The organism is Azoarcus indigens (assembly GCF_004361735.1).
Taxonomy (GTDB): Bacteria; Pseudomonadota; Gammaproteobacteria; order Burkholderiales; family Rhodocyclaceae; genus Azoarcus; species Azoarcus indigens.
In genome coordinates this window covers 1-54,887 of record NZ_SNVV01000028.1, presented here as the reverse complement: position 1 = coordinate 54,887, position 54,887 = coordinate 1, and the positions used below count along the sequence as shown (strand labels likewise).

At 68.1% G+C, this 54,887-nt stretch carries 47 protein-coding genes and 1 riboswitch; of the genes, 27 read left to right on the top strand and 20 right to left on the bottom strand.

Annotated elements, in window-relative coordinates; translation table 11 throughout:
* From C7389_RS22010 to C7389_RS21985, 6 genes are all read left to right on the top strand, one after another.
* The coding region (locus tag C7389_RS22010; protein ID WP_133594822.1) for a PepSY domain-containing protein at nucleotides 1–311 on the top strand (311 nt) is incomplete at its 5' end.
* Between the two features lie 534 nt (nucleotides 312–845).
* The gene (locus C7389_RS22005) at nucleotides 846–1,370 is read left to right on the top strand and encodes a sigma-70 family RNA polymerase sigma factor (RefSeq protein ID WP_133594815.1); all 525 of its coding nucleotides are present in this window, start codon (nucleotides 846–848) and stop codon (nucleotides 1,368–1,370) included.
* Nucleotides 1,367–2,344, top strand: a complete 978-nt coding sequence (locus C7389_RS22000) for a FecR domain-containing protein (RefSeq protein WP_133594814.1) — start codon at nucleotides 1,367–1,369, stop codon at nucleotides 2,342–2,344. The genes C7389_RS22005 and C7389_RS22000 overlap by 4 nt, the downstream gene beginning before the upstream one ends.
* Before the next feature lie 94 nt (nucleotides 2,345–2,438).
* Nucleotides 2,439–4,931, top strand: a complete 2,493-nt coding sequence (locus tag C7389_RS21995; RefSeq protein ID WP_133594813.1) for a TonB-dependent siderophore receptor — start codon at nucleotides 2,439–2,441, stop codon at nucleotides 4,929–4,931.
* Nucleotides 4,932–5,007: 76 nt separating this feature from the next.
* Complete coding sequence (locus C7389_RS21990) at nucleotides 5,008–5,364, top strand: PepSY-associated TM helix domain-containing protein (RefSeq protein WP_133594812.1); 357 nt, start codon at nucleotides 5,008–5,010, stop codon at nucleotides 5,362–5,364.
* A gap of 104 nt (nucleotides 5,365–5,468) precedes the next feature.
* Complete coding sequence (locus C7389_RS21985) at nucleotides 5,469–6,326, top strand: flagellar filament capping protein FliD (RefSeq protein WP_133594811.1); 858 nt, start codon at nucleotides 5,469–5,471, stop codon at nucleotides 6,324–6,326.
* A gap of 70 nt (nucleotides 6,327–6,396) precedes the next feature.
* On the opposite strand, the gene C7389_RS21980 is transcribed toward C7389_RS21985, so the two are convergent.
* The 3 genes from C7389_RS21980 to C7389_RS21970 form a co-directional block, all read right to left on the bottom strand.
* Nucleotides 6,397–7,350 (bottom strand): PDR/VanB family oxidoreductase, encoded by a 954-nt coding sequence (locus C7389_RS21980; RefSeq protein WP_133594810.1) that lies wholly within the window; start codon nucleotides 7,348–7,350, stop codon nucleotides 6,397–6,399.
* 23 nt (nucleotides 7,351–7,373) lie between these two features.
* Nucleotides 7,374–8,531 (bottom strand): ABC transporter substrate-binding protein, encoded by a 1,158-nt coding sequence (locus C7389_RS21975; protein ID WP_133594809.1) that lies wholly within the window; start codon nucleotides 8,529–8,531, stop codon nucleotides 7,374–7,376.
* Between the two features lie 150 nt (nucleotides 8,532–8,681).
* The gene (locus C7389_RS21970) at nucleotides 8,682–9,731 is read right to left on the bottom strand and encodes an aromatic ring-hydroxylating dioxygenase subunit alpha (RefSeq protein ID WP_133594808.1); all 1,050 of its coding nucleotides are present in this window, start codon (nucleotides 9,729–9,731) and stop codon (nucleotides 8,682–8,684) included.
* Between the two features lie 105 nt (nucleotides 9,732–9,836).
* On the opposite strand from C7389_RS21970, the gene C7389_RS21965 reads away from it, so the two are divergent.
* Complete coding sequence (locus C7389_RS21965) at nucleotides 9,837–10,769, top strand: LysR family transcriptional regulator (RefSeq protein ID WP_162851808.1); 933 nt, start codon at nucleotides 9,837–9,839, stop codon at nucleotides 10,767–10,769.
* 4 nt (nucleotides 10,770–10,773) lie between these two features.
* On the opposite strand, the gene C7389_RS21960 is transcribed toward C7389_RS21965, so the two are convergent.
* On the bottom strand, nucleotides 10,774–11,664 hold the full coding sequence (locus C7389_RS21960; protein WP_133594806.1) for a LysR substrate-binding domain-containing protein: 891 nt from the start codon (nucleotides 11,662–11,664) through the stop codon (nucleotides 10,774–10,776).
* A gap of 94 nt (nucleotides 11,665–11,758) precedes the next feature.
* On the opposite strand from C7389_RS21960, the gene C7389_RS21955 reads away from it, so the two are divergent.
* Nucleotides 11,759–12,532 (top strand): sulfite exporter TauE/SafE family protein, encoded by a 774-nt coding sequence (locus C7389_RS21955; protein WP_133594805.1) that lies wholly within the window; start codon nucleotides 11,759–11,761, stop codon nucleotides 12,530–12,532.
* A 28-nt stretch (nucleotides 12,533–12,560) separates the two neighbouring features.
* Here the strand turns inward: C7389_RS21955 and C7389_RS21950 are convergent, their stop codons facing one another.
* Entirely contained in the window at nucleotides 12,561–13,835 is a 1,275-nt protein-coding gene (locus C7389_RS21950) for a GGDEF domain-containing protein (RefSeq protein WP_133594804.1), read from the bottom strand.
* Between the two features lie 171 nt (nucleotides 13,836–14,006).
* Here C7389_RS21950 and C7389_RS21945 point away from each other — a divergent pair, with 171 nt between their 5' ends.
* The 11 genes from C7389_RS21945 to C7389_RS21895 all read left to right on the top strand — a co-directional run bounded on the left by C7389_RS21945 (nucleotide 14,007) and on the right by C7389_RS21895 (nucleotide 28,058).
* Entirely contained in the window at nucleotides 14,007–15,284 is a 1,278-nt protein-coding gene (locus C7389_RS21945; RefSeq protein WP_133594803.1) for a DUF445 domain-containing protein, read from the top strand.
* A 74-nt stretch (nucleotides 15,285–15,358) separates the two neighbouring features.
* A riboswitch (cobalamin riboswitch) is annotated at nucleotides 15,359–15,574 on the top strand.
* A gap of 163 nt (nucleotides 15,575–15,737) precedes the next feature.
* Complete coding sequence (gene cobO / locus C7389_RS21940; protein ID WP_133594802.1) at nucleotides 15,738–16,352, top strand: cob(I)yrinic acid a,c-diamide adenosyltransferase; 615 nt, start codon at nucleotides 15,738–15,740, stop codon at nucleotides 16,350–16,352.
* Nucleotides 16,352–17,275 carry an ABC transporter substrate-binding protein gene (locus C7389_RS21935; RefSeq protein ID WP_133594801.1) on the top strand — a complete coding sequence of 308 codons (924 nt, stop codon included), beginning with the start codon at nucleotides 16,352–16,354 and terminating at the stop codon, nucleotides 17,273–17,275. Before cobO ends, C7389_RS21935 begins: the two co-directional genes overlap by 1 nt.
* A 172-nt stretch (nucleotides 17,276–17,447) precedes the next feature.
* Nucleotides 17,448–18,518, top strand: coding sequence for a FecCD family ABC transporter permease (locus C7389_RS21930; RefSeq protein ID WP_133594800.1), 1,071 nt, complete (start codon nucleotides 17,448–17,450; stop codon nucleotides 18,516–18,518).
* Nucleotides 18,515–19,381: an ABC transporter ATP-binding protein gene (locus C7389_RS21925; RefSeq protein ID WP_133594799.1), complete on the top strand. Its 867-nt coding sequence runs from the start codon at nucleotides 18,515–18,517 to the stop codon at nucleotides 19,379–19,381. The genes C7389_RS21930 and C7389_RS21925 overlap by 4 nt, the downstream gene beginning before the upstream one ends.
* On the top strand, nucleotides 19,378–19,782 hold the full coding sequence (locus C7389_RS21920) for a DUF1636 family protein (RefSeq protein ID WP_133594798.1): 405 nt from the start codon (nucleotides 19,378–19,380) through the stop codon (nucleotides 19,780–19,782). The genes C7389_RS21925 and C7389_RS21920 overlap by 4 nt, the downstream gene beginning before the upstream one ends.
* 28 nt (nucleotides 19,783–19,810) lie before the next feature.
* Entirely contained in the window at nucleotides 19,811–20,905 is a 1,095-nt protein-coding gene (gene cobW, locus C7389_RS21915) for a cobalamin biosynthesis protein CobW (protein WP_133594797.1), read from the top strand.
* A complete protein-coding gene (gene cobN, locus C7389_RS21910) occupies nucleotides 20,905–25,011 on the top strand; it encodes a cobaltochelatase subunit CobN (RefSeq protein WP_133594796.1) in 4,107 nt (1,368 codons plus the stop codon). The genes cobW and cobN overlap by 1 nt, the downstream gene beginning before the upstream one ends.
* 349 nt (nucleotides 25,012–25,360) lie before the next feature.
* Complete coding sequence (locus C7389_RS21905) at nucleotides 25,361–26,500, top strand: magnesium chelatase ATPase subunit I (protein ID WP_133594795.1); 1,140 nt, start codon at nucleotides 25,361–25,363, stop codon at nucleotides 26,498–26,500.
* A 95-nt stretch (nucleotides 26,501–26,595) separates the two neighbouring features.
* Nucleotides 26,596–27,165: a vWA domain-containing protein gene (locus tag C7389_RS21900; RefSeq protein WP_342773526.1), complete on the top strand. Its 570-nt coding sequence runs from the start codon at nucleotides 26,596–26,598 to the stop codon at nucleotides 27,163–27,165.
* Nucleotides 27,166–27,380: 215 nt separating this feature from the next.
* Nucleotides 27,381–28,058, top strand: a complete 678-nt coding sequence (locus tag C7389_RS21895) for an energy-coupling factor ABC transporter permease (RefSeq protein WP_133594793.1) — start codon at nucleotides 27,381–27,383, stop codon at nucleotides 28,056–28,058.
* 140 nt (nucleotides 28,059–28,198) lie between these two features.
* On the opposite strand, the gene C7389_RS21890 is transcribed toward C7389_RS21895, so the two are convergent.
* From C7389_RS21890 to C7389_RS21875, 4 genes are all read right to left on the bottom strand, one after another.
* Entirely contained in the window at nucleotides 28,199–29,626 is a 1,428-nt protein-coding gene (locus C7389_RS21890; RefSeq protein WP_211168405.1) for an MFS transporter, read from the bottom strand.
* A gap of 23 nt (nucleotides 29,627–29,649) precedes the next feature.
* Complete coding sequence (locus tag C7389_RS21885; protein WP_133594791.1) at nucleotides 29,650–30,864, bottom strand: MFS transporter; 1,215 nt, start codon at nucleotides 30,862–30,864, stop codon at nucleotides 29,650–29,652.
* 216 nt (nucleotides 30,865–31,080) lie between these two features.
* A complete protein-coding gene (locus tag C7389_RS21880) occupies nucleotides 31,081–32,097 on the bottom strand; it encodes an aldo/keto reductase (protein WP_133594790.1) in 1,017 nt (338 codons plus the stop codon).
* Nucleotides 32,098–32,108: 11 nt separating this feature from the next.
* Nucleotides 32,109–32,909, bottom strand: coding sequence for an SDR family NAD(P)-dependent oxidoreductase (locus tag C7389_RS21875; RefSeq protein ID WP_133594789.1), 801 nt, complete (start codon nucleotides 32,907–32,909; stop codon nucleotides 32,109–32,111).
* Nucleotides 32,910–33,020: 111 nt separating this feature from the next.
* Between C7389_RS21875 and C7389_RS21870 the strand changes: the two genes are divergently transcribed.
* Nucleotides 33,021–33,977 (top strand): GlxA family transcriptional regulator, encoded by a 957-nt coding sequence (locus tag C7389_RS21870; protein WP_133594788.1) that lies wholly within the window; start codon nucleotides 33,021–33,023, stop codon nucleotides 33,975–33,977.
* A gap of 186 nt (nucleotides 33,978–34,163) precedes the next feature.
* Here C7389_RS21870 and C7389_RS21865 read toward each other — a convergent pair whose 3' ends face one another.
* Genes C7389_RS21865 through C7389_RS21840 form a run of 6 tightly spaced genes read right to left on the bottom strand, consistent with a single transcriptional unit; the run spans nucleotide 34,164 to nucleotide 39,891 of the window.
* Nucleotides 34,164–35,726, bottom strand: a complete 1,563-nt coding sequence (locus tag C7389_RS21865; RefSeq protein WP_133594787.1) for an ATP-binding response regulator — start codon at nucleotides 35,724–35,726, stop codon at nucleotides 34,164–34,166.
* Nucleotides 35,723–37,111: an ATP-binding protein gene (locus C7389_RS21860; RefSeq protein ID WP_133594786.1), complete on the bottom strand. Its 1,389-nt coding sequence runs from the start codon at nucleotides 37,109–37,111 to the stop codon at nucleotides 35,723–35,725. The genes C7389_RS21865 and C7389_RS21860 overlap by 4 nt, the downstream gene beginning before the upstream one ends.
* Nucleotides 37,080–38,189: an ATP-binding SpoIIE family protein phosphatase gene (locus C7389_RS21855; RefSeq protein WP_211168404.1), complete on the bottom strand. Its 1,110-nt coding sequence runs from the start codon at nucleotides 38,187–38,189 to the stop codon at nucleotides 37,080–37,082. The genes C7389_RS21860 and C7389_RS21855 overlap by 32 nt, the downstream gene beginning before the upstream one ends.
* A gap of 20 nt (nucleotides 38,190–38,209) precedes the next feature.
* On the bottom strand, nucleotides 38,210–38,638 hold the full coding sequence (locus tag C7389_RS21850) for an anti-sigma regulatory factor (RefSeq protein WP_211168403.1): 429 nt from the start codon (nucleotides 38,636–38,638) through the stop codon (nucleotides 38,210–38,212).
* 20 nt (nucleotides 38,639–38,658) lie between these two features.
* Entirely contained in the window at nucleotides 38,659–38,991 is a 333-nt protein-coding gene (locus tag C7389_RS21845; RefSeq protein ID WP_211168402.1) for an STAS domain-containing protein, read from the bottom strand.
* A gap of 33 nt (nucleotides 38,992–39,024) precedes the next feature.
* Nucleotides 39,025–39,891, bottom strand: a complete 867-nt coding sequence (locus tag C7389_RS21840) for an STAS domain-containing protein (RefSeq protein ID WP_133594783.1) — start codon at nucleotides 39,889–39,891, stop codon at nucleotides 39,025–39,027.
* 462 nt (nucleotides 39,892–40,353) lie between these two features.
* Between C7389_RS21840 and C7389_RS21835 the strand changes: the two genes are divergently transcribed.
* Together C7389_RS21835 and C7389_RS21830 are read left to right on the top strand one after the other, a co-directional pair.
* Nucleotides 40,354–41,166: an AraC family transcriptional regulator gene (locus tag C7389_RS21835; RefSeq protein ID WP_133594782.1), complete on the top strand. Its 813-nt coding sequence runs from the start codon at nucleotides 40,354–40,356 to the stop codon at nucleotides 41,164–41,166.
* 100 nt (nucleotides 41,167–41,266) lie between these two features.
* Nucleotides 41,267–41,908, top strand: coding sequence for a LysE family translocator (locus C7389_RS21830; protein ID WP_133594781.1), 642 nt, complete (start codon nucleotides 41,267–41,269; stop codon nucleotides 41,906–41,908).
* Nucleotides 41,909–41,923: 15 nt separating this feature from the next.
* On the opposite strand, the gene C7389_RS21825 is transcribed toward C7389_RS21830, so the two are convergent.
* Entirely contained in the window at nucleotides 41,924–42,877 is a 954-nt protein-coding gene (locus C7389_RS21825) for a DUF72 domain-containing protein (protein ID WP_246034927.1), read from the bottom strand.
* A gap of 589 nt (nucleotides 42,878–43,466) precedes the next feature.
* Here C7389_RS21825 and C7389_RS21820 point away from each other — a divergent pair.
* The gene (locus tag C7389_RS21820; RefSeq protein WP_211168401.1) at nucleotides 43,467–44,372 is read left to right on the top strand and encodes an AraC family transcriptional regulator; all 906 of its coding nucleotides are present in this window, start codon (nucleotides 43,467–43,469) and stop codon (nucleotides 44,370–44,372) included.
* Between the two features lie 111 nt (nucleotides 44,373–44,483).
* On the opposite strand, the gene C7389_RS21815 is transcribed toward C7389_RS21820, so the two are convergent.
* The 4 genes from C7389_RS21815 to C7389_RS21800 form a co-directional block, all read right to left on the bottom strand.
* Nucleotides 44,484–45,221, bottom strand: a complete 738-nt coding sequence (locus C7389_RS21815) for a siderophore-interacting protein (RefSeq protein ID WP_211168400.1) — start codon at nucleotides 45,219–45,221, stop codon at nucleotides 44,484–44,486.
* Nucleotides 45,222–45,388: 167 nt separating this feature from the next.
* Nucleotides 45,389–46,780, bottom strand: a complete 1,392-nt coding sequence (locus tag C7389_RS21810) for an efflux transporter outer membrane subunit (RefSeq protein WP_133594779.1) — start codon at nucleotides 46,778–46,780, stop codon at nucleotides 45,389–45,391.
* A gap of 64 nt (nucleotides 46,781–46,844) precedes the next feature.
* On the bottom strand, nucleotides 46,845–49,937 hold the full coding sequence (locus C7389_RS21805) for an efflux RND transporter permease subunit (protein ID WP_133594778.1): 3,093 nt from the start codon (nucleotides 49,935–49,937) through the stop codon (nucleotides 46,845–46,847).
* 11 nt (nucleotides 49,938–49,948) lie between these two features.
* Nucleotides 49,949–51,088, bottom strand: a complete 1,140-nt coding sequence (locus tag C7389_RS21800) for an efflux RND transporter periplasmic adaptor subunit (RefSeq protein WP_133594777.1) — start codon at nucleotides 51,086–51,088, stop codon at nucleotides 49,949–49,951.
* Between the two features lie 347 nt (nucleotides 51,089–51,435).
* Here C7389_RS21800 and C7389_RS21795 point away from each other — a divergent pair, with 347 nt between their 5' ends.
* From C7389_RS21795 to C7389_RS25755, 4 genes are all read left to right on the top strand, one after another.
* Nucleotides 51,436–53,751, top strand: coding sequence for a TonB-dependent siderophore receptor (locus tag C7389_RS21795; protein ID WP_133594776.1), 2,316 nt, complete (start codon nucleotides 51,436–51,438; stop codon nucleotides 53,749–53,751).
* A gap of 114 nt (nucleotides 53,752–53,865) precedes the next feature.
* Nucleotides 53,866–54,279, top strand: a complete 414-nt coding sequence (locus C7389_RS21790) for a hypothetical protein (protein WP_211168399.1) — start codon at nucleotides 53,866–53,868, stop codon at nucleotides 54,277–54,279.
* Entirely contained in the window at nucleotides 54,266–54,670 is a 405-nt protein-coding gene (locus tag C7389_RS21785; protein WP_133594774.1) for a hypothetical protein, read from the top strand. The genes C7389_RS21790 and C7389_RS21785 overlap by 14 nt, the downstream gene beginning before the upstream one ends.
* 27 nt (nucleotides 54,671–54,697) lie before the next feature.
* On the top strand, nucleotides 54,698–54,823 hold the full coding sequence (locus C7389_RS25755) for a hypothetical protein (protein ID WP_281275406.1): 126 nt from the start codon (nucleotides 54,698–54,700) through the stop codon (nucleotides 54,821–54,823).
* Nucleotides 54,824–54,887 lie beyond the last annotated feature (64 nt).

Sequence of the window (54,887 nt, the reverse complement as noted above, 5' to 3'; positions counted from 1 at the left end):
GCCCGGAGGAAGGCCACGGCGCCGGCGGCGTCGGCCACCGCAGCCTCTACTTCGACGGCGTGGATGGCAGCCTGCTCGGCAGCCGCGAGCCCTGGACCGGCACCGCCGCCGACCTCTTCGTGCAGGCGCAGTTCCCGCTGCATTCCGGCCGCATCCTCGGCCTGCCGGGCCGCATCCTGATCTCGGCGATGGGCCTGGTGGTGGCCATGCTGTCGGTCACCGGCGTCTATATCTGGTGGAAGAAGCGCAAGGCGCGGCTGAAGAAGGCCGCTGCCACAGCGCGGAGCACGCTGGCCGGCGCGGCGCGCTGAGGGCAGCCGCACTGCAAAGGCCGTGCGTGACATCGCCGCAGCCGCCCCAAGCTCGTATACCGTCCATGACCGTGCCGGAGGAAAGAGCGTGTCGGAAGCCACGGCTGGCAACGCCAAATCGCTGCCTATCAGGAAATCGCGTCCGCCCGGCAGCACGAAGGCATCGCCCAGTGCAAACCTGATGGGCCCCGTCAATCCCGTCGACGGCCATCCAGCCCGCACCTTGCAGGACAACGTAGCACTCGATCCAAGCTTGCTGTCGCGGGAACCGCAGGGGCCACTCGCCACGCTTCCAAACCAGCGGACACGCTTGCGACGGGTTTGAGGCGACCGAGAAGCTCGGAGAGAGGATCCATCGAATAGAACGAAGGCATCCGTTTAGTGCCTGCCAGCCCTGAACGGCCAGGGTGCCGGCGGACTTCCGGAGATTGACGGCGCGCCTTACAGCAGCGGAAAATAAGAACCATTCTCGATAGCAAGCTAGCCTGTTCGCGGGCAGCAAGCCAACGCGTCCTGTCCTCCCCGGAGCTTGCCGTGCCCGCAGCCCCTTCCGTCGCCAAACTGTACGTCGATCACCATCGTTGGCTGCATGCCTGGCTGCGACGCAAACTCGGCTGCACCCACCTGGCTGCCGACCTCACCCAGGACACCTTCGTCCGTGTGCTGGGCGCCCGCGACATCGGCCACCTCAACGAGCCCCGCGCCTACCTGCTGACCCTGGCCCAGCGCGTGCTTTACAGCTTCTGGCGCCGCCGCGACCTGGAGAATGCCTGGCTCGACGCCCTCGCCGCGCAACCGGAAAGCTACGCCCCCTCGGCCGAGGACTACGCCCTGGTGCGTGAGGCCATCGAAACCCTCGACCGCCTGCTCGACGGCCTGCCCCTGCGCGCGCGCAAGGTCTTGCTGATGAACCGGCTGGAGGAAATGACCCACACCGAGATCGCCAAGGCCATCGGCGTCTCCCTCGCCACCGTCGAGCGCGACATGAAGCTGGCCCTCACCCACTGCTACATGGCCGGCCTTGGCGCCGCGGCGGCCACCCCGCAAGCACGCTCATGAATGCGCGCCAGCTCGACCCTATCGCCGAAGCCGCCATCGACTGGCTGGTCCGGCTCGATTCCGGCACCGCCGGCGCCGACGACCACGCCGCCTTCGCCCGCTGGCTGCATGCGGACCCGCGTCACGAAGCCGTCTGGCGGACGATTTCCGGCCTGCTCGATCAGCCCCTCGCCGCGATCAAAGACGCCGACACCAGACTGCCCGGGCAGCGCCATGCCGCACACCGGGCGCTGACCGCGCCGGCCCGCCGCAAGGCGCTGCGCCGCGGCACCGCCATGCTCTTGCTGCTCGGCCTCGGCAGTTATGCGCTGAACCGCCAGCAGCCACTGCTCGGCCTCAGCGCCGACGTGCACACTGCCACCGGCGAACGCCGCCAGGTGCAACTGGCCGACGGCAGCACGCTGATCCTCAACGCGCGCAGCGCGGTGGACATCGAATTCAGCGCGCAGACCCGGCTGCTGCGCTTGCGCCGCGGCACCCTTCTCATCCACACGGCGGCCGACCGCCAGCGCCCGTTGATCGTCGCTACCGAGCACGGCGAAGCCCGCGCCCTCGGCACCCGCTTCGCCGTGCAGTTACAGGACAATCACAGCGAACTCGCGGTGCTCGAACACAGCGTCCGCCTCACCACCGCTGACGGTAGCGAGCAAACCTTCGCCGCCGGCAGCGCCGCCCGCTACGACGCCAGCGGCATCCACCCCATGGCCGAATCCGCCGCGCCGCTGGCTGCCTGGGCCGACGGCCAGCTCGACGTACGCGACCGCCCGCTGGCCGAGCTCATTGCCGCCTTGCGCCCCTACAAGCGCGGCTACCTGCAAGTCTCGCCGCAAGCCGCCGTCCTGCGCGTATTCGGCGTGTTTCCGCTCGACGATCCGGATGCCACCCTGCACGCGCTGGCCGAAACCCAGCCCATCGCCATCCGCCGTTACGGCCCATGGCTGACCGTGGTCGAGCATCAGAACGAAATCCGATAATTTTTCCGCTGCCTGAGGGGTTTTGCCGACCTCGTTGGACATGACTGCTGAACCCACACGTTCAGCGCTTGTTCAACCCCGCCGAGGAAACTCCATGAGCCCCCAACCCCGCCCCGACGCCTGCCGCACCCGGCCGCTGCGTTGCGCCATCGCCGTGTCCCTCGCCTTCGCCAGCCTCACTGCCGGCGCCCAAGACACTCTCCCGACCGCCAGCACGGTCGAAGCCGCGGTCGCCCGTACCTGGGACCTCCCCGTCGCGCCGCTGGCCGACACCCTGGCCCGCATCGCCCGCGACAGCGGCCAGCGCCTGTCCGCTGACCCCGCTCTCATCACAGGCAAGACCGCCGCTGCCGTGCACGGCAGACTCAGCCCTGCCGACGCCGCCCGCCGGGCCCTGGCCGGGACCGGGCTGGAACTGGTGGTGACGGACAGCGGCACACTGAGCCTGCGCCCCGCCCCGGCAAAAACGCACGACGCGGAGACGACCCTGGCGCCGGTGACGGTGACCGCCGGCACCCAGCAGGAGTCCGCCTGGGGGGCTGTGCAGGGTTACATCGCCAGGCGCAGCGCCAGCGGCAGCAAGACCGACAGCGCGATCGCCGACATCCCGCAGAGCATCTCCATCATCTCGGCGCAGCAGATGGCCGACCAGGGCGTGCAATCGATCACCACGGCGCTGGGCTACACACCCGGCGTGGTCGGCCAGTACGGCGACAACGACCTGCGCCACGACTGGCTGACCGTGCGTGGCTTCACCCCGGCGCGTTACCTCGACGGCCTGCGTCTGCCATACGGCGCGCGCGGCTACGCTCAGCCGCGCATCGAACCCTATGGACTGGAGCGCGTAGAAGTGCTCAAGGGGCCGGCATCGGTGCTGTACGGCCAGGCAGCTCCCGGCGGCCTCATCAATATGGTGCGCAAACGCCCCACCGAAGAGGCGACCCGCGAAATCCAGGTCAAGCTCGGCAGCCATGAGCAACGACATGTCGGCCTCGACATCGGCGGCCCGGTCGACGAACAAGGCACCGTGGCCTACCGCGTCGTCAGCCTGGTTCGCGACAGCGACACCCAGTTCGACCATGTCGAGGAGCGCAAGCGCTATATCGCACCGTCGCTGAGCATCCAGGCCAGCGATACCACCCGGCTCACGCTGCTGGCGGAATACCAGAAGATCGAATCCCCGGGTGGAGGTGGCGCACCCGCGCTGCCCTCCAACGGCACCTTGGACACCAGTACTTACGCTCGCCTGGCGCGCAACACCTTCGTCGGCGAACCCGGCTACGACAATTTCAGCAACGAGCAGTGGTCCATAGGCTACGAACTGGAACACCGCCTGTCCAACCACTGGCGCCTGCGCCAGAACCTGCGCTACGCCGAGGTCGACACCGACACCCAGCGGGTCCAGGCCGCGTGCGCCAGCTCCGCCACATGCAACCCCTCAGCCCTGTTCCGCTACGCCTGGGCGTTCCCTGAGACCTCGAAGCTCCTGACTGTAGACAATCAGGCCGTAGCGAACTTCAACGCCGGCGGCATCCAGCACACGGTCTTGCTGGGCGTGGACTACTCCCGCGAAAAAAGCGCTTTCGAGGAGTCCCAACTGGTCTTCCTCTCATCCCTGTTCAATGCCTACAACCCCACTTACGGCACCGCGGTCAGCCGCCCCGGCCCGGCCATGCTGATCGACCAGAGACTCACCCAGACCGGCCTCTATGCTCAGGACCAGATGCAGATCGGCAAGCTCGCGTTGACCGTCAGCGGGCGCTACGACCGGGCCGACACCGATACGCTCACGCGCATGGTCACCGCCGGCACGAGCACCCGGGTGAAGCAGAAGGACCGCGAACTCACCGGCCGCCTGGGAGCCGTGTATGGCTTCGATAACGGCGTTTCGCCCTACGCCAGCATCTCGACATCGTTCCAGCCCGCGGGGGGAACCGACCGCAACGGCACCCCGTTCGACCCCACCACCGGCCAGCAGATCGAGATCGGGGTGAAGATCCAGCCGAAGAACATACGCGCGCTGCTGACCCTGGCCGCCTATCAGCTGGCACAGGAGAACGTGCTCACCCCCGACCCGGTGAATACCAGCTTCCGCGTCCAATCCGGCGAGGCCCGGGTGCGCGGATTCGAAGCCGAAGGCAAATTCGAGCTCTCCGAGCAACTCGCGCTGATCGCCTCCTACGCATATACCGACAGTGAGATCACCAAAGACAATCCCAACTCTGCCGGTGTCAGCAACCAGGGCAACCAACTCGCCTTCGTCCCGCGCCATCAGGCCGCGTTGTGGGCCGACTACCGCTTCGGCGCCGAACTGACCGGCTTCAGCGTCGGCGGCGGTGTGCGCTACACCGGACGGACCTGGGGCAACAACGCCAACACCACGGATATTCCGGGCTACTCGATCGCCGATCTCGCGCTGCGCTACGACTTCGGCCAGCGCCACAGCAGCCTGCAAGGCGTCAGCCTCGCCCTCAACATCAACAACCTGTTCGACAAGCGCTACGTCAGCACCTGCTTGTCGACCACCACGAGTTGCTACTGGGGCGATGAACGCAGGATCACCGGCACGCTGAGCTATCGCTGGTGAGCGGCGCTTGCGCCCGGCAGGGCTGCGTCGCGGCAGCGCCGGGGCCTGAGGGCTGAGACATGTGCCGCCCGGCGGCATGTTCTACTCGCCGGAATTCGGCATCCACGGCGTCGCCTTCTTCCACCCGGAGGAAGGCCACGGCGCCGGCGGCGTCGGCCACCGCAGCCTCTACTTCGACGGCGTGGATGGCAGCCTGCTCGGCAGCCGCGAGCCCTGGACCGGCACCGCCGCCGACCTCTTCGTGCAGGCGCAGTTCCCGCTGCATTCCGGCCGCATCCTCGGCCTGCCGGGCCGCATCCTGATCTCGGCGATGGGCCTGGTGGTGGCCATGCTGTCGGTCACCGGCGTCTATATCTGGTGGAAGAAGTGCAAGGCGCGGCTGCGCAAGGCCAGCGCCGCAACGCGGAACACACTGGCCGGCGCGGCGCGCTGAAACCCGGCGCACGGGGCGCGGGGCGTGGCCATGGCCTTTGCCACGGCCATGCCGGCGGGCGGCTGCTAGACTGAAGCAAGTCTCGCCTTTTTCCGGAGCCCGCCATGGACCTCGACCTCGCCGCCTTCCGCCTCAACGCGCTCGCCACGCTCACCAACGGATCGAGCAGCGGCCGCAGTTCCGGCAGCACCACCGACTTCATGACCACGCTGCTCAACGCCCAGACCGCGCTGATCTCCGGCGCCGGCACCAGCAGCGCGGCCAGCGGCATGGGCAGCCTGCTGGGAAACAGCACCTCCCAGCTCAACTCGGTGCTCTCCCAGCTGGAAGCCAGCAACAGCGCCTTCATGAAACGCTACAACGCCCGCGTCGAGGCGATAGGCGACGAAGCCGAGGTGCTCACCCAACTGCGCGCCCGCATGGCCGAGCTGGGCGAGGCCAGCGACGGCCTGGGCAAGCTGGACGCCAGCAGCAGCGACGGCGACATCAAGGCCGCGCTGCAGGACTTCATCACCCGCTACAACGCCTGGGACAGCGAGTTTGACCCCTACTTCGAGGACGGTGCCCTGCTGGACGACAACCAGGCCGGCGAAGTCGCCCGCTTCTCGCTGCGCCGCGAAGTCGGCTCCATCTTCCACGGCGCCGGCCACGGCGGCTACGCCCTCGGCCTCACCGACATGGGCGTCACCTTCACCCCCGACGGCCAGCTCACCTTCGACGAAGCCGCCTTCGACAGCGCCCTCGCCAACAACCGCGAGGCCGGCGTGCAGACCCTGAACAACATGGCCAAGGCCTTCGGCGACGCCGCCGAACTGCTCTCCTCCGACGGCCACCTGCTGGACCGCCGCATCGCCAACGCCGAACGCGCGGTAGCCTGGGCGGCGGACCATCAGTCCGAGGTGGAGGGTGAATTCGGAGCGGGAGCGGTCACCGCCCGGCTCAACAAGGCGCTGTATCGATGAGGGTGGTCTGGGGTGGCAGCCTGTCCGGCGGCCGCCTCTCCCACAGTCATCTCAACCCGCTGCCGCCCGCCTAGAGATCCAGCACCAGCAGCGGCGTATGGGAGCGCGAGCAGCACGGCGTGAAGCTGCGGTTCAGCGCATGTTCGTCGGCGCTCATGAAGATGTCGCGGTGCTCCGGCCGGCCTTCCAGCACCGGGGTGAGACAGGTGCCGCAGACGCCCTGCCCGCAGGCCAGCGGCAACTCCACACCAGCCCGCGCCAGCGCCGCGGCGACCGATTCTTCCGCACCCACTTCCACCTCCAGCCCGGTTTGCGCCAGCCGGACCACGAAAGCCCCGCCCTCCTTCGCCACCGCGTCCGCCGGCGCGCTGAAGTACTCCCGGTGCAAGCGGGCATTGGCGACGCCGGCCGCCCGCGCCGCGGCCAGCATCGCCTCCATGAAGCCGGCGGGACCGCAGACGTAGACATGGCTCTCCGCCGGCAAGCCGGCATACAAGGCCACCGGGTCGAAACCCGGCCCCGCCGCGTCGTCCGCATGCAGCCTCACCCGCGCGGCGAAATCCGCCTGCTGCAAGGCCTCGCGGAAGGCCTGCCGGCCGGCGGAGCGCGCGCAGTAATGCAGCACGAAATCCCCGCCCTCGGCGGCAAGCGCATGCGCCATGGCGAGCAGCGGCGTGATGCCGATGCCGCCGGCCAGCAGCACGCTGGTCCTGCCCGGCGGCGTCACCAGCGGGAAGAGATTGCGCGGCCCGCCGAGCTGCAGCAGCGCGCCCTCCGCCAGCGCGTGCATCTCCGCCGAACCGCCCCGCCCTTGCGCCTCCAGCTGCACGCCAAGCAGGTAGTGCAGCCTCTCCGCCGGCGGATTGCAGAGCGAGTACTGGCGGATGCGCCCGCTGGGTAGATGGACGTCGACATGCGCACCGGCGGCGAAGGCCGGCAGCTCGCCGCCCGCCGGATCGACCAGGGTGAAGCCGGCGATGCCGTCCGCCAGCTTCTCCTTGCGCTGCAATTGCACACTGAGCATCGAAGTACCCTGGCAAGCGACGCTCAGGGCGCGCGACTGTCGACCAGCCGGTAGGCGCCGTTCTCCACCCTCACCAGCACCCGCGCCCGCTCGTCATGGCCGAAGTGGTCGCTGGGGCTCATGTTGTAAACCCCGTACACACCGACCACGTCGCGCGTGCCTTCCAGCGCATCGCGCAGCGCCTGGCGGAATTCGGCGGTGCCGGGCACCGCCTTGTCCTTCGCCTTCCGCGCGGCGGCGTCCAGCAGCAGGTGGGCATCCCACACCAGGCCGCCGTGCGGGCTCAGGGAATCCGCGCCGTAGCGGGCTTCGTAGCGCTTCACATAGTCCAGGATCACCGGCTTCATCGGATGGGAGTCCGGCAGCTGCTTGCCGACGACGACCGGGCCGGTGACATACAGCCCGCCCTCGATGGCCTTGCCGCCCACCCGCAGCACGTCGCGGCCAATGGCGCCGTGGGACTGGTAGATGCGCCCCTTGTAGCCGCGCTCCACCAAGGTGACGTGCGGCAGCACCGAGGGCGTGCCGGAGGCGGCCACCAGCACCGCGTCCGGCCGCGAGGCGAGGATCTTCATGACCTGGCCCATCACCGAGGTGTCGTTGCGGTTGTACTTCTCGGCCAGCAGCACCTTGATGCCCTGCGCGTCCAGCGCCTTGCGCATCTCGCCCATCAAGCCCTCGCCGAAGGGGTCGGCAAAACCGATCATCGCCACGCTGGCGACGCCGGCGGCCTTCATGTCGTCCGCGATCGCGCCCACCATGAGGCCGTTGTGCTGCGGTACCCGGAACACCCAGCGCTCCTTCTCGGCGGGCAGCACGACCGGCGACAGCGAGATCAGCGGCGTCCTGTGCTCGCCGATCACGTCCACCAGCGCCAGCGTGTTGGATACGGTGGAGGAGCCGAGCACCACGTCCACCTTGTTCTCCTCGACGAAGCGGCGGGCGTTCTTCGAAGCCTGGGTGGGATCGGTTGCGTCGTCCAGCAACACGTAGCGCACCGGCAAGCCGCCCAGCGTCGGCGGTAGCAAGGCCACGGTGTTCTTCTGCGGAATGCCGAGGGCGGAAGCCGGGCCGGTGGCCGAGGTGGTGATGCCGACGGTGATGTCCGCCGCCGCCACCGGCGCGAGCGGCAGCAGGGCCGCCGAGGCGGCGGTGAGGAATGCACAGGCGAGAGCCTTCATGATGTCTCCTTGGTAGGGAAGGAAATCGCGGAAGTCCGCCGGCATGGCGGCCTCCGTCTGCTTGGGTCAACTGGATTGCGGATGCGGGGAAAGCGATGCGCCGCCGCATGGCGGCGCATCGAGGCAAGCGCGCAGGCAGCCGGCACGCCTTCAGGCGGCGTCGCGCGCCTTCGCCGTTTCCTTGCGGATCAGGCTGTCGATGAGCCAGCGGAACTGGCCGAGCGCGGCATCCACCGTCAGCGGCTGCATCTTGAAGCCGGGGTCCAGCGCCAGGTTGCGGTGCTGGCCCATGATCATCTCGCGGTCCTCCTCGAAGGCGGTGATGACGCCCTGGTGGATGGCGTCGGTCACCTCCGGCTGGTCGGTGAGGAAGTTGTGGGCGTGGGCGAAGAAGTAGTGGGTGGAGCCCTCCCGCTCCGGCGTCAGCGCCTGGAAGCCGCGGAACTCGATGGCCTTCTCCCGCCGGCCGTCGTCGAAGGGCATGCCGGCCGGCACCATGCCGGCGTCCATCAGCAGCACGCCGGGCACCAGGAATTCATAGAACATCCAGCGATCCACCTTGGTGTCGGCCGGATAGTCGCCGAACTTGCGCGAATAGCCCGGCGCCTCGGTGTCGCGCACCACCTTCTTCAGCATCAGGCTGCGGCTGCGCCGCTCCACCGTGGGCAGCACCGCCGCGTAGTCGGTGGAGCCGCCCAGCGTGGTCGGATGCAGGAAAGGCAGGTGGGAGAAGTCCAGCAGGTTGTCGGTGATCAGCAGGTAATTGACGTCGTAGTGGATGTAGCCGTCGCGGGACTTCCACGCCGGATCGTCCAGCAGATGGGTGTCCGGTATCAGGCTGGCATCCGCCTCTTCCGCCGCGCCCATCCAGATCCACACCCAGCGGTGCGACTCCACCGCGGCGAAGCTGCGTACCTTCAGGCTGGGCGGAATCGCTTTCTGCGCCGGCGCGGAAACGCACTGGCCGCTGCGGTCGAACACCAGGCCGTGGTACATGCAGCGCACGCAGTTGCCGCCCTCCTTGCGACCAAGCGACAGCGGCGCGCCGCGATGACAGCAGCGGTCCTCCATCACCACCACTTCGCCCTTGTCGTCCCGCCACAGCACCAGCGGAATGTCGCAGACGGTGCGCGTCAGGAAACCCTCGGCCGGCACCTCCTTGTCCCACGCCGCCACGTACCAGCAGTTCTTCACATACATCGCTTGTCTCCTCCAGGCATGAACAGTTGTCACTGTCTTCATTGCTTTGAGGACATTCTCGAAGCCGGACGGGTATTATTCAAATTAATCTACATCAAGATCAAAATGACTAATACTCATACATCCCAGCTCGACCTGAACCTGCTGCGGGTCTTCTACTGGATTTACGTGGAGCGTAGCGTGGGCGCGGCCGGGCGGCAGTTGGGCATCACCCAGTCGGCGGTCAGCCATTCGCTGCGCAAGCTGCGGGAGACCTTCGGTGACGAGTTGTTCGTGCGCGCCGGCAGCAGCATGCTGCCCACCACCAAGGCCATGGGCATCTTCGACCCCATAGACGAAATGCTGCGCCGGCTGGAGGGAGAGGTGCTGCCCAGCACCCGTTTCGACCAGGCCGCGGCGCAGCGCAGTTTCTCGCTGGCGATGATAGACATGGCGGAAATCGTCTTCCTGCCGCCGCTGATGCGCTATCTCAAGACCCACGCGCCGCGCTGCACGCTGCAGAGCCACCGGGTGGGCAATGAGGCGATGGTGAATGCGCTGGAAACCGGCACTGCCGAACTGGCCCTGGGCACCGTCTCCGACATTCCGGCCTACCTCTATCGCCAGAACCTGTTCCAGCACGATTACCGGGTGCTGGCCTGGGTCCAGCACCCCCGGCTGGCGAAGAAGAAGAGCCTGAGCTGGCACGACTACCAGAGCGAGCAGCATGTCGCGGTGCTGACCGGCACCGACCATTACCTGGAGACGATGACCCTGCTGCCCAAGGGCATACGGCGGCGGATCTCGACCACGGTGGGCGGCTATCTCTCGGTGCCCTGGCTGCTGGAATCCTCCGACCTGATCGCCACCGTGCCGACCAAACTGGCGGAGATCGTCGCCACGCCCGGCTCGCCGCTGAAGCAGTTCCCGCTGCCAGAGCCGGCGGTGCCCTACACCCTCCATTCCCTGTGGCATCCGCGCTGGCAGAACGATCCGGCGCACCGCTGGCTGCGCGGGGTGATCTTCCAGATCATGAGCCGCTATCCGGCGGTGGACTGAGCGCTCAGCCGGCTGCCATTCCCAGCACGATGTCCGCGAAGGCCTGCGCCAGCGGCGTCGCCTGCTGCGGCAGCACCAGCGCGCTGAGGCCGCGGGCCTCCCTGTCGCGCAGCGGCAGGTAGCGGATGCCCTTGGGATGCAGCGTGGTCATCCGCTCCGGCACCACCGCGATGCCATAGCCGGCGGCCACCAGGTCCAGCATGGACGTCTTGCGCGAGATGATGCGGGCGGTGGCCGGCACGAAGCCGCGGCTGAGGCAGAGGTCGGTCACCAACCGGGCGAGGCCGCCGCGCTCCAGGTGGACGGCGGTGACGAAGGGCTGCTCGCGCAGGTCGGCGACGGCCAGCGCCTCCCGCTCCGCCAGCGCATGCGCCTCCGGCAGCGCCACCCACAGCCGCTCGGCCGGCAGTTCCAGGAAGCGCACCGCCGGATCGCGCCTGAGCACCGGCAGGCGGATGATGCCGAGGTCCGCCCGGCCGCCGGCCACCTCGCCGATCTGGGTCTCGGAAGCGATGCGGTCCAGGTCGATGCGGGCGCCGGGGCAGCGCTGCAGGAAACGGTCCAGCGCCGGCATCAGGCTGCGCGCCGGCACCGAACTGGAGTGCAGCAGGCGCAGCACGCCCGCCTCCCCACGCGCCAGTTGCCCGCCCTCTTCCGCCGCCGCGGCCAGCAGGTTGTGCACCGAACCCACCCTGCTCCGGTACACCGCGCCCGCCGGCGTGAGCCGCACGCCCCGCGGTTCGCGCTCGAAAAGCTGGAAGCCCAGCTCTTCTTCCAGCTGGGCGATCTGCCGGCTCAAGGCGGGCTGGGCGACGAAGAGCGCGGCCGCTGCCTGGGTGAAACCGCCCAGGTCGGCCACGGCGAGGAAATAGCGTATCTGCTTGAGGCTAGGCATTCCGTTTCGGCATGGATAGCGAGAAAAATCGGTATTTGTCTTATATCCAGCCACTTCCGAGAATGGAAGCCCCTGTACCGCTGGACTTCGTTCCATGACCGATACGACTGTGTTTTCCGCTTTCACCGACCACCCGGCGCTGCTCCTGCTCGCCTTCGCCGCCGTCGTGCTCGCCTACGCGGTGCTCACCCTGGTCGGCTTCGGCTCCGCGCTGATGGCGAGCGCGCCGCTGGCGATGGTGATGCCAGTGGCCAAGGTCATCCCGATGCTGGCCATGCTGGACTGCGCCGGCTCCTCGCTGCGCGGCTGGCGGGTGCGCAAGGCGGTGGCCTGGCGGGAATTCGGCCGCCTCTTTCCCGGCATGCTGCTGGGGCAGGTCGTCGGCGTGCTCTTCCTCGCCCGCCTGCCGCTGACCTGGATGGCGCTGGCACTGGGGCTGTTCGTGATCTGGCAGGGCGCCAGGGGCCTGCTGGCGCGCAGCAGCCCGCCGGCCGGGCAGCCGGAGCGGCCGTACGCGGCGCTCGGCAAGGGTCTGCTGGGCGGCGTGCTCGGCGGCCTGTTCGGCAGCGGCGGCTTCATCTACGCCGCCTACCTGGAACGCCGGCTGGAAAGCCGCGATGCCTTCCGCGCCACCCAGGCGCTGCTCATCGCCCTCTCCACCGCCTGGCGCATCCTGCTGTGCCTGTCGGTCGGCCTGGTGGACCTCGCGCTGCTGAAGACGGCGCTGCTTTTCGTGCCGGCGATGGCGCTGGGCGTCCATGCCGGCCATCACATCGACCTGCGCATCAGCCGCGCGCAACTCTTCATGCTCCTGAACGGGCTGCTGGTGGTGAGCGGTGCGGTGCTGATCGGCCGTTTCGCAATCTAGCCGGGCACCCGGCGGCGGCCGGCGAGGCTCAGCCGGCCTTCTTCGCCCCGTACATCGCGCGGTCGGCGTGGCGCAGCAGGGGCTCGACGTCGTCGCCATGCTCCGGGTAGAGCGCGATGCCAATGCTGGCGCTGATATGAACGCTGCCGCCTTCCACCAGCACCGCCGGCGCCAGGGCCTCGCGGATCTTCAACACCACCGCCGCGGCGTCGCTTTCCCCGCCGACGTCCTCCATCAGCACCACGAATTCGTCGCCCGCCAGCCTCGCCACGGTATCGCTGGCGCGCACCGCCCCGGCCAGGCGGCCGGCGAACTCGCGCAGCAGCAAGTCACCGCTGGCGTGGCCGAAGCTGTCGTTGACCTGCTTGAAGTCATCCACGTCCACGTACAGCAGCGCCAGCCGCGCCTGGTGGCGGCGGCAGCGGGCGAGTGCCTGGCGGCAGCGGTCGTAGAGCAGGCGGCGGTTGGGCAGGCGGGTCAGCTCGTCGTACATCGCCGCCTGCAGCAGGTCCGCCTTGAGCCGGGCGCGCTCGATGGCGATGGCCACCTGGCCGGCGACGAAGGCCAGCAGCTCGCGCGCCTTCTCTTCGTAGCCGAGGCCCGCCGGGCTGCGCAGCACCGCCAGGCCGACTGGCCCGTTACGCGTGGCCAACGGCATCAGCAGCGCGCAGCCGGCACCCGGCGCGTCCCCCTCCAGCAGCAGCGGCTGAGCGTCCCGCATGGCGCGCAGGCAGTGCTCGCGCCCCACCGGGAACCCGGCCCCTTCACCCGCCTGCCAGCCTTGCCGATAGACGAAATCCAGCGCACCGCCGGCCTCGTCGCAGGTGGCCACCGCCATCGCCGCCACCGGCACCAGCGCGGCGACGATGCGATGCAGCTCCGGCAGCAGCCCGTCCAGCCCGGAGGCGTTCTGCGCGGCCTCCGACACCGCGTAGACCGCTGCCTGCAGCGCTTCCGCCCGCTTCAGCTCGGTCACGTCGCGGGCGACGCCGATGCGCAGGCGCTCGCCCTCCACCCAGCGTGCGGACCAGGTGAGATGCACCGTGCGGCCGTCGCGGTGGCGGTAGCGGTTCTCGAAGCCGATGCGCGCCTCCCCCGAGCTCACCCGCGCCATCTCGGCCACCGTCCGCGCCCTGTCCTCCGGCAGTATCAGGTCGAGCAGGGACTGGCCCAGGAGCTCCTGCGGGGTATAGCCGAGGATGCGCTCGCATGCGGCGCTGACGAAGGCGACGCGCCCTTGCTCGTCTACGACGAAAACCGCATCCAGCAACAGATCGATGAAGTTGGGGAGACGTGCTTGCATTTCTGTTTTTCATACCTGGGGAAAGACGCTGTAGTCCGTTCCGGGTCCGACACCAGGAGGCCGTTCGTACCGGCCAGTGGGCAGCAGTCTACGCGCGGCGAACCAGCCGCGAGTGTGTAGGACCTCTCGGCCATCGTTAAAGTGTGGCTTTCCCGCAAAGCCAGGACGCAGATGGACAGGCAGACCGAACTCCGCACCGCCAAGCGCCGCGCGCGCGGCTGGCTGCTCGCCGCCGCGGCGCTTTTCGCCGGCGCGCTGCTGGCCCCGCCCAGCCCCTGGCGCGACGCGCTGAAAGCCATGGCGGAAGCGGCGATGGTCGGCGGCCTGGCCGACTGGTTCGCGGTGTCGGCGCTGTTCCGCCGCATCCCGCTGCCGGTGGTGGGCCGCCACACCGACATCATCCCGCGCAACAAGGACCGCATCGGCGACAACCTGGCGGATTTCGTGCGGGAGAAGTTCCTCGATACCGGCTCCATCGTCGCCCTCATCCGCCGCCACGATCCCGCCGGCCGGCTGGCGCTGTGGCTGATGGCGCCGGAGAACGCGGAGACCCTGGGCCGGCAGCTACTGGCGGTGGCGCGCGGGCTGCTCTCGCTGGTCGACGACAGCCGCATCCAGCGCTTCATCAAGCGCGCGGTGCATGCGCTGCTGGACAAGGTGGATCTCGGCCAGTCAGTGGCGGCCATACTCGACGGGCTGACGCAGGGCCGGCGCCACCAGGCGCTGCTGGACCAGGGCATCGCCCGCCTCATGGCGCTGCTGGCGCATCCGGATACCCGCGCCTTCATCAGCCAGCAAATCGTGCAGTGGCTGAAGCGGGAGCATCCGCTGAAGGAGAAGATGCTGCCCACCGAGTGGCTGGGCGAGCACGGCGCCGAGCTGATCGCCAACGCCGTCGGCAGCGTGCTGGACGAGATGGCCGGCAACGACACCCATGCGCTGCGCGAGCACTTCGACCGCCTGGTGATGCGCTTCATCGCCCGCCTGCAGCGAGACCCGGAGATGGCGCGGCGGGCGGAAGCGATCAAGGACTACCTGAAGAACGACGCCGCCTTCAACGGCTACGTCGCCGAGCTGTGGGGCAGCCTGCGCGACTGGCTGCGGGACGACCTGGCGCGGGAGGATTCCGCCCTCCACGCCAGAGTGGTGGCGGCCGGCGAATGGCTGGGCAAAGCGCTGGCGCAGGACCCGGCGCTGCGCGCCTCGCTCAACGACCACCTGGAGGAAGCCGCCACGCGCATGGCGCCGGACTTCGCCGACTTCCTCACCCGCCACATCAGCGACACGGTGAAGGGCTGGGACGTGCGCGAGATGTCGCACCAGATCGAGCTCAACATCGGCAAGGACCTGCAATACATCCGCATCAACGGCACGCTGGTGGGCGGCAGCATCGGCCTCGGGCTGTACCTGCTGACGCAGGGGGTGGACTGGCTGCGGCAACTGGCCTGAACCCCCCGCTCCCACCTTTTCCGCCCCCGCGGCCGCGCGGCGACGTTTGCCAGCCCTTGCGGCTTTCGCCTATCCTTCGCCGGTTCGATCAGGGTGTCCCGGGCGCTGCCGCGCCGGGGATGAAACGGGAAGTCCGGTGCAGCGGAGACCATCCGCGAGTCCGGCGCAGCCCCCGCTGCTGTAAGCCTGACGGAAACGCCAGTCACATGTGCCACTGGGCCTCGCCCGGGAAGGCAGGCGGATTCCGGATGAAGGCGAGCCAGAAGACCGGCCCGACTCGACTACAGATCATTACCCCGGGGTGTGGGTTGTCGCTGTCTGGTCCGGTCTACGTGCGCCCTCGGGCGCCCTCCCGTTTCCAGCCGTGGTTCGTCTGCGCGCCTGCGCGCCGGCCATGCGCAGTCCACCCGCACTCCGCGCTGGCGCCCCCAGGGGCGCATGGAGCCGCGAGCGATGGACGAGGAAAAGAAGCAGAACCATAACGAGCGAATGCTGCGCAAGAAGGCGGTGGTGGATGCCGCCATCGAGCGCGCGCAGGAAGAGCGCGGCATCGTCGTGCTCATCACCGGCAACGGCAAGGGCAAGACCACCTCCGCCTTCGGCACCCTGTACCGCGCGCTGGGCCACGGCCAGCGCGCCGGCGTGGTGCAGTTCATCAAGGGCACCCAGGCCACCGGCGAGGTCATCTTCCTGCAGCAGCAGGCCAGCGCCGCCGCCGCGGTGGAATACCACGCCATGGCCACCGGCTTCACCTGGAACACGCAGGACTGGGACGCCGACAAGCGTGCCGCCGACGCAGCCTGGGCCCACGCCACCCGCCTGCTGCAAGACCCGAAGGTGAACCTGGTGGTGCTGGATGAGCTGACCTACATGCTCAAGTACAACTACCTGGACACCGCCACGGTGGTCGACGCCATCCGCCAGCGCCCGGCGCTGCAGACGGTGATCATCACCGGCCGCGCGGCCAGGCCGGAACTGGTCGAGCTGGCCGACACCGTCAGCGAGATCGCCGACCGCAAGCACGCCTTCAAGGCCGGCGTGAAAGCCCAGGCCGGCATCGACTTCTGATGACGCGGCCACGCCGCCCTGCCCGCTCCGCCGCCGTGGCGACGGCCCGCGCCCACCCGCGCGCCGCTGGCGCAGGCCGGCTGCGGCTGGCGGCGATGCTCGCGCTGCTGCCGGCCTGCCCGCTCACCCAGGCGGCCACCGCCGGCGCCCCGCTGCCGCGGGTGATGTCCACCAACCTCTGCGCCGACGCCCTGCTGCTCAGCCTCGCCGATCCGGCGCAGATCGTCTCGGTGTCGCGCAAGAGCCAGGACACCGGGCGCTCCTCCCAGGCCGCGCTCGCCCGCCGCTTCCCCGCCAACGACGGCAGCGCGGAAGAAGTGATCGCCGCCCGGCCGGACGTGGTGCTCGCCTCCCGCCGCTGGCAGGCCCGCCACCAGGCGGCGCTGTTCGAGCGCTACGGCATCCGGGTGGTGACCGTGCCCTTCCCTACCGACTGGCAGGGCATCTACACCAGCACGCTGAAGATAGGCGGCGAGATCGGCCGCCGCGAAGCCGCCCAGGCCCGGGTCGCCGACGTGCAGGCGCGCATCGCCCGCATGCAGGCCGCCAGCGCCCGCCCCAGCGCGCTCTACCTGCGCCCCAACGGCGGCACCGCCGGCGCCGGCACCTATGTGGACGCGGTATTCCAGGCCGCCGGCGTGCGCAACCATGCCAGCGACAGCGGCCGCAAGGGCTGGGGCCGGGTGGCGCTGGAAGAGGTGGTCGCCAATCCGCCGCAGCTCTTCATCACCAGCAATCTGGTGAACGACGGCGCCTATGCCCGCGGCGGCTTCGCCCGCCATCCACAGATGCAGGCCCTGCTCGCCGCCCGCCCGGTGATCCGCCTGGAGAACAACGACTGGGGCTGCAGCAACTGGCAGCTGGTGGAAGCGGTGGAGGAGATCGCCGCCAGGCTGCGCCGGCTGGAGCAGGCTGCGAAATGAGCCAGAGCAAGCTTCGAACCCTTTCCCAGAGCCTGGCCGTGCGCTTCGCAGCGGCGGCGACCGCCATGTACGACTCAGCGCTGGCGACGGATGCAAGCCGCCGCCGCAAGCGGGTCCGCGCCCAGCCGCAAGGCGCCGTCATCCGCTCATTCCTGACACGACGGAGGCCGCGATGAGCCTCACCGCCAACCCCGCCCTCTCCAGCCGCGGCGCAGCCCGCGGGCGCACGCAGCCGCTGGGCGCCACCACGCTCAACGCCGGCCTGCTGCTGGCGCTGCTCGCGCTGGCCCTGCTCTCCCTCGCCATCGGCCCGGTGCCGCTCTCGCTGGGCGAGATCGCCGGCGCCCTGCTGCCCACCGACGCTACCGGCAGCGAGCTGCTCGCCCGCCAGCATGCCATCGTCACCGAGATCCGCCTGCCGCGGGTGCTGCTGGCGCTGCTGGTCGGTGCCTCGCTGGGGCTGTCCGGCGCGGCGCTGCAGGGCCTGCTGCGCAATCCGCTGGCCGAGCCCGGCCTGCTGGGCGTCAGTTCCAGCGCCAGCCTGGGCGCGGTGCTCTGCCTCTATTTCGGCCTGGCGCAAATCAACGAATGGCTGCTGCCGGCCGCCGCCATGGGCTGCGCCGCGCTGGCCACGCTGGCGCTCTACCTGGTGGCGCGGCGGGCGGCGGGCAACCTCACCCTGATCCTGGCCGGCGTCGCCCTGTCGGCGCTGGCCGGCGCCCTCACCTCGCTGGCGATCAACCTCGCCCCCAACCCCACCGACGTGCAGGACATCGTGCTGTGGCTGATGGGCTCGCTGGCCGACCGCAGCTTCGCCGACATCCGCCTGTGCCTGCCCTTCATCGCCGCCGGCATGGCGCTGCTGCTGGCCTGCGGCCGCGAGCTGGACGCCCTCACCCTGGGCGAGGAGGAAGCCGCCAGCCTGGGCGTGAACCTGCGCCGGCTGCGGGCGCAGATCATCGTCGGCAGCGCACTGTGCGTCGGCGCCAGCGTGGCGGTCACCGGCGCCATCGGCTTCGTCGGCCTGGTGGTGCCGCACATGCTGCGGCGGGCGGTCGGCTTCCACCCCGCCCGCCTGCTCGCCAGCAGCGCGCTGGGCGGGGCGGTGCTGCTGCTGGCGGCGGACGTGGTGCTGCGGCTGGTGAGCGGCGGCTACGAGCTGATGCTGGGCGTGGTCACCGCGCTGATAGGCGCGCCCTTCTTCTTCCTGCTGGTGTGGCGCGAACGGGGGCGGCCGGCATGAGCGCCCGCCTGGAAATCCGCGCGCTCAGCGTCGTCCAGGGCGGCGCCACGCTGGTGGACGACGTCTCCCTCAGCGTCGCCGGCGGCGAGCTGTTCGGACTCATCGGCCCCAACGGCGCCGGCAAGAGCAGCCTGCTGCGGGCGGTGGCGCAACTGCTGCCGCACCGCGGCGAGGCCCGGGTCGATGGCCAGTCGCTGGCCGCGCTCACGCCCGCCCGGCGCGCCACCCGGCTGGCCTACCTCGCCCAGGGCGACCATGCCGCCTGGCCGCTGACGGTGCGCGACTTCGTCGCCCTCGGCCGCCTGCCCCACCGCCCGCGCTGGCCGCGCTTGTCGCGCCACCACGACGAAGCGGGCGCAGCCGCCGTCGCCGCCGCCATCGCCCACATGGGCCTGGGGCCGCTGCAGCAGCGCCGGCTGGGCCAGCTTTCCGGCGGCGAGCGCGCCCGCGCCCGCCTCGCCCGCGCGCTGGCGGTGGATGCACCGCTGCTGCTGGCCGACGAGCCGGTCGCCAGCCTGGACCCCTACCACCAGCTGAGCGTGATGGAACTGCTGCGCGCCGAATGCGACCTCGGCCGCAGCATCGTGCTGGTGCTGCACGACCTCACCCTCGCCAGCCGCTTCTGCGACCGCGTGCTGCTGATGCAGCACGGCGGCGCGGTAGCCTGCGGCGAGCCGCGCAAGGTGCTCACGCCGGCCAATCTGCAGCGCGTCTACCAGGTCCAGGCGATGCACGGCGAGCACGAGCAGCAGCCCTATGTGCTGCCCTGGCGCTGCCGGCCGGTGGGCGAAAGCACGGTGTCCGCCGACCAGGACAGCAGCGCCCGGCTGCAGCAAACCACCGAATCCGAGCACAGCGCATGAGCCCCACCACCATCACCGTCTGCGCCACCTGCGGCTACGACGCGCAGGCGCCCGACGCGCCACGGCGTGGCAGCCGCTTCGCCGCAGCGGTCGAGCAGGCCCTGGCCGAGCGCGGCGACGCGGCGCGGCAGCTCCGCCTGCGCCGCACCAACTGCCTGATGGCCTGCAAGCGTGGCTGCGCCGCGCTGGTCCGGGCGCCGGGCAAGTACGCCTATGTGATCGGCGACCTTGCCGCCGACCCGGCCGGCGGCTCCAGCGCCGACCGCCAGGCCGCCGACACCCTGATCGCCTTCGCCGCCGGCCACCAGGCCAGCGCCGACGGCGTCGTTCCCTACAAGCAATGGCCGGAAGGCATCAAGGGCCGCTTCATCGCCCGCACGCCGCCGCCCGACGAGGGCTGAGCGCCTTCCCCTTTTTCCGGAGATCCCGATGTCCACCCAAGCCAAGATTCCCGCCACCATCGTCACCGGCTTCCTCGGCAGCGGCAAAACCACGCTGCTGCGCCACATCCTCGCCAACGCCGGCGGCCGGCGCATCGCCGTCATCGTCAACGAGTTCGGCGAGCTGGGCATAGACGGCGAAATCCTGCGCGGCTGCGGCATCGGCTGCGATGAAGATGGCGTTGAGGGCGGCCAGGAGCGCAACGGCCAGCTCTATGAGCTCGCCAACGGCTGCCTGTGCTGCACCGTGCAGGAGGAGTTCTACCCGGTGATGCGCGAGCTGATCGCCCGCCGCGACGAGATCGACCACATCCTCATCGAAACCTCCGGCCTCGCCCTGCCCAAGCCGCTGGTGCAAGCCTTCAACTGGCCGGAGATCAAGAACGCCTGCACGGTGGATGCGGTGGTCACCGTGGTGGACGTGCCCGCCACCGCCACCGGCCAGTTCGCCCCCAACCCGGAAGCGGTGGACGCCCAGCGCCGCACCGACCCCAACCTGGACCATGAATCGCCGCTGCACGAGCTGTTCGAAGACCAGCTGCTGGCCGCCGACCTGGTGGTGCTGTCCAAGACCGACCTCGCCGACGCCGTCGCCCTGGCCGCGGTGGAAGCCCTGGTGCGCGAGGAGCTGCCGCCGGAGGTGAAGCTGGTGAGCAGCGAGCACGGCAAGGTGGAGCTGGATTTGCTGCTGGGCCTGGGCGCCGCCTCGGAAGACAGCATCCACCTGCGCGAAAGCCACCACGACCACGAGGAAGGCGAGGCGCACGACCATGACCATGACGAGTTCGACTCGGTCGTCGTCAAGCTGCCGCGGGTGGACCGCGAACGCCTGCTCGCCACCCTGCAGGCGCTGGTGCAGCAGCACACCATCTTCCGGGTGAAGGGCTTCGTCGCCCTCGCCGACAAGCCGATGCGGCTGGTGGTGCATGGCGTGGGCCGCCGCTTCGACAGCTACTTCGACCGCCGCTGGCGCGCCGACGAAACCCCGGCCACCTACCTGGTGCTGATCGGCCAGGAACTGGATGCCGACACCCTGCGCAGCGCGCTGGAAAGCGCCGCCCTCTCTCCCGCCCAGGCCGGGTGATGCACCTGCTCGCCGCCCAGCCGGGCGGATTCGTCGATGACGCCGGCGTGATCACCCGCATCGCGCAGCAGCCGGCCGACATCGTCATCCTCAGCGCGGCCGACACCACGCTGGCCCTGCTCGCCGCCGCCTGGTCGCAGCTGGCGGCGGAGGCCGGCACAGACGCAGACACGCTCGGCCTGCCCACCCTGCGTCTGGCCAACCTGCTGCACCTGCGCCAGCCGGCCTCGGTGGATCTCTACCTGGACGACGTGCTGCAGCACGCCCGCGTCATCGTCATCGACCACCTCGGCGGCGAGAGTTACTGGCCCTACGGCACCGAGCGCATCGGCGAGCTGTGCCGGGCGCGCGGCATCGCCCTGGCGATGTTCTCCGGCGACACCAGCGAAGACCGCAACCTGCTGCAGAAAGGCACGGTGGACGCCGAAGTCGCGCGCACCCTGTGGCGCTACCTGCGCGAAGGCGGCGGCGCCAACGCGCGCAACTTCCACCGCTACCTCGCCGCCGCCTTCTTCGGCCAGCCGCTGCAGGTGGAGCCGCCGCGGCCGCTGCCCACGGTGGCCCTGTTCCACCCGCGCCATGAAGTCGCCACCGTGGAGAACTGGCAGGCCGACTGGCAACCGGGCGCGCCCTGCGTGCCGCTGCTGTTCTACCGCGCCCACCTGCAGGCGGGGAACACCGCGGTGTTCGCCCACCTGTGCGAAGCGCTGCAGGCGCGCGGCATGAACCCGCTGCCGCTGGCGCTGCTGTCGCTGAAGGACGCGGTGGGCGTCGCCACCGTGCGCCGCCTGTGCGCCGAACACCAGGCGGCGCTCATCCTCAACACCACCGCCTTCTCCCAGGCCACGCCGGACGGCGCCGCCGGCAGCGGCGGCTGGCAGGCGGAACTGGCCGCCGCGGCCGCCGGGCTGGCCGGCGACGTGCCGGTGCTGCAGCTCATCCTCTCCGGCGGCAACCAAGCCGGCTGGCAGGAAGACCCGCAGGGCCTGGCGCCACGCGACATCGCCATGCACGTCGCCCTGCCGGAAGTGGACGGCCGCATCATCAGCCGCGCCATCAGCTTCAAGGGGCTGGACCACCACAACCCGCTGACCCAGAGCGACGTGGTGCAGTACCGCGCCCACCCGGAGCGGGTCGCCTTCGTCGCCGAGCTGGCGCAGCGCTGGTGCCGGCTGCGCGCCCTGCCGAACGCGGACAAGCGCCTCGCCCTGGTGCTGGCCAACTACCCCACCCGCGAAGGCCGGCTGGGCAACGGCGTCGGCCTGGACACGCCGGCCTCGGTCATCGCCATCCTCGAAGCCCTGCGCGACGAAGGCTATGCGCTGGGCGAGCTGCCGGCCGACGGCGACGCGCTGATGGCGCAGCTGAAGGAAGGCATCACCAACGACCCGGAACAATGGGCGCTGCGCCCGGCGCGGCAGAGCCTGGCGATGGCGGATTACCTCGCCTTCTTCCAGCGCCTGCCGGCCGCCAGCCGCGACGCCGTCCTCGCCCGCTGGGGCGCGCCGGAGGCCGACCCCATGCTGCGCCAGGGCCGCTTCATGCTCGCCGGCCTGCGCTGCGGCAAGGTCTTCATCGGCATCCAGCCGGCGCGCGGCTACGAACTGGACCCGCTGGCCAACTACCACGACCCCGACCTGGTGCCGCCACACCACTACCTGGCGTTCTACTGCTGGCTGCGCGAAGTCTGGCGCTGCGACGCCCTGGTGCACGTCGGCAAGCATGGCAACCTGGAATGGCTGCCGGGCAAGAGCGTCGCCCTGTCCGGCGAATGCTGGCCGGACATCGCCCTCGGCCCGCTGCCCCACCTCTACCCCTTTATCGTCAACGACCCCGGCGAGGGTACCCAGGCCAAGCGCCGCGCTCAGGCGGTCATCATCGACCACCTGATGCCGCCGCTGACCCGCGCCGAAAGCTACGGCCCCACCCGCGACCTCGAACGCCAGGTGGACGAGTACTACGAGGCGCTGATGCTGGACGGCCGCCGCGCCGAGGAACTGCGCCGCAGCATCCTCGCCCACATCCTGCGCCACGACCTGCACCGCGACCTCGGCCTGGAAGCGCCGCGCAGCGCCGAGGAAGAACAGCGCCTGCTCAACCGCACCGACGCCTACCTGTGCGAGCTGAAGGAAAGCCAGATCCGCGACGGCTTGCACATCTTCGGCCGCTCGCCCGCAGGCCGCCTGCACCGCGACACCCTGCTCGCCCTCGTCCGCCACCCGGTGGGCAACGGCCACGGCGGCAACGACGGGTTGACCCGCGCGCTCGCCGCCGATCTCGGCCTGGGCGACGGTTTCGACCCGCTGGACGCGGACTGGAGCCAGCCGTGGCAGGGCCCGCGCCCAGCGCTGCTCGCCGCGCTAGGCGAAGGGCCATGGCGCAACATCGGCGACACCCGCGAGCGCCTCGAACTGCTGGCGCTGCAGGTGCTGGAACACGGCCTGCCTGCCGACGGCCCTGTGCCAGAGCAGGGTTTGCCTGCCGACAAGCTCGCACTGGAACCGGGTCTGCCTGCCAGCGGCATGGAAGCAGGAACCCGGATGCAGCCCGCCGGATTCTCTCCCTCCCCCCTCGCAGGGGAGGGCCGGGGAGAGGGCGACGCCCGCAAGGGCGCCGCAGCCGCCCTCCCCCTCTCCCCCAGCCCCTCTCCCGCGAGGGGAGAGGGGAGCCCGGACGAGGACGCAAGCGGCCGGCTGGACAGTCGCGCGACCGGCGAAAGCACCGCGCCCCCCTGGCCCCGCAGCACCGCCGTACTCGCCCGCATCAACGGCGACCTGCGCCCCCGCCTGGACGCCTGCGGCCCACAGGAACTGCAGCAACTGCTGCGCGGCCTCGCCGGCCGCTTCGTGCCGCCGGGGCCCAGCGGCGCGCCCTCCCGCGGCCGGCCGGACGTGCTGCCCACCGGCCGCAACTTCTACTCGGTCGATACCCGCGCCATCCCCACCCAGACCAGTTGGACGCTGGGCCTGCGCTCGGCCGAACGCATGATCGAACGCTACCTGCAGGAGCACGGCGACTACCCGCGCGCCATCGGCCTGTCGGTGTGGGGCACCTCCACCATGCGCACCGGCGGCGACGACATCGCCCAGGCCTTCGCCCTCATCGGCGTGCGCCCCAAGTGGGCGGACGGCAGCCACCGGGTGGCGGACTTCGAGATCCTGCCGATGTCGCTGCTGGACCGTCCGCGCATCGACGTCACCCTGCGCGTCTCCGGCTTCTTCCGCGACGCCTTCGCCAACGTCATCCGCCTGTTCGACGCCGCGGTGCTGGCAGTGGCGGAACTGGACGAGGATGCGGAGGTGAATCCCATCCGCGCCCGCATCGCCGCCGAAGCCGCCGCGCTGCAGGCCGAAGGGCTGCCCGCCGGGCAGGCCCGCCGCCGCGCCGGCCACCGGGTGTTCGGCGCCAAGCCGGGCGCCTACGGCGCCGGCCTGCAGGGCCTCATCGACAGCGGCAACTGGGAGGGCGACGCCGACCTCGCCGCCGCCTACCTCAACTGGGGCGGCTACGCCTACGGCGCCGAGGACCACGGCAGCGAGGCGCGCGACACCTTCGCCCGCCGCCTCGCCGGCATCGAGCTGGTGATGCACAACCAGGACAACCGCGAGCACGACCTGCTGGATTCCGACGACTACTACCAGTTCCAGGGCGGCATGACCGCCGCCGTGCGCCACCTCGCCGGCCGCCAGCCCACGGTGCTGTTCGGCGACCACAGCAACCCGCAGGCGCCGGCGGTGCGCACGCTGGAGGAAGAGATCAGCCGGGTGGTGCGCGCCCGCGTCACCAACCCCAAGTGGCTGGCCGGCGTGAAGCGCCACGGCTACAAGGGCGCCTTCGAGATCGCCGCCACGGTGGACTACCTCTACGCCTATGACGCCACCGCCCGCGTCGTGCGCGACGACCAGTACGCCCGCGTCGCCGACGCCTGCCTGGAAGACGCCGACACCCGCGCCTTCCTGCAGCAGCACAACCCCGACGCCCTGCGCGAAATCTGCGAACGCCTGCTGGAAGCCATGCAGCGCGGCCTGTGGCAGGCGCCGGGCGACTACCGCGAGCGCGTGGAACGCCACCTGCTCGCGGCGGAACGCAAGCTGGAGGAAGCATGAGCCTGCAGGCGTTTCGTCTGGCTGCGCGCCACTTGGGCTGCATGGCCTCCGCCGGCCCCGGGTGCGGCGAGCTTCAGGGCTGCAGAGACCATAGGGTCCGCGCGACACCGTCGCCTGCGGCAACCCAGCACCCAATGCAAATCCCTGCACCCGCGCCGTTCGCCCTGAGCCTGTCGAAGGGCACACACGTGCAACGGTTTTCATCTCCCCAAGTGCCGGCGGATCGTCCCCGCCGACCGAGCAACATCCACCCGCTGCGCAGCGCCCCGCGAGGCCCGGCCGCACGCCCGTCCCGGCCCTGCCGCATGCCCACTTTCCTCGCCCGCCACACTCCAGCGGGCCACCGCCCATGAACACTGCGAGCACCCCGCTGCCCCCCGCCTTCCCCTTCACCGCCCTGCATGGCCAGGACAGGCTGCAGACCGCGCTGCTGCTCGCCGCCATCGACCCGCTGATCGGCGGCGTGCTGATCGAAGGCCCGCGCGGCACCGCCAAATCGACCAGCGCCCGCGCCCTGGCGGCGCTGCTGCCCGGCGGGCGCTTCATCAACCTTCCGCTGGGCGCCAGCGAAGAACAACTCGCCGGCAGCCTGGACCTGGAAGCCGCGCTGCAGGACGGCCAGGTGCGCTTCCGCCCCGGCCTGCTCGCCCAGGCACACCAAGGCGTGCTCTACATCGACGAAGTGAACCTGCTGCCGGACGGGCTGGTGGACCTGCTGCTGGACGTCTGCGCCAGCGGCATCAACCGGGTGGAGCGCGACGGCGTCTCCCACGCCCATCCGGCGCGCATCGCCCTGGTCGGCACCATGAACCCGGAGGAAGGCGAGCTGCGCCCCCAGCTGCTGGACCGCTTCGGCCTCTTCCTGCGGCTGGAAGCGCAGCTGCCGCCGGCCGAACGCCAGGCCATCGTCCGCGCCCGCCTCGCCTTCGACGCCGATCCCGCCGCCTTCCACCAGCGCCACCAGGCCGCCGAACACGCCCTCGCCGCCCGCATCGCCGCCGCCCGCGCCGCACTGCCCGCCCTTCCCTACACCGACGCCACCCACGCCGAAGTCGCCGAGCGCTGCCACGCCGCCGCGGTGGAAGGCGTGCGCGCCGACCTGGTGATGCTGCGCGCGGCGCGCGCCCATGCGGCCTTGCAGGGACGCCGCGAGATCGCCGCCGCCGACATCTCCGCCGTCGCCGAACTGGTGCTGGCGCACCGGCGCAGCGTGCCGCCGGAGGCAGCCGAGCCGCCGCAGGCGAAGGCCGCCAGCGGCGATGCGCAGGACAACCTCGCCCCGCCCGCTGCGAACACGAGGTCCGCACAGAACCGGGGCTCCAACGCCTCCGGTGCCGTGGGCCAGACCACCGCCTGGAACACGGGCAACAGCGGAGAAAACGATGGCGACTGGGGCGCCCTGCCGCCACAGCCTGTCGCCATCGCGGCGCTAAAACCCCTCAAGCCGCCAGCCGCGCCGGGATACCCCAATGCAAAAAAAAAAGCCTGACGCGTCCGGCCGGGCGCAGCGCTCCCGGCAGGGAGCCCGCCGGACGCGCAGCCAACTCCCGCCGCAAGCGCCGCAATGCCCTGCCCGCCAGCCGCATCGACTGGCCGCGCACCCTCGCCGCCAAGGGCCGCCAGCCGCTGGCGCGCGAACACCTGCGCCGGCGTCGCCGCACCGAAGGCAGCGCCGGCCTGCACTGCATCCTGCTGGACTGCTCCGCCTCCATGTTGCGCGGCCAGCGGCTGGCGCTCGCCAAGGGCCTGCTGCTGGACTGGAGCGCGGCCAGCTACCGCAAGCGCGAGGCCCTGGCGGTGATCGCCTTCGATGGCCACGGCGCCCGCCTGCTGCAAGCGCCGCGCAAGGCCCAGGCGCACAACGAACGCTGGATCGCGCCGCTGGCCGGCGGCGGCGGCAGCCCGGTGCAGGCCGCGCTGCAACTGGCGGAGGAGGTGCTGCGCCGCTATCGCAAAACCTGCGCCGCCCAGCCCATCGCCCTCAGCCTGCTCACCGACGCCCGCTTCGACCCGCTGCCGCCGCGCCCGCGCCATGCCGACCGCTGCACCGTGGTGGACTTCGACGACGGCAGGCCGCGGCTCGAACGCGCCGCCAGGCTGGCCGCCGACTGGCAGGCCGAGCTGCTGCGGGCGGCGGACTGGAGCGCGGCATGAAGCGCCGCTGCGCTTCACTTCGTCATGCCGAGGCGGGCAGCACCGCTCCGCCAAACCTCCGGCCTCGCCTGGGCCAAGGAAAAGCGCTTGGTCGCCAGCCCCATCCAGCCGCTTCGCACCCAGCCCCCATTTCCCGGCTGCGACGCACTCCACCGCCCGCAGGCCATTGATCGCACCACCCCGCAACCGCAAACAACAGCAAGGAGAAAACCCAGATGCACATCGAACCCGGAATCGTCGAAGGCGCCAAGATGGCGCTGAGCTACGCCACCGCCACCGCCGCGCTGGGCGTCACCGCCAAGGCCGCGCTGTACATGCTCAAGCGCGACGGCCTCGCCGCGCTGGCCCTGCGCAGCCTGCTGGCCACCGCGCTGGTGTTCTGCTTCTTCGAAGTGCTGCCGCACCACCCGGTGGGCGTCTCCGAAGTCCACCTCATCCTCGGCACCACCTTGCTGCTGCTGTTCGGCCTCGCCCCCGCCGCCATCGGCCTGGCCGGCGGCCTGCTGGTGCAGGGCCTGTTCTTCGCCCCCTTCGACCTGCCGCAGTACGGCATCAACGTCACTACCCTGCTGGTGCCGCTGTTCGCCGCCGCCGCGCTGGCGAAAAAGATCATCCCGGCCGACACCGCCTATGTGGACATCGGCTACAAGCAGGCGCTGCAGCTGTCGCTGGCCTACCAGGGAGGCATCGTCGCCTGGGTCGCCTTCTGGGCCATCTATGGCCAGGGCGTGGGCGCGGCCAACCTCGGCGAAGTCGCCCGCTTCGGCGCCGCCTACCTGAGCGTGGTGCTGGTGGAACCGCTGATCGACCTCTCGCTGCTGGCGGCTGCCAAGGCCGGCCGGGGCCTGCGCGGCAGCCCGCTGGTGCATTACCGCCTGCATCACCCCGCCTGAACGAGGCGATATGAAACGGGCAGTCACCTGCGGGCTGCCCGCGGGGCCCGACCGTGCGCAGAACTGCGGCGGTCGGGCCCATCGCGTTCACCGGCAGCGGAAATCCGGTCCTGCTCCCCCCGCAACGCCGGAGCGGCGCCTCATGCAGGCTTGCGCCCCGCCGGGCTGCCCGGCGGACGAGTATGCACCGCCAGGCACAGCACCGCGCTCAGCAGCGCGAGCGCGGCATAGGTCCGGCTGAGCAGGCGGAAATCCTCCAGCCCGATCTGCGCATGGCCCAGCACGACGATGGTCCAGGCCACGCCCAGCACCGTGCCGAACTGGCGGATGGCCTGGTTCACCGCGCTGCCGACCCCATACTGGGCGCTGCCCAGGCTGGCCACCGCGGCGCCGGCCAGGGAGGGCATCGCCATGCCGACGCCAATGCCTGTCATCAACTGGCTGGGCAGCCAGTGGGTGAGGTACTGCGGCTGCACTCCCGGCACCAGGCTCTGCCAGATGCCGCCGGCGGCGAGCAGCAGGCAACCGCCGACCAGCACCGGACGGTGGCCGGTGCGGGCGGCAAGCCGGCCGCAGAGCAGGGCCACCGGCACCACCATCAGCGGCCCCGGCGTGATCGCCAGCCCGGCCAGTGGCAGGCTGTAGTGCCAGATGCCGGTCATGAAGAAAAAGAAGCCGAAGAACATCATCGCGAAGGCGGCGCCGAACACCAGGGTGGCGAGATTCACCGCGCGATAGGTCCGGCTGGAGAACAACGACAGATCGAGCGCCGCATCCGCACGGCCGCGCGCCCAGGCGACGAAGCCCGCCATCAGCAGCAGGCCCAGCGAGGCGGCACCGGCCACCTGCGGCGAACGCCAGGGATGGGCCTCGAAGCTCACGACCGCCCAGGTGAGCGCACCGACCCCGGCAACCAGCAGCGCCACGCCGACGGCATCGAAACGGCGCCCGCCAGACGCCGGCGCCCCTTCCGCAGGCAGCTGGCGGCGCGCACGCCAGAGCGACCACAGGGCAGGCGGCAGGTTGATGAAGAAGGCCCAGCGCCAGCCCAGGCCATCCACCAGCCAGGCCCCCACGCTGGGCCCGGCCGCCGCGGCCAGGCCACCCACCGCGCCCCACATGCTCACCGCCACCGCCCGCTGGCGCAGCGGGAAAGCACCCAGCACGATGGCGAGCGAAGCCGGCATCAGCAGCGCCGCCCCCACCGCTTGCAGCACCCGTGCCGCCACCAGCGCCATCACGTCCGGCGCCAACCCGCAGGCCAGCGAAGCCAGCGAGAACACGCCGACGCCGGTCATGAACATGCGCTTGCGGCCATGCGTGTCGGCAAGGCGCCCGGCGGGTACCAGCATCGCCGCGTACACCACGGTGTAGGCGTTGAGCACCCAGGACAGCCCGGCCGCCGAGTTGGCGGGGAAAGCCTCGCGCAGCGCCGCGAAGGCGGCGAACAGCACGGTGCTGTCGATGGATACCAGGAACACCGCCGCGCTGGCGATGAGGAATATCCGCCAAGGCGGCGCCCCGGTTTCACCGGAGGCGGCATCGGCAGACGGAACGGGACGCTCCATCTTCATTTCCAGGCCTCTCTTGCTCAGGATGCGGAACCGCAACCCGGCATCAGCCGGCCCGGACACGGCCCGGCAGCGCTGCGGCGGCGCATGGAGAAACGCAGGCAGAAAACCGCCAGCGCAAGCAGGCCCAGGGAGCTCAGCAGCACGCCGGTACGGCCGGCATGCGGATAGACCCAGGCGCCGACCGCGGTGCCGGCGCCGATGCCGCAGAAGACAAAGGACGAGGTCAGCGCCAGAGCGATTCCGCGCTGTTCCGGGTGGCGCTCGATGATGCGGCGCTGCTGGCTGGGCCACAGCATGTCGGTGGCGAAGGCGAACACCGCCAGCATGGCGAACAACATCGCCAGTACCGGCGGCGCCAGGCGCATCAGGCCCAGGCTTAGCGCCAGCACCGCGATGCCGGCGTGGAGCATGGCCTCGGCCGAGTAGCGCCTTGCCATGCGGGTGACGAACAGATTGCCCAGCACCCCGGCCACGCCCAGCACCGCCAGCGCGAGGGAAACCGTCTCCGGCCCGGCCAGGTAGACATCGCGGATGATGGGCGCCAGGAAGCCATAGGTGGCATACACGCCGGCAGCGATGAAGAAGGCGACGAGGAAGCCGCTCAGGGATTGCGGGTTGCGCAGCAGGCGGCCGACGGTGGCCAGCCGGATGCGCTCCCCCGGTCCGGCGTCCGGCACCGCGCGCAGGATCAAGCAGGCGCACAGCAGGCCGGCCGCCCCCAGCAGCACGAACAGCAGGCGTACCCCGAACGCATGCGCCACCCAGGCGGCGGCCGGCATGCCGACAAGGCCGGCGAAGGAGAGTCCGAGCAGCACGGTGGCGATCGCCGGCCCCTGCTGCTCCCGCGCGACCAGGCTGGAGCCCAGCGCCCCCAGCACCGGCCCGACGAAGGCGGCCCCCAGCCCCATCAGCACCCGCGCCAGCAGCAGCGTCGGATAGTCCGGCGCGGCGGCGAACAGCAGCGCCGCGGCGCTGAACACGCCCAGCCCCAGCAGCAGCTGCCGCCGGCGCCTCAGGTGGCCGAGAAAGACCTGCAACAACGGCGCGGCCAGGGCGAAGACGATGCCGAATACCGAAATCAGGTAGGCGCTGCCGGCATCCGTCAGCCCCCATTCGCGGGAGACCGCGTCCAGCGCCCCGACCAGGGACAGGGCGCCGGTGGCCTGGACGAAGTAGGCCAGGCTCAGGATACGAAGTGCGCGCACGGTGGGCGCGGGAATGTCGCTCTGCATGTTTTTTTCCTGCATGAATGGGGAAGCCGGCCACAGGAGCGGCCGTGATGCGGTGAAGAAGCCCTGCGGCGGAACCCCGGCCCGGAGCGCCTCCCGTAGAGGACGCCCCCTGGTGCAGCGGCCTATCAGCCCGGCGGCACGGGGCCGTGGTCCTGCCCCGCCCGGAAGCGCTCGGCCGGCACCCGCTCCCGGTTGCCGGCCGAGCACGGGGCGGCCTCAGGCAACCGGAGTGAGAGGAATCTCGGTTGCGCTCAGCGCCAGCCCCACCGCCGGCGCGGTGCCGGCGGCGCCAGCGGGCGCGCTGGCGGCATCGAGGCGGGCCAGTTGCGCGGCGGAGAGTTTGAGACCGGCAGCGCCCAGGTTGGAAGCCAGCTGCGCCTGTGACCGCGGGCCGATGAGCGGAAACACGCCGCGGCTGCCCACCCAGGCGATGGCCACCTGGTCCGGCGTGGCCTGCAGCTCGCCGGCGATGGCCAGTACCGTGTCCAGCACCGCCACCCGCTGCGGCGAATCCTCCGCCTGGAAGACCTTGCCGCCCAGCCCCTCCGCCCTGCCCCGCTCGCCGCGCCGGTACTTGCCGGTGAGCATGCCGCCGCCCAGTGGCGACCAAGTGACCTGCGCCAGCCCCAGCGCCTGCGAGGCCGGTATCAGATCGGCTTCAGGCTCGCGCCGCACCAGGCTGTACTCGAACTGCGCGGCGGCGATCGGCAGGCTGCGGCCCAGCTCGGCCAGCGTCGCCGCCCGCGCCAGCCGCCAGGCGGGGAAGTTGGAGAGGCCGGCATAGAGGATCTTGCCGGCGCGGGCCAGGTCGTCCAGCCCGCGCAGGATTTCCTCCGCCGGGGTGAGTCCGTCCGGGTGATGCACCCAGTAGAGATCGATGCGGTCCGTGTTCAGCCGCCGCAGGCTCGCCTCTACCGAGGCCACCATCGCCTGGCGGCTGTTGCCGGTCAGCAGGCGGCCGGCGCCAGGCTGCGCGCCGTTGCTGAACTTGCTGGCGAGGAAGAAGGCTTCCCGCCGGCCCGCCAGCAGGCCGCCGAGGATCTCTTCCGATTGGCCGAACTGGTAGATGTCGGCGGTATCGATGAAATTGCCGCCCGCCTCGGCATACGCATCGAAGATGGCCGCGCTGTCCGCCTCATCGGCGCCATGCCCCCAGCGCTGGCCGAAGTTGGCGGTGCCCAGCGCGATCTGCGCCAGCCGCACGCCGGTACGTCCGAATATCCGGTATTTCATCGCGGCCTCCTTCAACCCGGCACCGCGTAGCGCGGGGCCGGAACGTTGCGGGAGAGATGCGCGGACATCGCCTGGCGGGCGGCCTCGTACATCTGCCATTCCTCCAGTTCGTGCAGCGACGGGATGGTCACCAGTTCGCCACGGTCGAAGCCCGCCAGTGCGGCGTCCACCAGGTCTTCCGCACGCATCACGATGTCCTGCGGCAGGTGCTCCACCGCCAGGCCGCCGCTCGCCCAGAAGTCGGTGGCGGTGGCGCCGGGCAGCACCGCCTGCACGCGCACACCCTTGCCCGCCAGTTCATGGTGCAGCGACTGGCTGAAGGCCAGCACGAAGGCCTTGCTGCCGCCATAGACGCCGTTGAGGATCTCCGGCGCGATGGCGACGATGGAGGAGATGTTGATCAAACCGCCCCGCCCGCGCGCCACGAAGCCGGGCGCCGCCGCGTAGCTCAGGCGCATCGGCGCGGTGACGTTGAGCGCCACCATCTGCGTCATCCGCCCCACGTCGCTGTCCAGCAAGGGGGTGTGGGTACCGATGCCGGCATTGTTCACCAGCAGGGTGATGCTGGCGTCCTCGCGCAGCTTGGCCTCGACCCGCGCCAGCTGCGCCGGATCGCCGAGGTCGGCCTCCAGCACTTCGACGCTGCGGCGCGTTTCGGTGGTGATGCGCTCCGCCAGGGCGTTGAGGCGGCCGCGGTTGCGCGCCACCAGGATGAGGTCGTAGCCGCGGCGGGCCAGGCGCTGGGCGTAGAGCGCGCCGATGCCGGAAGAGGCGCCGGTGACGAGGGCGGTACCCGGATGCTGCTGCGTCATGATGTCACTCCATTCGATGAAGACGTGGAGGCATCGTAGGGCGTGTCGCCATTGTCTCAAATGACGTATAAAGTACGTTTTTCAGACATGGCACGAAAAAGGACGCCCGACATGCATCGCATCGGCTATCTGTTGGCGGATGGCTTCCAGTTGATGACCATCGCCACCCAATCGGTGTTCGAGTTCGCCAACATGGTGACGCGCGAACCCTTCTATGCCATCGACAACTATTCGGTGGCCGGCGGCGAGGTGCGCGCCTCCATGGGGCTGACGGTGGGCACCCGCGCGCTGGGGCCGCGCAGCCAGGCGGATACCTGGATCGTCAGCGGCGCCATCCAGCCCCTGCAGCGGCCCAGCCCTCCCGAACTGCTGGCCTTCATCCGCAGGCAGGGGCCGCGCGCCAGGCGCATGGCCGCCATCTGCACCGGCAGCTTCGTGCTCGCTGAAGCCGGCCTGCTGGCCGGCCGCCGCGCCACCACGCACTGGGCTTACGCCCGCGACATGCAAGGCCTGTATCCCGACGTGCAGGTGGAGGACGACCGCATCTACATCGTCGACGGCCCGATCTGGACTTCCGCCGGCATGACCGCCGGCATGGACCTCGCGCTGGCCATGGTGGAGAAAGACCTGGGCGATGAGATCGCCCGCAGCGTGGCGCACAAGCTGGTGATGCAGCAGCACCGCTCCGGCGGCCAGTCGCAGCATTCGGAACTGCTCGCGCTGGCGCCGAAATCCGACCGCATCCAGAGCGCGCTGGAATATGCGCGCGGCAACCTGCACCGGCCGCTGAGCGTGGAGGAACTGGCCCAGGCCGCCCACCTGAGCCCCCGCCAGTTCAGCCGCGTCTTCGCCCGGGAAACCGGCCAGTCGCCGGCCAAGGCGGTGGAGAGCCTGCGCCTGGAAGCGGCGCGCCTGATGATCGAACAGAGCAGCCACCCGCTGGAGGTGGTCGCCCGCGAAACCGGCTTCCGCGACCGCCGCCACATGCGGGAGGCGTTCATGCGGGGCTTCGGTATCACCCCGCAGGGGGTGCGGCGTGGCGTGCGGGGGCAAACGCCGGCAGGCTGACCGGGACGCCCCGCCCCCCTGCGCGGGCCCCGGCGGCACTGGCTGCCTCCGCATTGCTGCCCGGGAAAACGCGGGGTGCCAGGGCGGCGACGGAGCGCGCTCCTGGCGATTGAATGAAGCGCGGCCGGGAAGGGGGTCGGCAGTCTGCCGCGGCAATGCCAGCGGAGTAGCGGCGTCAGCCGCGAATCAGCCCGCCGCCGCTACTCCTGCACCGCGGTTGCGCGGCCGGCCCGGCGCGCCTTCGGCATCGATGGCGCGCATCACGTCCTCGAACAGCGCCGGCTTGACGAAGTGGCCGTCGAAGCCGGCATCGCGGGTGCGGGCGCGGTCGCTTTCCTGGCCGTACCCGGTCAGCGCGATCAGCAGGGCGCCCTCGGTATCCGGGTTGGCGCGCAGGCTGCGGGCCACCTGGTAGCCGTCCGCACCCGGCAGGCCGAGGTCCAGGATGGCGACGTCCGGATGGAAGCTGCGCGCGGCCTCTATGGCAGACAGGCCGTCGAAGGTGACGCAGACTTCATGACCTCGCGTTTCGAGCAGGATGGACATGGATTCGGCACCGTCCACACTGTCGTCCGCGATCAGCACCCGGCGCATGCTGCCGGCGCCCTCTTTCGCCACCGGCCCCGGGGCCTCGCCGCCGGTTTTCCGCACCGCCCTGAGACGCACGGAGAATTCGGCGCCCTTGCCCAGGCCCTCCGAACGGGCCTCCACCGTGCCGCCATGCAGCTCGGTGAGTGTCTTGACCAGGGAAAGGCCGATGCCCAGGCCTTCCTCCGAGTGCGGCATGGCGCCGTTGGACTGCATGAAGAGGTTGAACACCTCGTTGAGTTCCGCCGGTGCGATGCCGATGCCGTTGTCGCGCACCCGCAACACAACCTCGTCGCCCTCCAGCGCGGCGCTCAGTTCCAGGTAGCCGCCCTCTGGGGTGTACTTGGCAGCGTTGGACAGCAGGTTGCCTATGATCTGCGCCACCCGCACGCTGTCGCCGCGCACCTTGCAGTCCGCCTGCGGGGCACTGACGTGCAGCAGGTGGTGTTTCTTGTCGATGAGCGGCCGGCTGGCCTCGACCGCATTGGCGATGGCGGTGCCGACGTCCACGTCCTCCATCCTCAGCACGATCTTGCCGTGGGTGATGCGGGAGACGTCCAGCAGATCGTCGACCAGGCGGCTGAGGTGGGCGACCTGCCGGCCGACGATCATCCTCGCCTCGGCCAGCACCTTGTCGTCGGCGCGATAGCGCGGGTCCATCAGCTCCACCGCGTTGCGTATCGGCGCCAGCGGGTTGCGCAACTCATGGGCCAGCGTGGCGAGGAACTGATCCTTGCGGCGGTCGGCCTCGCGCAGCGCCTCCTCCGCCTGGCGCAAGCGCAGCAGCGCGCGCACGTTGGCAATCAGTTCGGCCGGCTCTATCGGCTCGGTGAGGTAGCTGTCGGCGCCGCCATCCAGGGCGCGCACCTTGTCCAGCGTCTGCACCGCGGCGGCGGAGGTCTGCAGCACCAGGGTGGAAACCGTGGCCGGATCACCCTTGATCTTCTCGCACACTTCGATGCCGCTGATGTCGGGCAGCTTCACATCCAGCAGCACCAGCGCCGGCGCGTGCTCGCGGAGCTGGTCGAGCGCGCCATAGCCGGTGGCCGCCTCTATCACCGAGAAGCCGGCATGCTTCAGCACGCGCGTCTTGGCATAGCGGGCGCCTTCGTTGTCATCGACGTTGAGGATGAGCGGGCTGGGCTGGCCGGGAGAGTTCATTGAAGCGCTCCCGGCATCTCCGTCTCGCTGGCGCCATCGACCGGCAACTGGATGGGCAAGGTGACATAAAAGGTGGAGCCCAGGCCCGGCTCGCTGTTGACGCCCACATAACCCCCCAGCAGCGCAGCCAGCTTGCGGCACAGCGGCAGGCCGAGGCCGGTGCCCTTCACCCTTTGCTGCAGGCGGTTCTGCACCTGGCCGAACTCTTCGAAGATGACCTGCTGGTGCTCGGCGGCGATACCGATTCCGGTGTCGGCGACGAAGAAGGTGATGTTCTCGCCGTCCGGCTCCACCCGGGCGCCGACGCGGATTTCGCCCCGCTCGGTGAATTTCAGCGCGTTGGAGACGAAGTTGCGCAGGATCTGGGTGAGTTTGGCTTCATCCGAATGCAGGGCCGGCAGCCCGGCGGCATCATTGAAGTGCAGGCTCACCGCGGGGTCGGTCAGCAGCGGGGTCAGCATCGCGCGCAGGGCGGCGAACAGCGCCGGAACCTCGAAGCGGGCAGGATAGACCTCGGTCTTGCCGGCTTCGATCTTGGCCAGGTCCAGCAGATCGTTGACGATGTCCGAGAGGTTCTCCGCCGCTTGGCGGATCAGTACCACCTGGCGCTCCTGCTCGGCGCTCAGGTCGCCATCCAGGCGGTTGAGCAGCAGGTTGGAGAGCGCGCGTATGGAGCTGAGCGGCGTACGCAGCTCGTGGCTCATGTTGGACAGGAAGCGTGTCTTCATCATGTCCGCGCGGCGCAACTCGTCGGCGCGCTCGTCCAGTTCGGCATACAACGCGACCACGCCGCGGTTGGTGGCTTCGAGTTCATGGGTGAGCCGGGCCAGCTCGTCCTGCCGGTCGCGCAGTTCCGCCAGCGTGGAGAGCAGTTCGCGGCTTTGCTGCTGCATCTCGTCGGCCACGGCCGCTTCCACCGCCTGCTGTCCCAGGCTGCGGGCGAGGCGGTCGAGTTCGGCAATCGACAGCCGGGAGGCATCCGGGGGCAGGAAGCGCGCCATGGACACCCGGGTGCCCCGCTGCGGCGCGGACTCGATGAGGCAGCGGTCCATCAGCCGGCGGGTGCCGGCGATGCCGCGCCCCATGCCGCTGGAAGAGCGGTAGCTGCCGTCCAGCACCTCCTGCAGATCGCGGATGCCGGGGCCGCGGTCGCTGACATCGATCAGCAGGGCCTGCGGCCTGCTGGCGCCGTCGAAGGCGAACACCACTTCGCCACCGTCGGCATACATGAAGGCGTTGCGGGCGATTTCGGACACCGCGCTGGCGATGCGCGTCTGGTCCAGGGCGGAGAAACCCAGCCCTGCGGCGATGTCGCGCGCAGTACGACGCGCGGCCACTACATCCTTCTCGCGCTCAAGTCTGAGCCTGAATATCTGTGTGCTCATGGGCGAACTCTACTCCCGGCGCAGCTTTGACCACCACCACCGTGGCGTCGTCGCGGCGGCGGGAAAAATCCCGGTAGATGACGGCGGCGATGAGTGCCGCCGGCTGCAGATACAGGCCGGGATAGGCGGACAGCGACCACCGGGTGGCGACGCCGTCCGAATGCAGCACGAGCAGCGCGTTTCGGGGCCAGGCGACATCGAACTGCTGGGCGTCGCGCATCGCATGGCCGACGATGCCGTTGCGGGAGGAGAGTTGCCAGCTCTCGCGCGCTTCGGGCACGGCGGCCGGGCGTTCTCCGGCCATCAGCGGCCTGCCGATGCCGAAGGCCACCGCCGAGATGTTTCCGGTGCCGCAGAAAGACAGCACCGAGCGCACGAGATCCAGCCTGCTGATGGCCACCGCGGCGCCGCGGGTGGAACGCAGCGCGCCGTGCGCCAGCTCCATCAGCGTGGCCGGCGCACGGCCGGCGCGGCGATAGGCCACCTCCAGCGCGGCGACTGCCGCTTCCCGCGCCTCCGGGCCATGGCCCAGTCCATCGGCGACGGTGATGGTGAGACCGTCCTGATCGCTCTCCACGCTCCAGGCATCGCCGCTGACCACTTCGCCGCGCAGCGGCGTACAGATGCCGCCGATGTCCATGCCATAGGCCGGCATCGCCCGGCTGCCGCCCTGCCCCTTGCTGCGCACCACCGCGCGCAGTACGGTACCCAGCCGCGGCTGGCTATAGACGGCCAGCTCGTCGGACAGGCGCTTGATCGCCCCCAGGCCGGTACCGGCGGTGCCGGCGGTGGAGCTGCCATCGTCGAAAGCCCGGCGCAGGTCCTCGATGCCAGGGCCGGAATCCAGCGCGGTGATCTCCACGCCGGAGGCCGGGCCATCGGCATCCACCCGGACCAGCAGTTCGCCATGCCCGGCGTGCTTCAGGATGTTGGTAGAGGCCTCCGTGACCACTAGTGCCAGCCGGCCGGCGTCGGTTTCGGAAAAGCCTATGGACTGCGCGGCCTCGCCCGCGCCCCGGCGGGCGAAGGCCACGCTGCTGGCATCGGCGATTTCGAAGGAAAGATGGGTACTGCGCAAACCGCTCAATTCAACGCCCCTCAGCGCAGCTTCCACTTGGTGATGGAGACCACCGTGCCCTTGCCCGGCTCGGACTGGATCTCGAACTCGTCGCACAGGCGCCTGGCCCCGCCCAGCCCCAGCCCCAAGCCGCCGCCACTGGTGAAACCATCGCGCAGGGCGCGCTCGATATCGGCAATGCCCGGCCCCCGGTCCACGAAGCGCAGCCGCAGGCCAACCCGCACCCCATTGGTGAGCTTGCTCAGGCGGGCATCGCCCCCACCGCCGTACTGCAGCGTGTTGCGTGCCAGTTCGCTCGCGGCGGTAACGAACTTCGTCTGGTCCACCAGCGAGAAGCCTTGCGCAATGGCGTGATCGCGCACGATCTGGCGCAGCCGGACGATCTCCTCGTCCGAACGCAGGCCGACTTCGGCCGCCAATGTCTCTGTCACATCGCCAACGTGCATCATGGATGGGTACCTTCCAGCGGTCAGCGCCGGCGCTGTTGCAGCAACGCCATGCCTTTTTCGACATTGAGCGCCGTGCTGACGCCGCTCAGCGTCAAACCCAGCTCCACCAGGGTGATCGCCACCGAAGGCTGCATTCCGACCACCACCGTTTCCGCATCCAGCACGGTGGCCATGGCCGCGGTGTTGCTGATCATGCGGCCAATGAAGGAATCGACCACGTCCAGCGCGGAGATGTCGATCAGCACGCCCTTGGCCTTGTCCTTGACGATGCGTTCGGTGAGGTCGTCCTGCAACGCGATCGCCAGCCTGTCGTGCATGTCCACCTGGATGGCGACGATCAGGCAATTGCCCATTCTCAGTATTGGAATCCGCTCCATCACGTCCCCCTAGGCCGTGGCAGAGGGCGTCAGGACGCTGGAGCCGGTACGCTGAAGCGCGACGGTGAAGGCGTCTGCCAGCGTGGACTTGGTTGTGACATTGGTGAGATCGACGCCCAGATGGACGATGGTCTGCGCGATCTGCGGACGGATGCCGCTGATGATGCAGTCAGCGCCCATCAGCCGGGCCGCGGCCACCGTCTTCAACAGATGCTGGGCCACCAGCGTATCCACCGTAGGCACGCCGGTGATGTCGATGATGGCAATACCGGCACCGGTTTCCACGATCTTCTGCAGCAGGCTTTCCATGACCACCTGGGTACGGGCGGAATCCAGTGTGCCGATGAGCGGCAGGGCCAGGATGCCCTCCCACAGTTGCACCACCGGAGTCGAGAGTTCCAGCAGTTCTTCCTGCTGACGGGCGATGATGGATTCCCGGCTGCGCTGGAACACTTCGGTGGTAAAGAGGCCGAGCGAATCCAGCAGCAGGTTTACATTCCAGCTGACCTCGGAGAGCGCTGCGGGATCGTCATCGAGTTCGGTACGCAGGCGCACATACAGGGGCTGCTTCAGCGAGAACACGAAGGTGGCAGTTTCCACCGGGGTGTAACCCTGGCGGGCGCGATGAGCGGACATTTCGGCCAGAAATGCGCGCACTGGCTCCCATTCAGGGCGGTTCGCATCCAGGATGTCGCTGCGTTGCAGCGCATCGGTGAACACATTGAGGAAGCTGCGGAACTGTTCCCGCATCTCGGCCTCCGTCGTCAGGCCGCGGCGCAGCGCAATGGAAAGATGCTGGTCCAGCCACTCCGTCAGTAAGGCATCGCGATGGCGCGAAAGGATTTCAATCAGGGCTGCGCCTTTCGGGGTATCCATATAGTCTCCAGAACAGACCTGCAACGCAGGTTGGACCACAACAGACAAACGGGCGGATGTGCAATGCACCTGGGTAGAGAAATGCCACCAGCGAAGGCCGGTGGCATCACCAATCTGCCTCTGAGGCAACAGGGCGGGGCAATGGTACACGGCGACTTCCTCGCGCGGGTACGAAAACATGGGGGGTCTTCGCATTTTGTATTTTTTACAAAACCTTTGTAAATCTTATACTTGCGACCTTCCCGCAGAACACGGGGCACGGCACCCGCCCTTTCGCCGTCCCCTCGCCCACTCATTAGGCGCCCGGGTTCACGCCCCCATGGCAGCCGCAAGAATGGCAAGGAAATTCCGATGAAAAAGCGGGCCACCATCCGGCTTTTGCCGGGCCCTCAGCAAGTTGCGGCCCCACGGCTTTTCCCTCCTCTCCTGCCCGCCGTATGACCAACCATCCGCCTTCTCCCAATGGACGAGAAAACCGAATTCTGGCGTGACCCCGCGCTGCCCCAGGTGGAAAGCCGGCGGGCCTGCCACAGCCGCGCCTGCTACCGCGCCCACAGCCACCCGAGTTTCTCCATAGGCGCGGTGGATGAAGGCCGCAGCCTCTTTACCGGTACCGCTGAAGGCCCGGTGGAGCTTCGCGCCGGCACGCTGGTGTTTGTGCCGCCCGGCCGGGTGCATGCCTGCAACCCGGTGGACGCGGCATGGAGCTACCAGATGCTGCACGTGGATGCCCGGTGGTGGCAGGCAGTACGCCAGGAGGCAGGCTCGCAGGAACTCCTCCCTCCCGGTGAGGAGCCGGTACGGCTGCGCACGTCTGCCGCCTCCTACACTCGCTTCTGTCAGCTGAACACCCTGCTCTTCTCCGACGCCGGCCCCCATGCCAAGGAAGCTGCACTGGTGGAGCTGATCGGTGACTACGTGCAGGAGCAGGACGACCGCGTCGTCGAGCCTGTATCAGGGGCGCCAGAGCGCAGGCGGCTGCAGCCGGTCTTCAGCGCCCTGAAGGAGGAAGCGGTGGATGCGCTGTCGCTGGGCGAACTGGCCGCGCTCGCCGGCATGAGCCGCTACCAGCTCATCCGCAGCTTCCGCGCAGCCAGCGGACTCACGCCGCACGCCTGGCAGTTGAACGAACGCATCAACCAGGCACGGGACCGCCTGCGCGCCGGCGACGCCCTGGCCGACATCGCCCACCGCCTCGGCTTTGCCGACCAGAGCCACTTCCAGCGCATGTTCAAGGCCCACACCGGCGTCACTCCCGGCAGCTACCGCGGTTGACGCCAGCCCTGCCGGCGTTCCCGGGCTGCAATTTCGTTCAATACAACGCGGCTGCCGGGCCCCAGACTTCGGCGCCCAGCCCACTCCTCGAAGCCGCAGCATGCAGCAGTTCCTCATCGTCGCCGCAGCCCATTTCCTGGCACTGCTCTCCCCTGGCCCCGACTTCTTCCTGATCGCCCGCAGCGCGCTCGCCGCCAGCTGGCGCATCGCCAGCGGCACCTGCCTCGGCATCGCCCTGGCGAATGGCGTATTCATCGTCGCCGCCTTTGCCGGCTTCGCCGTACTCCAGGCCGGCAGCCCACTCTTCCTCGGCCTGCAGTTCGTCGGGGCGCTGTACCTGCTCTACCTTGGCCAGCTATTCCTTCGCCATGCCGGCAAGCAGGTTCTGCCGCCCACTGCCGACGCGGCGCCGGCCGCGGGCAAGGGCAAACTCTCCAGCTGGCGCCAGGCCCTGGGCAGCGGCTTCCTGTGCGGCATCCTTAACCCGAAGAACGCGCTGTTCTATGCCAGCCTCGCTGCCATGCTGGCTGGCGGGCCGCACAACAGCCCGGCATGGAAGGCCGCATACGGCAGCTGGATGTTCAGCATCGTCTTGCTGTGGGACCTGCTGGTAGCAGGAGCGATAGGCAATCGCGCAGTGCTGCGGCACTTTGCAGAATCGCTGCCCTGGCTGGAGCGCACAACCGGCGCGGTCCTGATCCTGCTCGCTCTGGGCGTGATCGGCATGCTGGTGTTCTCTTGAACCGCTGCAGCCTGTTCAGCGGCGCAGTTCCACCACCGCGCGCGCCAAGGCCGCTACCGATAGCGGCGCACAGCCTTCGGATTTGTTGCTCAAGGTGACGAAGGCATTCTGCCCAGCGCCCACCGTTCCGGCGATCACCCTTGCAAGCGCACTGCGCGTAGCCAGATCTTCATCCACCAGCCTGTCATATGGCAGATAAAGGCGCCGTGCTTCCTCGTAACCGAAAGCGCCGTGCCGCGGATTGAAGTTCCAGCGGCACACCAGCGGGCCCGGCCACAAGGCCCGCAGGATGGGAAGCTGCTCGACGAGGGGCGGCATCTTCGCGTGCACGCCCATGCAGTAGGTCGCGCCGCCGTCCTTCAGCGCCCGGATGAAGCCTGGCGTCAACCACTGGGGGTCGCGTACCTCTACCGCCAGCACACCGTCCGGGGCATCCGGGCGCGGATCCGGAAGGGCCGCCAGCATCGAATGCAGACGCCCCACCAACGCCTCTGTCCGCGCCAGCCACTGCGCCGGCAGCGGACTGATCTGGAACACCAGTGCGCCCAGCTTGCTACCCAGCCCTGCCAGCGCCGGCTCGACGAAATCCCGCAAGGCGCAATCAGCGGAGAGAAAGTCGGGATTCGGCTGACGCCCCCGGCCGACGTCGTCCCGCAGCAAGGCATCGGTGACCCGGTTGGGCGCCTTGACGACGAAGCGGAAATCGTCCGGCACCTGTTCGGCCATCGCAGCGAACTGGGCCGCGCTCAAGGGCCGGTAGAAGGTCCGGTCCACACCCACTGTACGGAGCAAGGGATGGCGTGCGTAAGCCGCAAGCCCGTGCCGGGATAAGGTCTCACGAGGGTAATCCCGCCTCCATACCAGCCCGCTCCAGCCCGGGTAATGCCAGGACGAGGTACCGAAGCGCAACCGCGTCGGCAAGGAGGCGGCCAGCGCCCCGAGTGCGGGGTCGAAAGCCGCAGCCTCCACCAGTTCCAAGGGCTGCTCGGCATCGGCGGGAAAGAGCTGTTCTTGCATGGCTTGAGCAAGCTACTGGTGAGAGAACGGCTATCGCAAGCAAGCATGCCGCCCTTCCCGGGGCGACCTGAAAATGAGGATGCCGGCCAGATACACCTGGTCGGCATCCTTCCCTATCCTTGGCCACGTCACGGGGGCAGCAGCCGACCCTGGGCGATTACCACCACTCGATCATTCACAGCTCTCGCAAGCCCGCGTACTTTCGGGGATCTGTGATGATCGACGGAGCCAAGAGCTTTGTCTGGTGCGGAAGATGAAAGGATTTGAGGGGGCGACGGCTCCGGCAACTCCGTCGTCAATCGCGCTCCAGGATAGCGCAGACCAGCAAAGCGGTCTCCTCCAAGCCATCTCTTCGCCCCGTTGGCCTGCATCGCCACCCGTGCCATCCGCAGCAGGTCTTCCGCCGGCACATAGCCCCTCCACGGGGCTGCTGCCAGGCCAACACAGTGGCCAGGCATTCGACCCGTTCATCGGGCATTGCGATCATCATCGTCTGGTTGCTACTTGCCGACCGGGGATGAGATTGCGAAATTTTCCCCCAATGCTTTTCAAACAGGACATCATCTCATCTTCAATACAAGTCGTAACACTCACCATGCCCAGCGTTGCCATCACTGATATAGCGGTGCCCAAGGACGTCGACAGCGTTCCTCGCCCCGTCGTCGCCCTGAGCGCCACATCCGTAGCAAGGGACTGGGAGAACGCGAAGCATCAGCACCGCAAGGCACAGCTGATCTACTCCGTTCGCGGCATCCTCAACTGTGAAATTGAAGACGGCGTCTGGATCGTGCCGCCACAGTGCGCCGTATGGATACCTGGAGACTTGCCCCACGCGGCACGGGGGTCAGGTGAAACGGAATGCTATTGCCTATTCGTCGAGCCTGACGCCGCGCCGGATCTTCCGAAAACGTGCTGCACAATTTCGGTATCGCCACTGCTACGCGAACTGCTCCTCAAGGTCGCCAGCTTTCCTGCTTTGTACGCACTGGGAGGTCGGGAAGATCGACTGATTGCCGCATTGCTCGACGAGTTGGTGGAGGCTCCGGTGGAAGACCTGCATCTGCCCATGCCACGCGACCCGCGATTGCGCCGCCTCGTGGAAATGATGCTGGCCGACCCGACTGACAAGACCTCGAAGGGCGATTGGGCTATCCGAATCGGCATAAGCGAACGGAGCATGAGTCGGCTCCTGCTGCAAGAAATTGGCATGAACTTCGGACAGTGGCGCCGGCAACTGCATGTCATCCTCGCGCTACAACGCTTGACCAAAGGCGAAAGCGTGCAAACGGTGGCATTGGAACTGGGCTACGAAAATGCCAGTGGCTTCGTCACCATGTTCCGCAAGGCCGTAGGCAAGCCGCCTGCACGATACCTCTCTGAACGGGTGGCCGCCCGGGAGCCCACCTCGATACCGGGCATCATGCTTTCCGATCAGGGACTGATGTAGGAGGCTGTCGGGCTTTGGGAGGCCCCCGAGTCGCCCCGGCGCGAGCCGCATCCCAAAGCCCGACAGCTTCTTAGCCGACTGCTGCTGCACCGAGACGGCTTGAGTAGGGAGTTATTCCAGCCCCTTTTTTCCGGGTGCCCAATACGCTTTTGACTGGAAGCGGTTCGAGCCAATGCTCAATCGTTTGAGCAGTTGGCGCATGTGCTGGATCGAACTGGCCTTGCCCGACAGCACGACACTTGCATCCGGCTTCGCCTGCAACACGGCCTTCATCTTTTCTGCCAGCGCAAGCTGCTGCGCGTCGTTGTCGGCGCGTTCGTGGATGTTGGATTCACCAAGGCCAAGCCTCGCCAGTACCGCTTTCGATTCGGCCATCGAAGAGACTTCGAAGAACAGATGCGTTTTTTCCGGTGGCGTTGCATTGACCCGCGCCACAGCCAGACCGAACGAAGTCTCATCACCGAACAGCACCGCATCGGAAAAGCGGAGCCGGGTCAGGTCAATTGACTTGCGCGGGCCGAACACAATGCAGCCCTCCCCCGTGCGCAACGCGCGCGACCAGTTCGCGCCCGGCCCATCGCCATGCCTGTAGGCGAGGATGCGCGTGAGCCCATTTTCGGCGTCCCATTCCATCGGCGTGTAGGTGCGCTGCACCCAGCCGCCCAGTTGAATCTGGAGCTTGTCGCCGGGTGTCCACTGCACGTTCTTCAGCGCGTCACCGCCGAGGGTGATGAGACGGAAATTTCTGCCGATATCCTCGACGCTCAGCACGTTCGCGTTGCGCGTGAACAATTTGAGCACCGCCGATTCGAGCAGGCTGGCACGTTTCCTCATGGTGGTTTCGTTCATTGCACGAGTTCCAGGTATTTATTCAGGCGAGCGGGTTGGATCATTTGGTATAACGAATTGATGCCCTCCAGGTATGTGGTGTCGTTGATTAACTTCGCCAGCTGGCCCAAGGGAGTCGCAGGCATTGCACGATGGGCGAGACCGCCATTGCGCCAGCACCCCAGGCGTTACCGCGCACTGGCCTGCTCCCATCCTCCGCCCAGCGCCTTGAACACGCTGATTCGTGCGGAACCTACTCGCTGCTCAGCCGCAGCCAGCTGCGACTTCGCATCGATCAAGCTGGTCTGCGCCACGATCACATCGAGGTAGCTGATGGAACCGGCGCGGTAACGCTGCTCGGCCAGCTGGAAGGCGCTTTCGGCCCGGTCACGAGCTTCGATCAGCGCCTGACGTTGCTGCATGGCGGCACCGTAGGCACTCAAGGATTGCTCGGACTCCTTCAGCGCATTCAGCACTGCGCCATCGAAGGCGGCCAACGACGCAGCGGTTTGCGCCCTGGCCTGTGCGACACGGCTACGCGCGATCACCGTGTTGGGGAAGCTCCACGAGATCAGCGGCCCCATTGAGAACGACCAGGTGCGATTGCCCTTCAGATAGTCGTTGCGCAGGTAGTTCCCCGAAGCGCCCAAGGTGACGCGAGGATAGAGGTCGGCCACAGCCACCCCAATACGCGCGGTGTCGGCGGCCAGTTGGCGCTCAGCCTGACGCAAGTCCGGGCGGCGACGCAGCAGCGAGGTGCCGTCACCGATGGGCAGCGTACCTGCAATCTCCGGTGCCTTGGTGCAGGCGCGCGCGGAATCGGGCACTTGCGAAGGCGTCCGCCCCATCAGCGCGGCCAATTCGAACAACGCGGCATCCCGCTGAGCCTGCAACGGCGGCAAGGTGGCCTGTGCCTGGGCAAGCGTAACGCCAGCCCGCTCCACATCAAGATGCGACGCCGACCCCGCGTGTTCTTGGCGGCTGATCAGATCCACGCTGCGTTGAGCCAGTTCAACGGACGAGCGCGCGACGTCGATGGATTCGGCATAAGTGCAGGCGTCCACATAGGCCCTTGTCGTCTCGGCCACGACGACGACCTTCGCCGAATCATGGGCGGCGGCGACCGCATCGGCATCGTCGCTGGCAGCCTCGATGTCGCGCCTGACCCGGCCGAACAGGTCGACTTCGTAAGAGATGTCGAGCCCGCCGCTGTAGCTCCACTGCGTGGGTGCCCTGCCGGCACCCGCCCACGTGGTTTGGTCGCGACCATAGCCAGCACCCGCGGACAGGTTGGTCGAGGGGAACAAGCCACCACGCGCTTCGCTGTAGATGGCCCGTGCCCTGTCGAGGTTGGCCAGCGTCACGCGCAGATTGGTATTGGCCGACAGGGCTTCCTGCACCAGATCGTCGAGCGCAGGATCGTTGTACAGCTTCCACCAGTCCGGCGGCAGCGATACGGCGGGCTCCGTATCGGCCGGCCGGCTGACGAAGGCGCCTGCCGCGGCCTGCGGCGTGGCCGGAGGGTGATAGTCAGGGCCACTGGCGCAGCCTACGTTGACGAGAGTGGCGACGACCACCATCAAGGCCGCCCGGCCAGGGAGAAACGTAGGGGCACGCGAAGCAGTAGGCATGGCAAGGATCGGTTCAGAGCGTGACATGAGGTGCCTCCACGGTAGCGAGTTCACGCGCGCGGGGACTTTCCGCTGCGGCACGGTGATCCTTTGCGATGAAGCTATAGATGGTAGGCAGCACGAATAGCGTGAAGAAGGTGCCGACCATCATGCCCATCACCACCACGATGCCGATGGAGAAGCGGCTGGCCGAGCCCGCACCGTCTGCGAACAGCAAGGGCACCAGGCCCGCGACCATCGCCGCGGTCGTCATCAGCACCGGCCGCATGCGCACCGCCGCCGCCTTCTCGATCGCCTCGATGCGGCTCAGGTTTTCGTGGTGTTGGATATGGTTGGCGAAGGTGACCATCAGGATGCCGTGCTTGGAAATCAGCCCGATCAGCGTGACCAATCCGATCTGGGTGTAGATGTTGAGCGTCGCATAGCCCAGCCACAGCGGAACCAGCGCGCCGCAGACCGCCAGCGGCACCGTCACCAGGATCACCAGCGGATCACGCAGGCTTTCGAACTGCGCCGCCAGCACCAGGAAGATGACCACCAGAGCAAAGCAGAACGACACCAGCAGGCGATTGCCTTCCTGCACGAACTGGCGGCTGTCGCTGAGCCAGTCCACGCTGGTGCCGGGCGGCAGCGGCTGCGATTGCAGGAATGCGACCGCTTCGCCCATGGTCACGCCCGGCGCCGGCAGCATTTCCAGCGTGGCCGAGTTCATCTGGCCGAACTGGGTGAGCTGGTTGGCCTGCGGACGCATCTCGATGCGGGTCACGGTCGACAGCGGCACCAACGCGCCGGAGGCTGCCTTGACGTAGAAGCGCCCGAGGTCGTCCGGCGTCATACGTTCGTTGCCGCGCACCTGCGGGATGACGTCGTAAGAGCGGTCGTGGAAGTTGAAGCGATTGACGTAGTTTTCGCCAACCAGCACGGCCAAGGTATCGGCGATCGCCTGCATGGTCACGCCCATTTCGCTGGCCTTCGCATGGTCGATCGTGATGTGCGCCTGCGGGCTGTCGTAGGACAGGTTGTTCTGTACGTAGAGGAACAGGCCGCTGGCATAGGCCGCGGTCTTGATCTTCTCACCGGTCTCGTACAGCGTCTTGAAGTCGTCGGGCGAGCGCAGCACCATCTGCACCGGCAGGCCGCCGCTGGAGCCTGGCAGCGGGGGCAATTGCACGGCGGTCAGCGTCTCGCCGTCGATCGCGCCGCCGGCGGCCTGAATCTGGCCTTGGATTTCGGTGGCCGATCGCTTGCGTTGCGACCAATCTTTCAGAATGGCGCCACCGATCATCATGTTCTGACCGCCGGCGGCGTCGCCGATGTTCATGAAGCTGCTGTCGAACTCCGGGATCGACCCGAACAGCTTCTCGATCTGTTCGGCATAGCGGCCGGTGTAGCCCGCACCGGCATATTGCGGTGCCTTGGTGACGACGATGATGGCGCCCTGGTCTTCCGTCGGCGCCAGTTCATGACGTGTACCCATGAACAGCACCACGATGGCGGCCAGCACGACCGCGCCCACCAGCAGAACCGCGCCGCGAGCAGCCAGGGTGTGGGCCAGCATGCGTGCATAGAATGCCGTCAGCCCTTCCATGGTGTGTTCGACCCGCTTCGCCAGCCGTCCCTCGCTTTGCTTGGAACTGAGCAGCATCGAACTCATCACCGGCGAGAGCGTCAGCGCGACGACGCCGGAAACGATCACCGAGCCGGCCAGCGTGAAAGCAAACTCCTTGAACAGCGCGCCGGTCAGCCCGCCCATCATGCCGATGGGCGCGTAGACCGCCGCCAGCGTGATGGTCATCGCGATCACCGGCCCGACGATTTCGCGTGCGCCGAGCAAGGCCGCGCGCACGGGGGTCAATCCTTCCTCGATGTGGCGATGGATGTTCTCCACCACCACGATGGCATCGTCCACCACCAAGCCGATTGCCAGCACCATGGCCAGCAGTGTCAGCAGGTTGATCGAGAAGCCGCAGGCCAGCATCAGTGCGGCCGTGCCGACCAGAGACAGCGGGATGGTGACCACCGGGATGATGACCGCGCGGAAGGTGCCGAGGAACAGAAAGATCACCACGATCACGATGGCGATGGCCTCGATCAGCGTGTGCTTCACTTCTTCGATGGACGCATTGACGAAACGCGCCACGTCGTAGTTGGGGGCAACGGTCAGGCCCGCCGGCGCCATCGCACGGATCTTGGGCAGCAGTTCGTTGGCCTGCTTGACGATCTCCAGGGGATTGCCATCGGGCGTGGGTTGGAGGGCCACGAAGATCGCAGGGATGCCTGTCGCGAACGACAGGTTGTCGTAGTTCTGGCCGCCGACTTCCATCGTGGCGACATCCGACAGCCGCACCACGCCGCCGCTGGGGCTGGACTTGACGACCATCTGGCGAAAGTCCTCGACACCGCGCAGGTCCGTGGCCGCGCTGATGTTGGTGACGGTCAACGAACTCTTGAGCTGGCCCGGCGCGGCCTGCACGTTGTTGGCGCGCAGCACGGCCGAGATCTCGCCGGCCGACAACCCATGCGCCGCCAAGCGTACCGGATCGATCCAGATGCGCATGGCCAGTGCCTGGCCGCCATAGACGTCGGCCGAGGCCACGCCACGAATGCTGGTGAACAGCGGTTGTGCCACCCGGGACACGAAGTCCGTCACCTGCGGGATCGAAAGGGTCTTGCTGTAGAAGGCGATGTACTGCACCGCCGTGCCGCCTTCGGTGGACTTGCTGATGACCGGATCGGTGACACCTGCCGGCAACTGGTACTTGACCTGCTGCACCTTGGCGAGGACCTCCGTCATCGTCCGGTCGGCGTTGGCATTGAGCAGCAGACGCGCCTTGATCTCGCTCTTGCCCGGCTTGGTGGTCGAAATGAGGTATTCAATGCCGCTGGCCGTGGCGATGGACTGCGCGATCGGCGTGGTGACAAAGCCCTGCATCACCTCCTGGGTCGCACCTGGGAGCGAGGTGCTGACCGTGATGGTGGCGTTTTCCAGATAGGGATACTGCCGTACGGGCAGCAGGAACATCGCGCTGGCACCCATCAGCAGAATCAATAGGCTGACCACCAGCGCAAGGATGGGGCGGCGGATGAAGATGTCGGTGAAATGCATGGCGCCGTCCTCTACCGTGTACCAGCGGCGGAGGCGACCGCCGGAGCGGCAGGCGGCGCTGCGGCAGCCGCCGCTGCATTGATCTTCACCATCGCACCGGGCGGGAGCCGATTCTGGCCGGCCATCACCACGATGTCGCCGGCCTTCACGCCCTGGGTCACGACGACTTCTTCGCCGAGCCGACGACCGGTGACGACCGGCACGGCGACTGCCTTGCCAATTCCCTGCGCGTCAGCATCCTGCACGAGGATCGCGCTGTCACCGGAGGCGGATGTCTGGATCGCCGTCAGCGGCAACACGATGCTGTCGGTCGTAGCGGGCAACGCCAGCCAAGCGGTCGCGTACATCCCGGACTTGAGGAATCGGTCGGAATTGGGCAAGAGTGCCTGCACGACCACATTGCGAGTTTCGCCATCGATGCGGGGTTCGATGCTGCTGATCCTGCCGGTGAGCACCTTGTCTGGCGCGGCGTCCACGGTGACCCGCACCTGCATGCCCGGCGCGAGCTTGGGCAAGTCCTGCTGGGGTAGCGTGAAATTCACGTAGATCGGGTCGAGTTGCGTCAGCGTCGCGATCACATCGCCGGCGTTGAGGTACTGCCCCGGATTGATACGCCGGATGCCGATCTGACCAGAGAATGGCGCACGTATGCTCTTCTGCTGAATCCGTGCATCCAACTGTCGGACTGCTGCCGCGGCCTGGGCGGCTTCTGCCTTGCGTTGCTCGAGCAGTTCACGCGGCTCGGCGCCAGTGGGAGCCAGTTCCTGTGAGCGCCGTAATTGCAGCTGGGCGAAATCGGCCTTGGCCACAGCAGCAGCACGATCCGCTTGTTCAGGGGCGTCATAGAGCTGCACGAGCGCCACGCCCTCCTTCACGGACTGGCCAGCCTCGAAATGAATGGCCGTCACGCGACCCGACGTGTCGGGAGCCAACAGCACTTCGCGCACGGCTTGCAAGTTGCCAACGGCCTGCAACTCCTCGGTCACACTGCGAGGTTGCGCGCGAATCGTCGAAACCGGCAGCGGCGGCATAGCGTGGTATTCAGCGCCACTGCTGCGGGCGGTGCGCCATGCATAGAGCAGGCCGAAGACCACGACGAGGCCGACGACGCTTATGGCAATGGGTTTTACACGGAAGGTGGCGGTACTCATGCGCTCCTCTCGACGGCTGCCGGTGTTGAGGGGGTACTTGGCCGACTGCGCATGGTCGCCATACGAAGGCAAAGTGGGGACATAACAGGATTTCCTCGGTAAGAACAAAGTGCTTGTTCGGCCGGCCAGGCACGCTGGGCTGGGGCATGGCTAACCACGATCAAGCGCAGCGTACCCACGCAGAAAAATGCAGCATTGCAAAACTAGGTCAGAGTGTTTTTCATTACGGACATTTCGCTGAAAGCGCCGCGACTGGCCTAACTGAATAACAACCTGGCCTGATTTCGCCATCAGTCCTCATGTCCCTATTGTTAAATACGGCATCTAAATGCGAATGAGTATTGTTGATGTCTGTCCTCACATCTGCTGGGAAATCTCGCGGGCCAATCGATATGCATACAGGGCCCGCCGCCGTCCATCTCCATCTGGATGGGCAGTACAAGGGCGCCATCGCGAGCGCGCCCCGTACCGTGCTGGGCTCGGCCGTTGCGGCCGCGGTTCTCATCAGCGCGCAGGGTGCATTCGCCGCCCAGCCCGCGCCGATCCAAAACAAGGCGGAGGGGCCGTCTCAAGAGTCGATAGCCTTGCCGGCCATCACCGTAACGGGCCGCATGGATACGGCGACCACCGAAGGTACTGGCTCCTACACCACGGGCGAGACGGCGGCTGCCACGCGCCTGCCGCTGTCGCTGAAGGAAACACCACAGGCGGTGACGGTGATCACGCGCCAGCGCATGGACGACCAGCAGTTGAATTCGGTTCAGAGCGTGCTGGAAAACACCACGGGCGTCGCGTCGTACCAGTCCGACAGCGAACGAACGAGTTTCTATTCGCGCGGTTTCCTGATCAACAACGTTCAGTACGATGGCATCCCCACCGTCGTCGGCAACATTGTCAATGGGAGCGGCATCGGTTCCATCGATACCGCGTTCTATGATCGTGTCGAGGTCGTGCGCGGCGGGTCCGGCTTGCTGACCGGGACCGGCAACCCGTCAGCCGCCATCAATTTGGTGCGCAAGCGAGCGACCCGTGACTTCTCGGCTGCCGCCTCGCTTGGTGCTGGGAGTTGGGACACCTACCGGGGCATGGGCGACATCTCGACGCCGTTGACCGAGGACGGCCGCATCCGCGCGCGCCTCGTAGGGACGTACCAGGATGGGCACTCGTACCTCGATGGCTACAAACCGGAGAGGAAGTCGTTCTACGGCATCATCGAGGCAGATTTGACCCCGGACACGACGGTGAGCCTGGGCTATGACTACCAGGACATCACGCCCAAGGGCTCGACCTGGGGCGGTTTGCCGCTCTGGTTCAGCGACGGCACGCAGGCGGAGTATTCGCGCTCCAAGAACTATGCGCAGGACTGGAGCTATTGGGACAATACCCTCAAGACCGCGTTTGCCGAGATCGAACACCGCTTCGACAACGGCTGGAAGGTCCGGGGCGTCTTTAACCAGTACCGCACCGAATTTGATGCCGAACTGCTCGGCGTGGTCGGCCGTCCCGATCGGATCACGGGACTGGGCACTTATCCCCACGGGGCTTATCCGGTAGCACTAGCGTCCCAAGGGCACAGCCGTCAAAACACCTTCGACGTGATGGCAAGCGGCCCCTTCGAATGGCTGGGCCGCCAACATGAGCTGGTGGTGGGGGCAACGCGTTCGCGCCGCACAGCCAGCCAGCAGGATATCGCGCCGTTCTATGCCGGCTTTCTCCCGGTTAATGTCTACGACCTACGCCCAGCCTATCCCCGCCCTGACTTCGGCGCCATGGCGTGGATACCGACCCGCACCCGAATCAAGCAGAGCGGTGTCTACAGCGCAGCCCGGTTTTCGCTGGCCGACCCTCTGAAACTCATTGTCGGCGGCCGCTTCAGCAGCTACGAGATCGACGACGCCGTCGGCAGTTCGTCGTTGCACTACAAGAAGAGCAGCGAGTTCACCCCGTATGCTGGCTTGATTTACGACATCGACACGACCTATTCGGCCTATGTGAGCTACACGGGGATATTCAATCCGCAAACCGACTATCGGGACAGCAACGGCAACGTACTCACGCCGGCCAAGGGGAAAACCAAGGAAATCGGCCTTAAAGGCGAGTATCTCGACAAGCGTCTGAACGCGTCGGTCGCCGTGTTCGAAACTGAGCTGGACAACGCCGCGCAGATCGTCGCCGGCACCTATACGCCGGGCGGCGCCCAAGCCTACAAAGGCGCCGACGGGACGAAGTCGCGCGGCATCGAGCTGGACTTGCAGGGCGAACTGGCGCGTGGCTGGAACATCTATGCAGGTATCGCCCACTTCAGGGCGAAAGATGGCGATGGCATCCGCCTGAACTCGCAAATCCCGCGCACCACCGCTCAGCTTTTCACCACCTACCAGTTGCCCGGGGATTGGAGCAAATTGACGCTAGGCGGAGGCGTCAAATGGCAAAGCCGCTTCTACCAAGCGCCCAATACTGGCACCAGTTCGTTGGGCGGGGAACAAGGTTCTTATGCGCTGGTATCACTGATGGGGCGCTACTCCATCACCAAGCAGACCAACGTAGCCGTCAACGTCAACAACGTTTTTGACAAGAAGTACGCGCTACAGAAGGGCGATTTCGACACCGTGGGTTATGGCGCACCACGCAATGTGATGGCGACGCTGAGCTATGGGTATTGATTTGCTCTCGGGCGAACGCTTCAACAGTTGGAAATCCCGGCCATATGGCCATTGATCATGGAGAAAGCTCCCATGCCCCTTCAGCCCCCCCTACGCCCCGCACAAGACCTGGCCATGAACAACCCCAACAAGGTCGCCTTGTTCTGGTTGACGACAGCCGCTGGTGTCGTGCTTTTCGTCACCTTCCAGTTGTTCTTTTACGTAAACGACTTCGTGAGAGCGCAAGGAGCGACACCGGCGATTACGTTTGATCCCGACGTACTGTGGATGTTTTCCGCGTTCTATGGCTGCTGGATCGTCACGGTGCTTTTCGCGCTGATCGGAACCCGTAAGGCCGAGTGGGTTGCGCTGATCCTCGGCAGCCTGCTTGTCGTCCTGAATACCCTCGGGGGAATCGCCGACGGGCTGCGCGACGGTTGGCACATTGCCTTCTCAGCAGTCTTCTTCATTACATTGCCCAGCGTGCTCGCTATTGCAACGACCTGGCGTCGCATCAAAAGCAAAGGAAACGGCCATGTCGATGAATAGCTCTGACTTCCCTTTGGTCTGGATGAATCTCACGCAGGAACCCGGGCATGATCCCCAGAAGGACTTCGACGAATTCGAGGCCAACTTGCGGCGCGGCGAACCCTTCGTAATCTTGAACGACACCGCACCACCTGCAGAAGAACACGAGCACTCGCCGGAAGAGAAGAAACGCCTCGCGCTCTGGATGAAAAAGCACAAGGCGGAGTTGCGAAAGCTGGTCCTGGCAATGATTCAGATCGAACCCAACCAGGCAAAACGCATGGGTTACAAGGCATTTGCAGTCCTTTTTGCCAAGTTCTGGGGCTACCCTCTACTTCTTGCCAATTCGCGTGAGCAAGCGATAGAGATGGCAAGAGAACTGCTCTCGAAGGACGGGAACCCGTCCCGTTGACGCCCTACGCTGGCGTCTGATCCTCCCATGAAACTCTGCCGCCGCGAACTGTCGCGGCGAGCTGCTGCCAGCATCACAGCTTTTGCCACCATTCATCATTCCATGAAAAAAAGCTGGGCTGTTGTCAAGCGACACGAGGATTTAACCCCCTGACGACATCTGGAATTGACCCCCTGGGTTAATCAACTCTCCGCGGTGATCGGGGTGGGGGCCGCGG

What these genes read in the sequence shown, in the direction of transcription:
- C7389_RS21860 (WP_133594786.1), bottom strand. Translation starts at nt 37,111, where the DNA reads ATGAGCACACAGATATTCAGGCTCAGACTTGAGCGCGAGAAGGATGTA.
- C7389_RS21865 (WP_133594787.1), bottom strand. Translation starts at nt 35,726, where the DNA reads ATGAACTCTCCCGGCCAGCCCAGCCCGCTCATCCTCAACGTCGATGAC.
- C7389_RS21885 (WP_133594791.1), bottom strand. Translation starts at nt 30,864, where the DNA reads ATGCAGAGCGACATTCCCGCGCCCACCGTGCGCGCACTTCGTATCCTG.
- C7389_RS21815 (WP_211168400.1), bottom strand. Translation starts at nt 45,221, where the DNA reads ATGAACGAAACCACCATGAGGAAACGTGCCAGCCTGCTCGAATCGGCG.
- cobN (WP_133594796.1), top strand. Translation starts at nt 20,905, where the DNA reads ATGCACCTGCTCGCCGCCCAGCCGGGCGGATTCGTCGATGACGCCGGC.
- C7389_RS21890 (WP_211168405.1), bottom strand. Translation starts at nt 29,626, where the DNA reads ATGGAGCGTCCCGTTCCGTCTGCCGATGCCGCCTCCGGTGAAACCGGG.
- C7389_RS21970 (WP_133594808.1), bottom strand. Translation starts at nt 9,731, where the DNA reads ATGTATGTGAAGAACTGCTGGTACGTGGCGGCGTGGGACAAGGAGGTG.
- C7389_RS21905 (WP_133594795.1), top strand. Translation starts at nt 25,361, where the DNA reads ATGAACACTGCGAGCACCCCGCTGCCCCCCGCCTTCCCCTTCACCGCC.
- C7389_RS21950 (WP_133594804.1), bottom strand. Translation starts at nt 13,835, where the DNA reads ATGCAAGCACGTCTCCCCAACTTCATCGATCTGTTGCTGGATGCGGTT.
- C7389_RS21790 (WP_211168399.1), top strand. Translation starts at nt 53,866, where the DNA reads ATGAACAACCCCAACAAGGTCGCCTTGTTCTGGTTGACGACAGCCGCT.
- C7389_RS21920 (WP_133594798.1), top strand. Translation starts at nt 19,378, where the DNA reads ATGAGCCCCACCACCATCACCGTCTGCGCCACCTGCGGCTACGACGCG.
- C7389_RS21810 (WP_133594779.1), bottom strand. Translation starts at nt 46,780, where the DNA reads ATGGTGGTCGTCGCCACTCTCGTCAACGTAGGCTGCGCCAGTGGCCCT.
- C7389_RS21830 (WP_133594781.1), top strand. Translation starts at nt 41,267, where the DNA reads ATGCAGCAGTTCCTCATCGTCGCCGCAGCCCATTTCCTGGCACTGCTC.
- C7389_RS21875 (WP_133594789.1), bottom strand. Translation starts at nt 32,909, where the DNA reads ATGACGCAGCAGCATCCGGGTACCGCCCTCGTCACCGGCGCCTCTTCC.
- C7389_RS21800 (WP_133594777.1), bottom strand. Translation starts at nt 51,088, where the DNA reads ATGAGTACCGCCACCTTCCGTGTAAAACCCATTGCCATAAGCGTCGTC.
- C7389_RS22000 (WP_133594814.1), top strand. Translation starts at nt 1,367, where the DNA reads ATGAATGCGCGCCAGCTCGACCCTATCGCCGAAGCCGCCATCGACTGG.
- C7389_RS21925 (WP_133594799.1), top strand. Translation starts at nt 18,515, where the DNA reads ATGAGCGCCCGCCTGGAAATCCGCGCGCTCAGCGTCGTCCAGGGCGGC.
- C7389_RS21880 (WP_133594790.1), bottom strand. Translation starts at nt 32,097, where the DNA reads ATGAAATACCGGATATTCGGACGTACCGGCGTGCGGCTGGCGCAGATC.
- C7389_RS21785 (WP_133594774.1), top strand. Translation starts at nt 54,266, where the DNA reads ATGTCGATGAATAGCTCTGACTTCCCTTTGGTCTGGATGAATCTCACG.
- C7389_RS21945 (WP_133594803.1), top strand. Translation starts at nt 14,007, where the DNA reads ATGGACAGGCAGACCGAACTCCGCACCGCCAAGCGCCGCGCGCGCGGC.
- C7389_RS21805 (WP_133594778.1), bottom strand. Translation starts at nt 49,937, where the DNA reads ATGCATTTCACCGACATCTTCATCCGCCGCCCCATCCTTGCGCTGGTG.
- C7389_RS21960 (WP_133594806.1), bottom strand. Translation starts at nt 11,664, where the DNA reads ATGCCTAGCCTCAAGCAGATACGCTATTTCCTCGCCGTGGCCGACCTG.
- cobO (WP_133594802.1), top strand. Translation starts at nt 15,738, where the DNA reads ATGGACGAGGAAAAGAAGCAGAACCATAACGAGCGAATGCTGCGCAAG.
- C7389_RS21980 (WP_133594810.1), bottom strand. Translation starts at nt 7,350, where the DNA reads ATGCTCAGTGTGCAATTGCAGCGCAAGGAGAAGCTGGCGGACGGCATC.
- C7389_RS21845 (WP_211168402.1), bottom strand. Translation starts at nt 38,991, where the DNA reads ATGGGCAATTGCCTGATCGTCGCCATCCAGGTGGACATGCACGACAGG.
- C7389_RS21965 (WP_162851808.1), top strand. Translation starts at nt 9,837, where the DNA reads ATGACTAATACTCATACATCCCAGCTCGACCTGAACCTGCTGCGGGTC.
- C7389_RS25755 (WP_281275406.1), top strand. Translation starts at nt 54,698, where the DNA reads ATGAAACTCTGCCGCCGCGAACTGTCGCGGCGAGCTGCTGCCAGCATC.
- C7389_RS21975 (WP_133594809.1), bottom strand. Translation starts at nt 8,531, where the DNA reads ATGAAGGCTCTCGCCTGTGCATTCCTCACCGCCGCCTCGGCGGCCCTG.
- C7389_RS21835 (WP_133594782.1), top strand. Translation starts at nt 40,354, where the DNA reads ATGGACGAGAAAACCGAATTCTGGCGTGACCCCGCGCTGCCCCAGGTG.
- C7389_RS21820 (WP_211168401.1), top strand. Translation starts at nt 43,467, where the DNA reads ATGCTTTTCAAACAGGACATCATCTCATCTTCAATACAAGTCGTAACA.
- C7389_RS21955 (WP_133594805.1), top strand. Translation starts at nt 11,759, where the DNA reads ATGACCGATACGACTGTGTTTTCCGCTTTCACCGACCACCCGGCGCTG.
- C7389_RS21840 (WP_133594783.1), bottom strand. Translation starts at nt 39,891, where the DNA reads ATGGATACCCCGAAAGGCGCAGCCCTGATTGAAATCCTTTCGCGCCAT.
- C7389_RS21795 (WP_133594776.1), top strand. Translation starts at nt 51,436, where the DNA reads ATGTCTGTCCTCACATCTGCTGGGAAATCTCGCGGGCCAATCGATATG.
- C7389_RS21930 (WP_133594800.1), top strand. Translation starts at nt 17,448, where the DNA reads ATGAGCCTCACCGCCAACCCCGCCCTCTCCAGCCGCGGCGCAGCCCGC.
- C7389_RS21995 (WP_133594813.1), top strand. Translation starts at nt 2,439, where the DNA reads ATGAGCCCCCAACCCCGCCCCGACGCCTGCCGCACCCGGCCGCTGCGT.
- C7389_RS21895 (WP_133594793.1), top strand. Translation starts at nt 27,381, where the DNA reads ATGCACATCGAACCCGGAATCGTCGAAGGCGCCAAGATGGCGCTGAGC.
- C7389_RS21870 (WP_133594788.1), top strand. Translation starts at nt 33,021, where the DNA reads ATGCATCGCATCGGCTATCTGTTGGCGGATGGCTTCCAGTTGATGACC.
- cobW (WP_133594797.1), top strand. Translation starts at nt 19,811, where the DNA reads ATGTCCACCCAAGCCAAGATTCCCGCCACCATCGTCACCGGCTTCCTC.
- C7389_RS21935 (WP_133594801.1), top strand. Translation starts at nt 16,352, where the DNA reads ATGACGCGGCCACGCCGCCCTGCCCGCTCCGCCGCCGTGGCGACGGCC.
- C7389_RS21985 (WP_133594811.1), top strand. Translation starts at nt 5,469, where the DNA reads ATGGACCTCGACCTCGCCGCCTTCCGCCTCAACGCGCTCGCCACGCTC.
- C7389_RS21850 (WP_211168403.1), bottom strand. Translation starts at nt 38,638, where the DNA reads ATGATGCACGTTGGCGATGTGACAGAGACATTGGCGGCCGAAGTCGGC.
- C7389_RS21990 (WP_133594812.1), top strand. Translation starts at nt 5,008, where the DNA reads ATGTTCTACTCGCCGGAATTCGGCATCCACGGCGTCGCCTTCTTCCAC.